This window comes from Acinetobacter sp. BY419, from assembly GCF_019038395.1.
Lineage (GTDB): Bacteria > Pseudomonadota > Gammaproteobacteria > Pseudomonadales > Moraxellaceae > Acinetobacter.
In genome coordinates, this window is sequence record NZ_JAGFXZ010000022.1 from 1 (window position 1) to 56549 (window position 56549).

The following is a 56549-nucleotide window of genomic DNA, read 5'->3' on the forward strand; positions in this document are numbered from 1 at the left end:
TTCTTGGGTAAGGTGAGTATAGTTCATGATGCAACTTTGACTTTGGTCGGTCGGAAGCAAAATGCTAGCTCATCTTGCTTCTTTCCAATAATTTAATCTCTGTTGCACTTCATTTGAGAATCTAAGTTAAATAAATAGTCGTGAAATTATCGCCCTGTGTCAAATTGTTTTATTCATCGGTAAATAATTAAAGTCATAAAAAAAAGCCACTAAAAGTGGCTTTTGCTTGCGCTAAAACTTAGCGTGCACGATAGGTGATACGACCTTTGGTCAAATCATAAGGTGTCATTTCAACCTTCACACTGTCGCCAGTTAAAATGCGGATATAGTGTTTACGCATTTTACCAGAGATGTGGGCAATCACTTCGTGACCGTTCTCTAAACGTACTCGGAACATAGTATTAGGAAGCGTCTCGGTGACAACGCCTTCGAACTCGATGAGTTCCTCTTTATTGGCCATAGCCTACCTGAATGAATAAATTGGAAAGGCGCAAATTATAGTCAATTTTTTTGCAGAATACAAGACGAAACGGGCCTTAGACTGATCATCTGCCAGTAAATTAAGCGAACTGTCACGATAATTTTTTAACTAAAAAGACACCGGTTTATGTTGTCAGTTTGGTCAATCACAGTTAATCTAAAATTAATCTTTTTAAGTATAAATGAAGTACATACAAGGAAGGCTTTTGAGTGAGTCAGCTAACGGATGCATCAGTCGTATTGCGTTTAGGCTATCAGGCGATTCGTCGTGCGGGTTTGCCAACAGAAGAACTTTTGACTAAAGCAGGAGTCGCTTTAAATCAGGTAGACGCCAATGACCGTACGCCACTGAGTGCCCAGTATGCTTTCTGGGTAGCCGCAGAGGAAGTCAGCAAGGATCCGGATATCGGATTGCACCTGGGTGAGCACCTGCCACTTTATCGTGGTCAGGTCATTGAACACCTGTTTGTTTCATCTGAAAATTTTGGTGAGGGACTGAAACGTGCTCTGGCATATCAGCGACTGATCAGCGATGCCTTTGCTGCCAAGTTAGTGATTGAAGATGATCGTTGCTATTTGACCAATGGTGAACAGCCTTTTTCTGAAAGTCTGGTCAACCGTCATTTTACTGAATGTGCTATGTCAGGCATACTCCGTTTCTTCAAATTTATTACCGAAGGGCGTTTTGAGCCGATTTATATCGACTTTAATTTTTCCAAAGGGGCACCTGATGATGAATACTTCCGGGTTTATGAGTGTCCGGTCAGCCTGGGCCAGAAAGAAACCCGTCTGTATTTTGACCCAGGTATTCTGGAATATCCGCTATGGCAAGCTGAACCTGAGCTGTTGCAATTGCATGAACAGCTGGCGATTGAAAAATTACAGGAACTGGCACGATACGATCTGGTCGGTGAGGTGCGTCGTGCGATTGGCTCTACTCTGGAAAGTGGGGAAACTACGCTGGAAACTGTAGCTGCACAACTGAACATCACACCACGCCGGTTGAGAACGCAACTAAGTGAGGCGCATACCAGCTTTCAGCAGATTCTGTCTGATTATCGCTGTCGTCTGGCCAAGCGTTTGCTGGCGAGTACCAATGAGAGTGTCGAGCGAATTGTCTATCTGACCGGTTTTTCCGAACCAAGTACCTTTTATCGTGCCTTTAAACGCTGGACCAATGAAACACCAGTAGAATATAGAAAGCGTAAGCAGCGTTAAGAACTTTTCTTAAGTCCCTCCTTTCTTGCACTTCAGCTTAAAGCAGTGCTTAAGCTTTGCTCAGGAGGGGAGTCCTCCCTTTTAGAAAGGGAGGTTAGGAGGGATTTAAATTAAAAAACTATTCTGGCATATTCAGCCAGTGAGGCCCCAAAGGCAATTCAGGTAACTCAAACTGAGCCGGATAGTCGGCATGAATAAAATATAAGCCATCTGCAGGCGCAGTCACGCCAGCAGCTTTACGGTCTTCTGCAGCGAAAATACTATCAATATGGTCGGCAGCATACATGCCCTGACCAACTTCCAGTAAACAGCCCATAATATTTCGCACCATATGATGCAAGAAGCCATCGGCCTGAATATCGAGCACCAGATATTGACCATGCGGGATCAGACGGCAATGACTAACATGGCGAACGGGTTGATTGGACTGACAGGCTGCAGCGCGGAAGCTTTCAAAATTATGCGTGCCTTCAAACTTTTTCGCAGCCAGCATCATCTGTTCAATATTGAGCGGTGTATAGACATGAGTGACCTGTTTATGCAGCAAGGCCGGGCGAACCCGGTGGTTGTAAACGACATAGCGGTAGCGGCGTGCCTGAGCCTTAAACCGGGCATGGAAGCTGTGATCCATTTCCTTGATCCACTGGATCGAGATATCTTTAGGTAGCTGGCTATTGCAGCCCATTAGCCAGCCACGTTCAGAACGCACGGCATCAGTATCAAAATGCGCTACCATATTGGTCGCATGTACACCCGCATCCGTCCGTCCGGCTCCATGCAGGCTAACCGGTTGATCGGCAACCCGGCTCAGGACCTTTTCAATGGTTTCCTGCACACTTGCAACACCCGGCTGTTGAGTCTGCCATCCCCGATAATGCATCCCACAAAACTCAATTCCCACCGCAAAACGCTGCATAATGACCTCAAAATCTTATTGATCGTACCAATGACGATGCCATTGCTCTACAGTGTCATATTGTAAATACATTTTCAGGGCTTTTGCATACAGATCGGCATGGCCATAATTTTCATTGAGCAGAATTTTGCAGTGATTGACCCATTCTGCAATGGCATAGCGCTGATCTGTCGCGCCAAAAGGCACCTGAGTAGTCAGGACAGAGATACAGCCCAGCTCATACAGTTGATCAATGAGCGCAATCATGGCGTTATTGACCGCGAGGTTGCCGGTGCCGAAACCTTGCAGAAATAAAAAATGCGGTGGTCGAGTCAATAGGTTATTCAGGTTATTGAATTGCTGGGTCAGGTCAATTGGCTGCATCATGATGCTCATGCAGTTAAATCCAGCCGCTTTCGTAATATCTTTAGCTTTGATCTGATAACACTGTTGGTTGGCCTGGATTGTAATATTGGCCTCCAGACCTGAAAAGGCATTTAACTCGGTGGTATGTTGTTTGAGTGCAGTTTGCGCATGAATCAGCTGATGATGGAACGCCAGATAGACCCCAGCAGCACACTCACTTGCCGAATCCAGTGCGAATTTCAGGTTATCCAGGGCATCGCTAAATTCACGCTGCTCATTGCCTTGAGCATTTAGCAGTGGATATTGGCTACCGGTCAGTACCACATGTGCCGATTTGCCGATAAAGTGTGCCAGTACTGCACTGGCATAACTGAGCGTATCTGTACCATGAATAATCACAAAATGCTGGATCTGACGTGATTGCAATTGCTGAATAAACTGTACCAGTTCTAACCAGTCGGCTGGTGTACAGGCACTACTGTCCTTGATGGCTGGTGCATGGTGGCATTCGATATAATATTGCTCTGCAAGCACCTGTTCGAGTTTGGGAATAAATAAATCAGCAGGCATCGGTGCGAGAGGATCTCCCACACAGCCGAATGTGCCGCCCATATAAATTAATGCAATATTTTTTATCATAAAAAAAGCAGCCAACCTTTGACTGCTTTAGTGTAAATCGAAATGCATCAAGATGCGATTTGATTCAGTAATTGCTCTGCCCGTTGTTGTTGCTCGGCTGTATATTCAGCTTCTCGCTCCGTAATGATTTCACGGGCAGCAGCATAAGCACCGAGCTGAATATATTGCTGGGCAAGATCCAGGTTCAGACTTGCTTCATTAACATCCAGTAATTCCGGGAAAGATTGCACCAGTGGATCATGCTGATCTATCTCTGCGTGAGCTGACGCAGCAGGAATATCAAAATTCAAGCTGGTGGCAGCAGGCGTTTCTGGCATGCTTTCTAAATGATCTAATTTAAAATCCAGTCCGGACAGATTGGTCGGGGCAGCCGGATCTGTTACAGGTGCTACAGCGGTCAAACCAGACAGATCAAACTCAGTCGCAGGCACAGCAGTTTTTTCAGCTGTAGGTGCAGGCGCGTCAAGTGAGAATGAAAAATCTAGAGGCTGGATATCTTCTGTCACAGCTGGTGCTGTTTCTACGGGTGCAGACTGCTGTAATTCCAGCTTGAAGTCTAAAACAGGTGCTGTTTCTGTTGCAGCTGCAGGCGTAGTTTGAGAGAGAGTAGTGGAAATATCCTGAACTTCAAAATCTACAGAAGGCGCAGCAGGTACAGGTGTATCTTCAACTTTTGCTGTTTCTACTACAGTCGTCTTTGGTTCAAAATTAAATTCAAGTGGCTGAATATCGGCCACAGGTTCTACCATAGTGACCGGCTTGGGCTGGAAGTCCTGCTGCAATTGTTCAAATGCCAGTTCATTGGAAGAAGCCGGTGCCACCAGGTCGTCAAAGGCATCTGAAGCCGCTTCTTGTGCAGGGGAGGTTGCAGGCTGGGCACTTGGGAAATCAATCGTATCCCGAACAGCAGATAACGATTTATCAAATTCACGCTGTTTCGCTTCTGCTTGTGCCAGAATCTCATCTAAATGTAAAGAACGGATATGGTTTAGCAGCTGTGAAATCGCAAACTCATCTTTTTGTAAGATATGAATATCCAACAGCAGCAGATAGAGTTCATGCTGGGAATTATCCCGGTTCAGTGCCTGGTTAATCTGCGCTTCGGCCGCAAAAAAATTACGTTCCTGAATCAGGCCTTCAATTTTCTTGCGTGTTTCTGCTGATAATGGCGTTGCTGATTTTTTTGCGACTCCGACTGGCTCAACCACTTTGGTTTTTTGTGGGGCAGCTTTTGACGCAGAGCCAGTTTTTTTTGCTTTTACAGTTTTAGTGTTTGCTTTATCTGATTCTTGAGCATCTTGTCGTTTTTTGAAGACAATTAATACAATAATCAATATCACTAATGGAATCACATAAATCAGCATGTTTTACCCCTTGGGGATAGAGTAGTTTAAGTTCGCCTATCCCAATAAATCGTTATGTATAACTTTTTAATTAATTGGCTTCTTATCTGCTTGTTGGGCTTTGAGCTGTTGTTGCAACTGGGCCAGACGCGCATTTAATAACTGAATTCTATGATCCTTCTGATTGAGTGCCAATTCTAATTCAGTTACGTTGCTCTGTAATTTAACGGTTTTCTCTCGGGCTGTCATAACTTTTAATGACAATTCCTTTGATGTTTGATTGCGTTCTGTGTTCTGGTTTGCAGAAAGCTGTCCAGAATCGTGCTGGTTCTCAGCCACCAGGCTCATTTCTGCCTGATTCAAACGGTATTTCGTCTTGCTAGCATGCTTGGAAGGCAGCTCTGTCTGCTTTGCTGCGCTGACTTTAATGGGTGCAGGCGCAGTGTGAATTGTGTTTAAGTTGAGTGCTGCACCCTTGCGTAGACGATTGGCATTTCCTCCAATAAAGGCATGCTCATTGTCTTTTTTGATTTGCTGCATCACTTCATTGACCGGACGTTGCTGTTGCTCGGCAATTCGTGAGGCAATCCCCCACAATGACTCATTGGATTGAACCACATAAGTGGGTTGGGTCTGACTTGAAGCTGCTTTAACGGGTTTAGCTTTAGTGGTAACTGGAGCTGGGGTTTTTACCGGATTGGCAGCTTCAGCTGATTTTTGTGCTTGCTCGTCAGCAAATTTCTTGACCAGGGGATCACTAGAAGCTTTTTGAGTATCAGAACGAGATTCTGCAGCTGATGCAAGCGTTGCCTGTGAAGTGCGCTGTTCTGAATCTGAAAGAGCAGGAGCAGGTTTAACCGGGGCTTGAGCAGGGGGCGTCGTTATAGATTCACTTTTAGGTACAGGTGCGATCGTATGCGTCTGAATAGCTGGAACTGATGTGGTTATAGCGGGGGCAAAGGCAGTTTTTGGAATGGAATTATTCGATAATACAGGCGGCGCTGTACGTTGCAATGCCAAGGGCTTTTCTAGAATCGCTGGTTTATTTAAAGCTGTTGGAGCTGTACTGTAATGGCTACTCACGGGCAGGTTGAGTGCAAGATCTTTTTCACTGACCACGATAACTGGCGCCAGCGGGCGTTCATTCTGCTTGAGACTGGCTTTTAGTAAATCGGTTTTAGCTTGTAAGGGGGTACGAATATGTTGCAGGCGCGAGGCATTGCCTTCCTTGATTTTGACAATAATATTCAGCTCTCCCTCAGTCATGGGGCGAGAAGAGGTAATGGTAATGACTCCGGTGCCATTATTGCTACGCCGGGTAAAAAAGTTCAGATGACCCGGTGGCTGATGCGATGCGCCAATCGACATTAAATCTTCAGGTGAAGCCAGACTGACCTCAATTGGTAAGCTCATGTCAGATTGCCGGAAAGTCATTTCTGCATAAAGTAGTTCCCCAGGTGCAGACTGAATCTGAACCGGATCTACATTGATCGCATAAATGTTTTGTGAAGCAACAATGGCTAAAATCGCAAGCTTTAATTTGTTATATACAGTCATCTTAATCGTGAGCTCAGTCATTATCGCATAGCGAAAATTATAGATTACCGGGATGTTTGTTTTTTGTAAAATACTTACGCAATAGTTACATAAAAAAGCCGATCAATAAAGATCGGCTTTTAGCTTTATATCCATGTCAGGATATCAGGCATTTTTATAATCAATCAGGATGCGAAGCATACGGCGTAGTGGCTCGGCCGCGCCCCAAAGCAACTGGTCGCCGACAGTGAATGCACCGAGGTATTCTTTACCCATATTCAGCTTGCGCAGACGGCCGACTGGAACAGATAAGGTACCAGTGACTGCAACCGGAGTCAGATCAGTCATTGATGCTTCACGTGTATTTGGAACCACTTTAGACCAGTCATTGGCACCTGCAATGATGTCTTCGATTTCATCCAAAGGTACATCTTTTTTCAGTTTCAGGGTTAATGCCTGAGAGTGACAACGCATGGCACCAATACGCACACAGTGCCCATCAATTGGCACGATCTGCTGGTTGCCCAGAATTTTGTTGGTTTCTACCTGACCTTTCCATTCCTCTTTCGACTGGCCGCTTTCCAGTTGCTTGTCGATATAAGGAATTAATGAACCCGCCAAAGGTACACCGAAGTTACTCGATGGGAAACCCTCACCACGTTGTAATTCAGCAATTCTAGAGTCGATATCCAGAATTGGAGAACGTGGGTCATCCAGCAACTCTTTGGTATTGTTATATAAATAACCCATACCATTGATCAGCTCACGCATGTTTTGCGCGCCCGCACCTGAAGCAGCCTGATAAGTCATTGACGTTGCCCATTCCACCAAATTGTTCTGGAACAGACCACCCAAGCCCATCAGCATAAGTGAAACGGTACAGTTACCGCCTACAAATGTTTTGGTGCCTTTCACTAAACCGTCTTTGATCACATGCATGTTAACCGGATCAAGTACGATGATGGCTTCATCATCCATACGTAAGGTCGAGGCTGCATCAATCCAGTAACCGTTCCAGCCTTCCGCTTTCAGTTTCGGGAAAACATCAGAAGTATAGTCGCCACCTTGACAGGTAATAATGACATCCATTTGCTTCAGACTGTTAATATCTGATGCATCCATAAGTGCTGGGGCAGTCTTACCGCCAAATGCCGGCGCTTCACCACCTGCATTACTGGTAGAGAAATAGAATGGCTCAAAATGAGCAAAATCATTCTCTTCAACCATACGTTGCATAAGGACGGAACCCACCATCCCGCGCCAACCGACCAGACCTACTTTCATGTCACTTTGCCTCGGTGCGTTAAAAAAATCAAAAGGGATTCGAGTGTATCAAAAAGGGACTCAACTGCAAGTGCTACACAATCAAAACATCAATATTCTTGAGCGAAATATCTGCTTTATGATACATACAAAATTGATAACGTCATTTTTCTTTAAGAAAAATTAATAACTTAATAAAGAGCACGCTTTATGATATGGACTATCCAAGTTATGGCAATCATTGTCATTTGGTTAAGTTTCTGGTCACTGATCCCACGCGATGAATGGTGGATTCGGGGGGCAGATTTTCCACGCTTACAAATTCTGGTATTGGGCTTTATTGCCTTTGTGCTGTTCTTGGTTATTGAACATCCCTGGACCTGGTTTAACCAGCTGCTTTTTATTGGTCTGATTGCATCTTTGGCTTATCAGCTGAAAATGGTGTTGCCCTATACCTTTGTCTGGAAAAACCAGGTCAAACAGGTCAAGCCGGACCAGCTGGATCCGCAGCGGCAAATCTCCCTGATTGTTTCAAATGTACTGACCACCAATAACAAATATCATCTGCTGGTTGAACAGATCCAGACCTATCAGCCAGATCTGGTGTTAACACTGGAAACGGATCAGACCTGGCAAAATGAAATGTCGGTGATTGAAGCAGATTATCCTTATCGTGTGGCTGTACCTTTGGATAATCTGTATGGCATGCACCTGTATAGCAAGCTCAAACTCAGCAATACCCAAGTCAAGTTTATTTTAAGTGACGATCTTCCTTCAATTCATACCACTGTGATCTTACGCTCGGGACAGCCGGTGCGGCTTTACTGTCTGCATCCAAAACCGCCGAGCCCCACCGAGGCCAAAGATTCCACCTTGCGTGATGCTGAATTATTGATTGTGGGTGATCAAATTAAAGATCTGGATGAAAGCTGTATCGTCATGGGTGATCTGAATGATGTGGCCTGGTCACGTACCACACGGCTGTTTCAACGCATTAGCGGGTTGCTGGATCCACGGGTTGGGCGTCATTATGTGAATACCTTTCATGCAGATTATCCTTTTTTTCGCTGGTCGCTCGATCATGTTTTTCATAGTACCGATTTTGCCTTGGTACATATGGAGCGTCTACCGCATATGGGCTCTGATCATTTTCCGGTCTTTCTGGTTTTACAAACCGGTCGGGTGTTCGAACAGATTCAGGAAGAGCAGGAGCAAACCGATGAAGATGAGCAGGAAGCACAAAAAGCCATAAAAGAGGGCATTCAGAAAGCAGATACAGAGGAAAAAATAGTGACCGATGAAATTACTATGGCGTATAGAGAAGCAGGTAAAGTCTCTTAGGTTTTTAGAAGAAAAGTGTACGATATTGCTTACAACAGTTTCCGCTTCTTGCGAATGGGCAAGGCTTTGGAATTTGGGTATTCTAGGTTTATCAGCACAGGGAGTCGAGAAAGGATATTCTCATAAGGAAGACGAAGCTGAATGAAAGCATCATGGACATGATGATGAAAGGGAAATCACAAAAATACAGAACTAATTATAATATGTGAAAGCACGACCTCATTAACCCGAGTTTTACAGGATGTAGAGCTCGGGTTAAGTTATTTTGAGGACTTATTTTTTATAATATATTCTTGATGATTACAATGATTTGTTTAATTTAGAGTCATAGTTCGAGAGCGTAGAATGGAAATTGTCCTTGCCCGTGAGAAGTACTTCAGTTCTATTGTATGAATCAATGGTCTGCCGCTAAAAACCATGAGGTTATTCGGGATTTTAAGCTATAGCTCTTCAAAATTCCGTGATCATATAGATTTAGTAAATTTCCTTATAACCTTCAGGACGTGTCTTAAAACGGCGGTGGAACCACATATATTGAGTCGGTGCGATGCGCAACTGCTGTTCGATCACCAGATTCACGCGAGTGGCATCCTCGATTTCATTCTCACCAGGGAAATTCTCCAGTGCCGGTTCAATCAGCACATGGTAACGCGGATTTTTGATATCGCCATGTCGATAGAAATATAAGGGAATTGCAGTAGCTTTGGTCATTTTCAGTAAACGCCGATGCGCGGTTACAGTCGCTGCCGGCACACCAAAGAAAGGTGCCATCACGCCTTGTTTTAAACCATAATCCTGATCCGGACTGTACCAGATCGCATGGCCATTTTTCAGCTGACGCACCAAACCACGCATATCATCATGATCAATCTGGTTGGCATAAATCGTGGCGCGACAACGGTAAATCAGCATATCCAATAGTGGATTATTCTGCGGGCGATAGACCACATCCGGGTCAAAATACTGTGCGCATAGGTAGCCACCGGCATCCAGCAAAGTTGAATGCGTGCCTAATAACAGCATACCTTGTCCTGCGGCCTGTGCCTTCTGAATGTGTTCCAGCCCTTCAATACTGACGCGGCCCTGAAACCATTTCGGACTATACCAGGCATTGAGTGTCTCAAACACACCCAACATTTGATCGATAAACACCTGGTGTGCATTGTCCTGTACTTCTGCCGAAGACCATTCAGGAAAACAGACTTCCAGATTGCGAAGTGTAGTTTCACGACGTGATGGCAGGTATTTAAAAGAAAGATGGCCCAGCAAGTATGCCAGACGATGCTGGATTGCCCAGGGTAAGATCGCCAAAATCATCAGGAAAATAATACCCAGCCAGTTAACCCAGTATCGAGGTAACAGGAATGTCCATTGAAATTCACCGGGTTTATATTCTGGCTGGGTACTCATAGGGCAAGGCAGTGCTAAAAGATTAAACGCAGTCTAACAGAGAAGATTCTTGAAATAAAAAAAGCATCTGTACGAATACAGATGCTTGAGTAAATACTCGTGGAATATTTAGCCGTTACTCATATTGTCCAGCTCTTCCCAGCGCTCCAGCTTTTCCAATAACAGCTCATCAATTTCTGATAAACGGTTAGAAAGTTGCATCACTTTATCGGAATCAGTCACAAATAAGGAGCCATCAGCCAGCTGTGCATTGATCTCTGCCTGTTCTTTCTCTAAAGCTTCCATTTCAGCGGGTAATTGCTCTAAAGCACGTTGATCTTTGTAGCTGAGTTTTACTTTTTTCGGAGCGGCTGCAGCAGCACTGGCTTCTGCTTTTGCCAAGGCCTTTTTTACATCAATTTTTTGATCAACTGCGGTTTGGTCCGGGCGTTGTTCTAGGTAATCTTGATAACCACCGACATATTCATCGATATGACCTTTACCATCAAAGACCCAAGTGGATGTCACCACGTTGTCCATAAAGGCACGGTCATGCGAGATCAACAGCAATGTACCTTTATAGCCACCGAGCATTTCTTCTAATAGCTCTAAAGTCACCATATCCAAGTCATTGGTGGGCTCATCCATCACAATCAGGTTCGATGGTTTAAGTAACAATTTTGCCAGCAAGATACGGTTACGCTCACCACCAGACAAGGCTTTGACAGGAGTACGTGCACGTTCAGGTGAGAACAGGAAATCTTGCAAATAACTGTAAATATGACGACGTCCGCCATTTACATCAACAAAGTCTGAACCTTCAGAAACGTTATCTTTGACTGATTTTTCCAGATCCAGTGCATTACGCAATTGGTCGAAATACGCCACTTCAAGTTGCGTACCGGTTTTTACTGTACCGCCATGTTCTAGCTCGCCCAGAATGGCTTTAATCAGAGTGGTTTTACCAACACCGTTATCACCGACTAAACCAATACGGTCACCACGAAGTACCAGTGCAGAGAAATCTTTGATGATGGGTGCATTGTTGCCAAAAGCCACGCTGAGGTTTTGTATATCAAATACAAGTTTACCTGAACGGTTGGCATCTTGCGTTGCCATGCTCACTTTACCTTGTTGTGAACGGCGGGCTTTTGATTCTTCACGTAAGGCTTTTAAATCACGGACACGGCCTTCATTACGGGTACGACGTGCTTTGATGCCTTGACGGATCCAGACTTCTTCTTCAGCCAGCTTTTTATCGAACAGCGCATTTTGCTTTTCTTCAGCTTCCATTTGCTGGGCTTTCAGGTCTAGATAACGTGAATAATTACCTTCATAGCTGCGCAGTTGACCACGATCCAGCTCGACAATACGGGTGGCAATGCTATCGACAAAGGCACGGTCATGCGAAATGAACAGTAGGGTCAAATTGTTTTGATCGAGCAGGAATTTTTCCAGCCATTCAATACTTTCAACATCCAGATGGTTAGTCGGTTCGTCCAGCAACAATACATCTGGCTGGGTGAGCAAGGCACGCGCCAGTAGCACACGACGCTTACGGCCACCAGATAAATCGGCAAGATCCGCATCTGGGTCCAACCCCATTTTGCTTAAAATCGAATTAACCTTGGTTTCGAGCGCCCAGCCATCCAGCTGGTCCATTTTGTGTTGCAGATTACCCATGCGGTCACAGGCATCCATATCGCCCAGCACACAGGCTTCACTGGCAGCATGATAGGCACGCAAAACTTCAGATGCTTCGCCCGCACCATCTGCCACGATGTCAGCCACTCGGCCTGAGTCCATCGGTACATCTTGCGCCAGCATCGAAATCGTGATGCCATTTTGTATTGAAACTTCGCCGCTGTCAGGCAGTAAACTTCCTTCAATCAGCTTAAGTAAGGTAGACTTACCCTCACCATTACGGCCAATCAAACACACTCGTTCGCCGCGTTCCAAGTTAAAATTCGCGCCGTCGAGCAGGGCGGGTCCACCAAACGCAAGTTGGACATCCCTTAGGGTAATATAGGCCATAATGTTTCCTGAAATCCAAATGAGGACTTTAAATGACTAAACAACAAAATCTAAATGATCAGGCGTCATTTTCCGCACCCATTGAAGATTTGCAAGTGCGAATTGCATTTTTAGATGATTTAGTTGAACAGTTGAATGATCAGGTGGCCAAGCAGACCCTGGAAATCGCTGATCTAAAAAAACAAATGATGCTTTTATATCAACGTGTTGAGTCTTCAGATCTGTCTGAAGGAATTGCAGAATTTGATCCAAAGACTGATCGTCCACCGCATTATTAATTTGCAACCAATGATTTATTGAACAAGAACTCTTGCCTGGTGCGAGGGTTTTTTATTTAAAGAAAGAACAGAACAAGAAGACCAGTTATAACGGAAACGTAAAATATTCTGGGTGAAATACCGCTGGGGAAGAGTATTAAAGTAGGTGATGCAATAGAGCTTGGAGTAAATGTTTCTATGTATTTTACCCATGCCACAGCTTTAAAAATGGCTCATTATCTTTTTTTGAGCTTCTTTTAAAAAGCATAACGGTTTAATTTTACCTCAAACCACGACTCACAAATTTGACTTCAGGATTAGCGTTAAACGTAAAATTGTTTGACCTTTCACTCACTTCCTACTCTAATACTTGCTTCCAGGTACATTTCAGGAGCTTGTCCTATGCACCCAAAAGTTGTTCTACTCGACCTCGAAAATAACTTTCCAACAGCCAAGTTAATGCGTGAGATTGTGGCGCATTATTCGACTTTATATCTGTTTAGCTGTACCGGAAAATTTGAATTCTCATTGGAAGATTTAACCGAGCTTGCTGGCTGGATTGCGAGTGGACAAATTATAATTTTGGACACCCCTGAATCGCCACAGAAAGAATATGAATATGCAGTAATTGTCGGTCAGCTTATGGCGCTCCTGGAACCGGATACCGAGGTTGAGTTAATCTCGGCGATGGACAGCAGTGACATGCTCCAGCAGATGCTGCAGGCTTCGGATATTCCATGTAGCCTGATTCAGATCCAGCCCGATGAAGTATCTGTTGCAGCAGAACCTGCTAAAAATCAGCTTCCCAGTCTGGAGGCAATCAAGAACAAACCTGCCCTGCAGCTGGTCAAAAAATACTGTGATGCTTTAGGGAAAATGAGCGGCAAACCAAATACGGTAGAAACCCTGAAAAATTCAGTGGCGAATATTCTGCAAGTAATGCCGGTAAAAGCGCAGCATGTGGTCGGTATGCTGATCAACCTGAAAATCGTCAAACGTTATGATGAACAAGTCAGCTTCCGTAAAAAAGTGCTGAAACAATGGCTGCAGCTCAATCTGGATGAACAAAGTCCGGTTGAAAATCCAAAGCTGGATCAGGTCATTTCCCAGCTAAAAGTTGATGAAACTCCAGTTGAAGCATTCCAGTCACCGATCCAGTCGGCCCAGCAAGACCTGTTCAAGAACTTTGGCCGGATTGATCCAGTCCAGCTGGAAGTGGCGCGTAAACTGCGTGAACTCCAGGGCGATAAACCCAAAGATATTTATGAATTACGTGATTTACTGGAACAGTTATTTCCAAAATCAGATATCCGCTTGCTGCTGAAGGAGCTGATTGAGAAAGGTTATATTTACTGGAATGGTCATGAAATTTTATATAGTCATGAAATGTTCTTGAATTAATTTTATCGTGCAAACTTGCGTTTTATATTGTGCTTATGCAACTCTAATAATAGAACATAAAGGTTGAACTATGGAAAACACTGGAATCTGGGTGGCGGTGGTTATCATCATTTTCGTTCTGGGGTCGATTTTCGGGTTGCGCGTGAGCCCCCGGGAAAAAGCTTTGGGCATGATGCGTGACAAAGCCCGTAAAATGGGTTTGCATCCACGTTTGGTGGTGGCACCGGACTGGACCAACATCCCGAAGGCGACTGAAAGTCGTGCCAGTATGGTCGCGTACTATAGTGTGCTGATGCCAGAAGCTCGTTTGCCCCTGATGCGCGCTCGTGTTGTCGACAATAAACTCGAAATCGTGCAGGGTGATGAGAAATTTAAAGATTTTCCCATTGCATTAAAAGGCATTTATGCTATTGATATGCAAGCCAACTGTGTCGGCATCTATTGGGATGAAAACGCTGATTTAAGAGCCACCCAACTCGACGATATCAAAGCACTATTACATGCTTTGGCTGAACTTTAATTTAGAAATAAACAGGATTAACGGTTAATTATGGCGAACGCTCCTCGGTCCACATCAAAAAGCAGCACAGCGAAGTCTCCCGACGCTGGAAAGAAGCGCGCCTTAGTGATTGTGGAGTCGCCTGCAAAAGCGAAAACAATCAATAAGTACCTTGGTCCGGACTATATCGTAAAATCCTCAGTGGGTCATGTTCGTGACTTACCGACAGGTGGTTCTAAGTCGACAGAGAAGAAACCTGCGACACGCACCAAATTGACCGAAGCCGAAAAAGCTGAAAAATCACAATCGGCCCTGATTAACCGAATGGGTGTTGATCCGGAACATGATTGGAAAGCCAAATACGAAGTCCTTCCGGGCAAAGAACATGTGGTTGCCGAACTGAAAAAGCTGGCATCGCAAGTCGATGAAGTCTATCTGGCAACGGATATGGACAGGGAAGGGGAAGCGATTGCCTGGCATTTAAAAGAAGTCATTGGTGGTGATGATTCGCGTTATCAGCGTGTGGTCTTTAACGAAATTACTAAAAATGCCATTCAGGAAGCCTTCAAGCATCCCTCACGCCTCGATACCAACAAGGTGAATGCCCAGCAAGCCCGTCGCTTCTTAGACCGCGTGGTGGGCTTTATGATCTCACCATTGCTGTGGGAAAAAATTGCCCGTGGTTTATCGGCGGGTCGTGTGCAGTCGGTTGCAGTGAAACTGGTGGTTGAGCGTGAACGCGAAATTCGCGCCTTCATTCCTGAAGAATATTGGCAGGTGTTTGCCGATACTAAATCGAAAAAAGATGATATCCGTCTCGAAGCAGTCAAGCAGAATGGCAAGACGCTCAAGCTGCACAATAAAGACGAAACTGATGCATTATTGAATCTGATCAAAGATGCAGATTATACGGTTTCTGCGCGTGAAGATAAGCCAACCAAGGTGAATCCAAGTGCGCCGTATATCACCTCAACGCTGCAACAGGCAGCCAGTACCCGTCTCGGTTTTTCCGTGAAGAAAACCATGATGCTGGCGCAGCGCCTGTATGAAGCTGGTTTTATTACCTATATGCGTACCGACTCGACATTCTTGAGTGATGACGCTGTCAATATGGTGCGTGGGTATATCGAATCCGAGTTTGGCGAGAAGTATCTGCCTGTCAAGCCGAACCGTTATGGCAATAAAGCTGGTGCGCAAGAAGCGCATGAGGCAATTCGTCCATCCATGGTTGGCCTAAAAGGCGACAGTCTGGTGGGTGTGGAGCGTGATGCGCAGCGTCTCTATGACCTGATCTGGCGTCAGTTTGTGGCCTGTCAGATGACACCAGCTGAATATCTGTCTTCAACGATTTTAGTCAATGCCAGTGGCGTAGAACTGAAAGCCAAGGGTCGTACCTTGGTCTTTGACGGTTTTACCCGCGTGCGTGGTGCCAATAAAGCGGATGACGACATTTTATTGCCTGCAGTCAAAGTCGGTGAAGTCCTCAAACTTGAGAAACTTGACCCATCTCAACATTTTACCAAGCCACCGGCGCGTTTTACTGAAGCCTCACTGGTCAAAGAACTTGAGAAGAAAGGTATTGGCCGTCCTTCGACTTATGCTGCAATTATCTCGACCATTCAAGACCGTGGTTATGTGAAGCTGGATAACCGTCGTCTCTATGCCGAGAAGATGGGTGAAATCGTCACTGACCGTCTGGATGAAAATTTCAATAACCTGATGAACTATGCTTTCACCGCAGATCTTGAAGGTCAGCTGGATAAAGTGGCAGATGGTGAACGTAACTGGAAAGAGCTGCTAGATAGCTTCTATGGCGATTTTAAACAGCGTTTAACCATTGCGCAGGGTGAAAACGGTATGCGCCGTAATCAGCCTGTAGAAGTAGATGCGGTACATTGTAAAGAATGTGACCGTCCCATGCAGATCCGTACCGGTACGACCGGTGTTTTCCTGGGCTGTTCAGGTTATAACCTGCCGCCGAAAGAGCGTTGCAAGGGAACCTTGAACCTGACGCCAGTCGAATCGCTAGCAGCATTGTCTGATGATGATGCGGCAGAAACAGTTGACCTGATGTCGAAGAAACGTTGTCCTATATGCGAAACTGCGATGGACAGCTACGTGATTGACGGTGGTCGTAAACTGCATATTTGTGGCAATAACCCGGACTGTAGTGGTTTTGAACTTGAAGAAGGCGAGTTCAAGATCAAAGGTTATGATGGCCCAACCATTCCATGCGACAAATGTGATGGTGAAATGCAATTGAAGACCGGGCGTTTTGGTCCGTACTTTGCCTGTAACAGCTGTGACAATACCCGTAAAGTATTAAAAAGCGGTCAGCCTGCACCACCGCGTGTGGACCCGATCAAGATGGAACATCTGCGTTCGACCAAGCACGATGATTTCTTTGTACTGCGTGACGGTGCTGCCGGTTTATTCTTGGCGGCCAGCAAGTTCCCGAAAGTGCGTGAGACTCGTGCACCGAAAGTGGCTGAGATTCGTTCTGTTGCTGACCAACTGGATCCAAAGTATCAGTTTATTCTAGAGGCACCTGATGTTGACCCGGAAGGAAATCCGACTCTGGTGAAATTTAGCCGTAAGAACCAGTCACAATATATTGGTTCGGAAAATGCTGAAGGTAAACAGACCAAATGGTCTTTGGTTTATCAGGATGGGAAATGGGTGGAAGCCTAAATTCTAAGATTGAAAAAAATGCTGACGAAAGTCGGCATTTTTTATGTCAGAATCATTTATACAAAAAATTAAAAATAATATTTTGGGGTAAATGTGGATATTCGGACAAAAAAGTTTGCTGTATTAATCGATGCGGATAATTCTTCCATCAATGCCATTTCATCAGTTTTGGAAGAAGTGGCGAAATATGGAATTGCCAGTGTCAAACGTGTGTATGGGGACTGGAGCAGCGAAACTTTAAAGAAATGGCGCGATGTACTTCTTCCTCATGCCATCACCCCAGTACAGCAATTTGCGTATACCAAGGGTAAAGATGCGACGGATATGATCCTGATTATTGATGCCATGGACTTGTTATATGCCGGTGCCCTGGATGGTTTTTGTATCGTTTCCAGTGATAGTGATTTCACGCCTTTAGCATCAAGAATCCGTGAAAATGGTCTGAGTGTGTATGGTTTTGGGAAAAAGACGACTCCAGAAGCGTTTAAAAAAGCATGTGATAAGTTTATTTACATCGAAAATCTGGTCGTTGAAAACGATCTGAAAACTGTAGAAGAAGATGAAGTCAGTAATCTACAAGACAAAAAAATGCTGGAAGCAGATAAATCTGTAGATACAAAATCCGTGCTGCAAGTGAAAGATAATCCTGCTGCTGACATCATGGACCGAGCCACGCTGAATCTGATTTATAAAGCTGTAAAAGATAATGCAGATGAAAATGGATGGGCGAATTTGGGAAGGGTGGGGCAGTATATTAGTGCAGTAAAGCCTGATTTTGACTCTCGTAACTATGGTCGCGCCAAACTGTCAGGATTAATAAAAACTTTAAATTTATTTGAAACAAAAATAGAAATGAGCCAGATGTATTTAAGAAAAATGAAAAAGCAGAGTGTGTAATCGCCATGTGGAAAAAAATTCGGATTCTGGTTTTATTGCTGATCTTATTGATTGTGGCGGTAAATGCCTATCGTGACCAAAACCAGGATTGGTCCAAACCGGTTATGGTTCTGTTGCATCCGATTAATGCAGATGGCTTGCCGGCCACCCAGCAATACATCCAGCAGCTGTCGATTCGGGACTTAGAAACGGCAAGAGACTTTCTGCAAAAATCAGCCCAGCAATATCGTGGTCAGCCGACTTATTTTTATTTCAATGTAGGCCGTGAACTTAAAGCTTTACCGCCGAAAGTCCCTGAGCAGGCCTCCCTCATCGATACGGTTTTATGGAGTTTAAAATTCCGTTTTTATGCATGGAAACAGCATGAAAATACTGACGGTTCACCCAGTGTGACTTTATATTTAAATTATTATGATCCTGCGCAAACCCGGCAATTGAAGCATTCAACTGCCCTGCAAAAAGGGCGGATCGGTTCGGTCAACTTGTTTGCCTCCCCAAAGCAGTCTGAACAGAATAAAATTGTTCTGGTACATGAGTTGCTACATGCTTTTGGTGCAAGTGATAAATATGATTTAGCGACAGGACAGCCGCTTTATCCGGTAGGTTATGCATTTCCAGATCAGCAACCTTTGTTTCCGCAAGCCAAGGCAGAGCTGATGGCAGGTCATATTCCCACCTCTCAAACAACCAGCAAAATGCCGGAAGCTTTGGAGCAGACATTAATCAATGAGATCACAGCCATTGAACTCGGCTGGACAGAGTAATGGTATCTATGTTGCTCACATTTTGGGTATCGCCGGCCTGAAGTTAGAGGGTGATGAAAGCTGCATTTTTTATACATTTTGGTCAGTTGAATCTATTAAGATAGAGTAAATAAACAACTTATTGAGAAGAATAAAAATGAAAACAGTAGGTGATGATCTTGTCTTTAGCTCCTTACATCGAAACCGGAAATGGTATCTCATCTTTGGTATCTTGCTGATTATTTTCGGCCTGATATTACTGGCAACTTTACCCCTTGCGACGTTATCTGCAGTATTTATCTTTGGCGTGCTTATGATGGTCGGAGGGGTGTTGCATATTATCGCAGCCTTCAAAATCTTTCAGGGTGGGTTTCGCTGGTTCTGGGCCTTATTTGGCGTGCTGTATTTACTTGCCGGATATTTTGCTTTTACTACACCCGTGCAAACAGCGATTGTCCTAACCAATGTTCTGGCCATTATCCTGATTATTGGGGGGGTAATCCGGATCGTAAATGCCTTTCTGTTTCGTTCAGTGTCCGGGTGGGGCTGGATACTGTTTTCTGGCATACTCACCCTCCTGGCTGGAATTATGATCTTGCAAACACCAGATGCTCCGTTCTGGGTGTTGGGCTTGTTTTTAGCGGTTGATATTCTATTTCAGGGTATCAACTACCTGATGCTTGCTTCCTATATTCGCCGTGAAGTTCCAAAAAGTTCATCTGAAGTTTAATCCTTTGCTGCATGAACGTTATGTGCACACTTTTTGATATCGTATGATGTACCAAAAAGTGTGATCATCTTTATGCCAAAAATCTTTGTTCTTGCACCAGATGCCTTTAAAGAAAGTATGAGTGCTGAACAGGCATGTTGGGCAATGCAACGCGGTATCCAGAAAGTAAGCCCGGATGCCCATATCATTCATGTGCCGCTGGCTGATGGTGGTGAAGGAACCGTTGATGCGCTGATCTCAAGTTTAAGGGAACAACGGATTGCATGTGAAGTGACCGGACCATTGCCCGATCAACGCGTCCAGACTTACTGGGGATTTATCCATAACCGGCAAACCGCAGTGATTGAAATGGCCAAGGCCAACGGTATGCATTTGCTTGAGGCTTCTCGGCGTAATCCGTTGTTGACCTCAACCTATGGAACCGGGGAGATGATCAAGCAGGCACTGGACCTAGGGGTGAAAAAAATCATTATTGGACTGGGTGGCAGTATTACCAATGATGCGGGTGCCGGCATGGCACAGGCTTTGGGTGCCAGATTTCTAGATGCTCAAGGGCGAGAAGTTCAGGCTTGTGGTGGAAATCTGGATCAGATCCATACTATTGATTTGTCGGCTTTTGATATCCGAATTAATACTACCGATATTCTGATTGCTTCTGATGTCAATAATCCACTGTGTGGACCCAATGGTGCTTCGGCAATCTTTGGCCCACAGAAAGGTGCAACACCTGAAATGGTGAAGCAGCTAGATCGAAACCTCAGTTCTTTCGCTGATCTGGTTGTCCGGCAGACTGAATGTGATTGTCGTCATAATGCAGGTGCGGGCGCTGCAGGTGGCCTCGGTTTTGGTTTGATGGCTTTTGCCAGTGCTCAAATGCAATCGGGTGCAGAGCTGATTATCAAGGAAACCAATTTGGCCGAAAAGATTGCACAAGCAGATTATGTGTTTACAGGTGAGGGCAGTATCGATTTTCAAACCCAGTTTGGTAAAACGCCTTGGGCTGTTGCCCAAGTGGCCAAGCAATTCAATAAGCCAGTCATTGCTTTTGCGGGTTTGGTCGGTGAAGGTATTGAAGATTTGTTGGGGGTAGGATTTAGCCAGATTATTGGTATTAATCCACCAGATTGTCCCTTGCAAGAAGCCTTAAAAAATGCAGAAGTAAATCTGGAAAATGCAGTCGCAGAGATAGTCAAAAATCTTTTGCCAAATTAAAGTTATCTCTCTCTGCTCCAAGCCAGCAGATGGCCTCCCTACCAACATCCATCTATCGAATCAAGAAATGAAATTGGAGGTTCTTTCAGGGTAATTGAAAAGCCATAATTCTGGAAACGATCTGTTAAACTACATGCATCCACAAAATGATGAGTGAAAATGAGTTTAGCCACCCTGATTGATGAATTAAACCCTCAGCAAAGACAAGCAGCCACCACAGATACAAAACATAGTTTGGTGCTGGCCGGGGCAGGTTGTGGCAAAACCAAGACCATCGTGGCACGTGCAGCTTATTTGATTGAGCAGGGTGTGCCTGCCAACCAGATTCAGATTCTGACCTTTACCCGCCGTGCGGCCAGTGAAATTGTGGCACGTGTCGAACTGGCTCTGGGTGAACAAGCCAAAGGTCTGCGTGCATCGACCTTTCATACATTCTGTATGTATCTGCTGCGTCGTATTCCGAAAGCCTTTGGTCTGGAACAGTTTTCAATTATTGATCGTGATGACCAGCTGATGATGTTCCGTCTGATTCGCGGTCGTGATGACAAGAAAAATCCCAATCATCTGCCAAAGCCACAAGAATTATGTGACCTGTACTCCTTTGCACGCAATACCCGGCAAAAGCTGAGTCTGGCGCTGGAAAAACAGATGCCGGAATATCTGGCCTTAAAGGATCAGATCGCTGACATTATGAAGGAATATGAAGCACGTAAGCAGGCGCGAAGTTTTCTGGATTATGACGATATTCTGGCGATAGTTGCCACCGCATTGGCGCAGTCCGAAGGCTTGGTCGATTATGTCGCTTCCATTTGCCGGCATATGCTGGTCGATGAAATGCAGGATACCAATCCATTGCAATGGGCTTTGTTGGAGCCACTCAAAGACCGGATCAGCCTGTTTTGTGTGGGTGATGATGCGCAGTCGATTTATGGCTTCCGTGGTGCAGACTTTGAAAATATTCATCATTTCAAAGAACGCGTGCCAGATGCGCAGATTTTTAAATTAGAAAAAAACTATCGCTCGACACAGGAAATTCTGGATCTGTCCAACTGGCTGCTCGATCAAAGCGAAATCAAATATGACAAACATCTGGAAGCTTATCGCGGAGAGGGTATTAAGCCGCGCATGCATGTTTTTCCGAATGAGTTTGATGAAGCCAAGTGGATTGCGATTGATATTAAAGAACGTCATTATCTGCAAGGCAGCAAATGGAGCGAGCATATGGTCCTGGTTCGTTCCAGCTTTGCCGCACGGCATATTGAGGCGGCCTGTATCGCGGCCAATGTGCCGTATCGCTTTATCGGCGGTATGAAGCTGCTGGAAACTGCGCATGTAAAAGATTTACTCAGCATGCTGCGGGTGGTTGCCAATCCGCTGGATGATATTGCCTGGATGCGTTTCTTGACCCTATGGAATGGCGTTGGTGATGTCGGTGCAAGCAAACTGGCACAGCAAATTTTGCTGGAACCTGAAATAGACCAGATTGCAAAGAAATTAGAACAGTTTGGCAAGATCCCGCTAGAAGCCATTTTGATTATGCAGCAGATGAGTGTGCTCAAAGGCGAAGTGCAAGCCTGTGTCAGCCTTGCGATTCAGGCGATTGAATCTCAACTGGCAGAAAACTACAAAAAGGACTGGTCACGTCGTCAGAGTGATTTTGAGCTGGTCAAACAACTCGCCTCAAAGCATTCACAGCTGAGTGAATTTTTAGAGGAATATGTGCTGGATCCGGTGTCGATTTCGGAAATTGAACGTCAGTCCGATCATGATGTGGCGACGCTGATTACCATTCACTCGGCAAAAGGTACCGAGCAAAATGTCTGTTATGTAGCCAATGTTACGCCTGGGAATTATCCGCATGCACGTGCCCAAGGTGATTTTGATGATGTTGAAGAAGAGCGTCGTGTGCTGTATGTGGCATTGACCCGGGCAAAAAATGAATTAATTCTGACCAAGCAAAATTTAAATCACTGGGCACGGGAAACGGTCGATGAGCAGGGGCGTAAAGTCGAAAGCTATTTCCTGAATGATCTCACCCGGCAGTTATGCACCACGGAAACCCATTACAAAACCCGGCAGCAAACCGTAAAAAGTGCCTTGATTGAACGCAAGTCGATTAATTTAGATTTTGGCATTGATCTCGATTAAACTATAGCAAAGTGGTTTCATACAAAAAGTAGAGTAGGCGCGTGCTTTTTGATATTTTTTGCCTATCTTCTTAAGGTTAACAGATGAAAATTTTAGTTCGCAATTTAGAACGTACAGTGACAGAAGCTGAATTGCTCAAGTTATTTCAAGACTACGGCACCGTTGAGACCTGTACTTTGGTGCTCGATGCAGCAACAGGTAAATCAAAAGGTTTTGCTTTTGTAGAAATGCCGCATGGCCGTGAAGCAGTCAAAGCCATTAAAGGCCTCAATACTTTGCGCTTGCACGGACATGGGATCCGCGTGAAAGCCGTAGAAGATAAGCCTCAGGCTTAAACTAAAAAAGGAGCACTTGATAGGCTCCTTTTTTATGGCTGTAATTTAGGATATTTCAATTTGCTTAGTGAGCTTAATGCTTTGAAGTCGAATCTGGATTAATTCAGTTTAAACATCTTTTGATTGCGAAATGCAGACGAACCTTTTACTTTATAAAAGCCAAAATTTGTTTTAAACCTTAGGAAATCTCGATGACCCGTGTTGCTCGCTATCATGCGGACCGTACCAATCAAAAACTGTATTTTGCCCGTCTTTCCTGCCAGCAGGCAGAGCAAACCGAACATGTACAACAGGCTCAGGCTCAACGTGAGGCAACTGTATTTCATTTGCATGGTGCCTTGTTAGCATTTCTACAGGAACTGGTGCGTTATTATCGCCTGAATGATCCTAATCCAACCCTGAAATCAATTGAAGAACTGATGGCGGCCAAAGGCCAGATTTCGCCAGAAGTGGCTGTGCTGCAACATCTGTCTAAAAGCGGTTTCATTGCTGAACTGAAGCGCGCCTACCGTCTATGCCAATATGCGCCGGAACCAAGTACACCAGAACCTGAAGACGAAACCTCCTCAAATCTCATCATTAAAGTCACACAGTCTCCACAAGCATGGTTACCTGATACTGCTATATTGAGAGAATGGCATCGTGATCTGACACAATTAATTGATGGGTTTCGTAATGAGATGATTGAATTTTAATCGGATCGACTGTGCTTGCTCTACTTGAAATTACATTTTTTAACCCTATATCAATTACTCTAATGATGCAAAGTGCACTCGGCTCTTTGCCACCATGTTGAACATGGAGGATATATGTCTATAGAACAGTTGAAAGACTTATTTGGTAATCAAGACGCGATTTTAGAACTCGTTCAACTTGAAGGTGGCGCATTGGCGTTACGCAATGCAGGATCACATAAACAGCCTTTGGTGATGATTCAGTTTAATGACGAGGTGAAAGCTCTACTTGGAGAGCAGACTCCGTTCGTTGCACAGCAGATGATTCAGGCAGCCCTATATGGATTGCTGGAACAACAGGTTAATGAATGGCAGGCTGAAATCGTGGATGAAGAGCCAAAGTATATGAGTTAATCGTTGAAACCTAGAGTAAAAAGCACACAATCCGTGTGCTTTTTTGGTTTTATAGGATATGGAAAATACAGATTTTCAAGTATAAGAAAGACCTTTATTTAAATATGAAGATGAAAAAATCAGTATTTTAAGATGTAGGGCGTGAGCAAGCTAAAAACAGTGTACTGGTAAAATCTTTTGCTCATGGATATATTCATGCCCATAAAAAAGTTGCCAGATCAGGCAACTTTTTTATTCAGTATTTATTCAAAGAAAAACTTTAATGAGACGGGGTATGCTGATGCGCGATCTCAATCTGGTTCAAAATATGATTACTCATATTTTTTGCCATTTCTTCTTTGGCATAATACACCGCACCAATATTATCACGACGGATCGCTTCAGCTTCTTCCTTGCTTTCCGCACAGACCAATACCTGAATTTTAGGATTCAAGGTCTTGGCAATGTCTACAATTTTATGAATATCGATGATATCCATCGGGGAAATGACCAGTAAGCGCGCATGCTGAATATGCGCCTGAATCAGGACTCCTGCTTCAGTGGCAACACCGCAAACAGCCGCAATACCTTTTTTACGCAGGTTTTCTACGATGTCACGGTTTTCTTCGGCAATCACCACCTTGATGTTTTCTTCCATCAATGAGCGGGTAATACGACGCCCGACCTCACCATGGCCAATAATCACCACCTGATCGCGCAGGTAATCCTGGGAGACTTCATCCGGCAGCATTGCCAGTGGGTCACCACTGCGTTCCAGTAAACGGGCAAGAGTCGAGCGTTCCCGGATCCATTTCTGTACTGGTTCAATTGCAGAGAAAACGAAAGAATTGAGGGTAATTGAAATCAAGGCACCTGCCAGAATCAGGTTTTGACCTTCCAGTGAAAGCAGGTTGAGTGAGACGCCGAGCGCCGCCAAAATAAAGGAGAACTCACCAATCTGTGCCAGCGAAGCACCGACGGTCAAGGCCGTATTGATCGGGTAACGGAAGAACAGCACCAGTGCCATGGCCGCTATGGTTTTACCAATCATGATAATCCCGACCACAGCCAGTACATGTAAGGGCTGTTCCAGCAAAATGCGCGGATCAAACAGCATTCCGACTGCGACAAAGAATAGAATCGAGAAAATTTCACGTAATGGTAAAGTTTCTTCTTCGGCACGATGGCTGAAATCAGATTCTTTTACCACCATGCCGGCAAAAAAGGCTCCTAGTGCCATGGAGACGCCAAAGATCTTGTAAGCACCAAAGGCGATTGAAACAGCAGCAGCCACCACGGTTAAGGTAAACAGCTCACGTGAACCGAGGCGTGCCACCACTTGTATGATCATCGGGATCACACGTTTACCAATGATCAGCATGAAAGCAATAAAGCCTGCGACTTTGAGAAGGGTAATCCCTAAGGTGAGCCAGATATTTTCATCACTTGCGCCTTCCAGTGCCTGCCCGCCTAAAAGCACCGCAGTTGCAGGTAATAATACCAGCGCCAATACCATGACCAGATCTTCAACCAGCAACCAGCCGACAGCAATTCGGCCATTGATCGAATCGAGCAGGCCGCGATCGCCTAGCGCTTTAAGTAGAACTACGGTACTGGCACAAGACAGGCTTAGGCCGAAGACCAGCGCTGAACCAAAGCTCCAGCCCCAGAGCATCGAGACACCGACCCCGAGCAGGGTGGCAACTGCAATTTGTAAAATCGCACCAGGTAATGCAATCCGGCGTACCTGCATCAGATCGTTCAGGGAAAAGTGCATCCCGACACCAAACATCAAGAATATGACGCCAAGCTCTGCCAGCTGGTTGGCCAGATGAATATCACCGACCACACCAGGCGTGTGGGGACTAATCAAAATGCCGGCAATCAAGTAGCCGATTAAAGGGGGAAGACGCAGCCGTGCAGCAATATAGCCAAAGACCAAAGCCAAACCAAAACCAACAGCCAGTAATATAATGAGCTCTACGTCATGTGGCACTAAATACTCCTTTAGTTAGGTTTAATGAGAAATAAGCACAAAAAGTGCCAAAACATGCAGAAAGTTTATCAAGCCGGATAAAAAAAATGCAAAAAAAAACGACCTGCAAGGGTCGTTTTTTTAAAGAAACTAAAATTATTTAATTTTAGCTTCTTTGAAGATTACGTGTTGACGGATTTTGGGATCAAATTTTTTGATTTCCATTTTTTCCGGCATAGTACGTTTGTTCTTAGTCGTGGTATAGAAATAACCTGTACCAGCTGAAGAAACTAAGCGAATTTTATCACGCATGGTTCAGACTCCTTAGATCTTTTGACCTTGAGCACGTAGGTCAGCAACAACCTTTTCGATGCCCAATTTGTCGATAATACGCATACCTTTAGTGGTTAAACGAAGACGTACAAAACGTTTTTCGCTTTCTAACCAGAAACGGTGGTGGTGCAGGTTCGGCTCGAACCGGCGTTTAGTTTTGTTGTTGGCGTGTGAGACGTTGTTACCAACGACTGGACGCTTGCCGGTAACTTGGCAAACCTTAGACATGGTGTAACTCCATTGATTTAGCCAACAGCAAATCTGTATGGCCAGTCAAAAATAAACGGATTGAAATCATTCAAGGGGCGTTTTATATCAAAAATGCGCTTAAAAGACAAGCGATTTTCGTCAAAACGCAGCACGAGCTATATCGATAGCTCATGCCTTGATCATTTAACGGAGAAGTGTCTTCGAAATCAGCTTGTGAATCGGTTTATTGAACGGCGGCAGAATGTATTTCAAGCTATACAGCTTTGGGTTCGACATTACTGAGCGTTCATGCGACAAACTGAAGAAGCCTTCTGGACCATGATATTTACCCATACCTGATGCACCGACACCCCCAAATGGTAGATCGTCCTGTGCAACATGGGTCAGTACCGTATTTTGCCCGAAATGCCCTGAATGGGTACGCTGTGCGACATAATCGGCACGCGCTTGATCAAAGTCGAAGTAGTATAAAGCAAGTGGACGTGGACGGCTATTAATAAAGTCGATTACATCATCAATTTGATCATATTCCATGATCGGTAGCAGTGGACCAAAGATCTCATGCTGCATGATCTGCATGCTTGGCGTGACATTGGTCACGATGGTGGGTGCAATTTTGCGGAGATCAGCTGAATTTTCATGGCGCGGATTAATTTCAATCACTTGTGCACCCTGTTCGCGTGCGTCATCCAGATAGCCTTGCAGACGGTTGTACTGTTTGTCATTGATAATCGAAGTGTAATCCTGATTATGTGTGATATCCGGATACATGCTCTCCACGCAGGTTCTAAAATGATCAATAAACTCAGCTGTCTTGCCACGTGGCAGGAACATATAGTCAGGCGCTACACAAGTCTGACCGGCATTCCAGAGTTTACCTACCGCAATCCGCTGCGCCACATCACGCAGATGAATCGATGGATGCACCAGAACTGGGGATTTACCACCCAGTTCCAGAATCACCGGAACCAGATTTTCTGCTGCGGCAGCCATGATGGTTTTACCCACCGCAGTTGAACCGGTAAAAATTATTTTATCAAAGGGCAGGCGACAGAAGGCATCCGAGATGACACCACCGCCGTTCACTACCGTGACCAGTTCTTTCGGAAAAGCTTCAGCCAGCGCTTTTTCCAGAACTGCGCCAAAAGTAGCCGATGAACTGGAAATTTTGATCATGGCATGGTTGCCGGCTGCCAGTGCGCAAATCAGGGGGCCAATCGACAGTAACAGTGGATAGTTCCACGGCGCAATAATTCCGACCACGCCCAAAGGCTGATATTGTACCCAGGCTTTGGCTGGTTGGTGAATAATACCCACATGACGCTTGGACGGTTTCATCCAGCGGGTCAGGTTTTTGCTGTAATATTTGATATGCTCTAGACAGGTGAGCAGTTCACCAATTTTGGTTTCTCCGATCGAGCGGTTACCATAATCCTGATTAATTGCCTCGGCAAATTGATCTTGATACTTAACTAAGATACGCTTAAGTCGAGCTAAACGATCGATACGTTCCTTTGCAGTTGGCAAAGGGTAGTGTAAATAAGCGTGTTTTTGTTGCGCCAAGACTTCATTTAGGTACTGGCTATCAAAAAAATGTGGTGTCATTGCTGTTGTTTTTGTGTGACTGTTCATGCCGCACTACCATTTCAAAAATCGATTAATTAATTTTTAGAGCAAATACTCTAATTAGTCAAGTGACTTTGTGTGTTAGCCTGCTAATGCACGAACTGAATGGTTGTTTTAGGATGTCTCAAACCAAAACCTTAAAAACGAAAGAGCGTATCTTGCAGCTCAGTTTGCAGCTGTTTAATGAGCGTGGCGAACGATCGGTGACCACCAATCACATTGCAGCTGAACTCGGCATGAGTCCGGGTAACCTGTATTATCATTTCCGCAATAAAAATGAAATTATTAAAGAATTGATGGAACAGTACCAGCAGCAGACGCTGGAGATGTTGGCGCTGCCGGATGACCGTTTACTGGATGCCAATGACAAGGTGCATTACTTTCAGGTATTGAGCAGCCAGTTGTGGGCTTATCGTTTCCTGCATCGTGACGTCTATCATCTGGTGGAAAATAACGAAGATTTTCGCAAGATGTATCCACGCTTTGCCGGTCAGGTGATGCAGCAGGGCCAGAAAATCTACAAAGGCTTTGTCAACGCAGGCCTCATGGAAATGACCGATTCAGAAATTGAAGCCCTGATCATTAACCTGTGGATTGTACTGACCAACTGGACCAACTTCCTGTATATGTCGGGTCATCTGACCGATTCCAATACGCTGGAAGAGAAATGGGTCTGGCAGGCACTGCGCCAAATGGTGTTTTTGGAAGGGGCCTATTTACGTGGTGAAAGTCGTCAAACCTATGAAGGTTTATTGAATAGTCTGGGCTCTTCCGAGCTTTTTGCCAGCCTGTCTTCATCTAAAGATTCTGAATCTGAACAAACTATTCAGAATATCCAAGAAACGCGCTAGAATACCCGGCTTATTTTTTAATTTAACTGATTAGTGACTTAAACCAACATGAATATGACGACTGCTAATACCGCACGGTTATTGATTACTTGTGAAGATAAGCCGGGCATCGTGCAGGCTGTTTCGAGCTTCTTGTATCATCAAGGTGCCAACATTACTGCGCTTGACCAATATGCGACAGCAGCGCAGGGCGGACGTTACTTCATGCGCGTTGAATTTGAATTAGATAATCTGCAAAGTCGTAAAGAAAGCATTACCCAGACTTTTGCAGCGAATGTCGCAGAACGCTATGACATGCAATGGCGTCTGGCTCTGGTCAGTGATGTGAAGAAAGTTGGTATTTTGGTGTCTAAGGTGGATCATGCCCTGCTTGAGCTGTTATGGCGTCATGCACGTGGTGGTTTGCCTTGTGAAATTACCAAAGTGGTATCGAATCACGAAACCTTACGTGAAGCAGTTGAAAACTTTGGTATTCCATTTGAAGTCGTGCTAGTGACCAAAGACAACAAGCCTGAAGCCTATGCAGAAATTGACCAGTTGATGCAGGGCAATGACCTGCTGGTGCTGGCACGTTATATGCAGATTCTGGATGAAGAGTTTGTCAGCAAGTGGGAAATGAAAGTGATCAATATTCACCATTCTTTCCTGCCAGCTTTTGTGGGTGCCAATCCGTACAAGCAGGCCTATGAGAAAGGTGTGAAACTGATTGGTGCAACTGCGCACTATGTAACTGCTGATCTGGATCAAGGTCCGATCATCGAGCAGGATGTGGAACGCGTTAACCATGACTTTACCGTTGAACAGTTACGTGAACTCGGTCAGGATGTAGAGCGTAATGTATTGGCTCGTGCAGTGAAATGGCATCTAGAAGACCGTATTATTGTGGATGGTAACAAAACCGTCGTTTTCCAATAAGGCTTGCATTGAGATTTAAAAAGGCATACTTTTAGTGTGCCTTTTTTTGTTTTTGATGTAAAAAAAATCAGTCAAAGCTATGATTAGCAGTTGCAAATGAAAACACTTCTCATTTATTATTGGCGTACTTTAATTGTGCTAACCGATGAGCTTGATAGTTTGTTCCCCATCATCTCCTCAAGGTAATAGATTTAATGAGTCAAGTTGCTGCGCCCCAAATTCCTACACCGTCGAATCAGATGAAAAAGAAAATCATCTCTATCGTTACGGCTGTACTGGTTGGGCATGTGGGTGTCTTATACGCGATCAGCCAGATGGAAGCACCTGAATTGACACCCATTGATAAGCAACCCTTAAAAGTGCGCTTCGTAAAACTGCAGGAAGCACCAAAACCTTTACCTCCAAAGCCGAAGGCTGAGCCACAAAAAGAGCCACCTAAGCCCAAAGAAGTCAAAATTGTAGAGAAACCGCTGCCACCACCACCGAAAAAAGTTGAAAAAATAGAACAGGTGAAAAAGCCCGAGGCACCAAAAATAGTGGCAGCACCGCCAGTTGAAGCTAAACCAGCCCCAACTCCGGTGGTACCGACAGTGGTCACTGAAACTAAAGTTAAACCGGCACCGGCTCCAGTTGCACCACCTGCACCTGTGGCGCCGCCTGCACCTGCTGCACCGCCATCACCGAAAAGTGTGTCGATTGGTGGAGGCGTGTCTTGGCAGCGGTCACCAAAAGTCTCATTATCTGCGGGTGAATTAAAATCAGCCTGTTCGCTGGTGGTGGACGTTTCAGCAAATGAACAGGGTAAAGTAGTCTCTGCGACTGCACGAAATTCAGATTGTAGCCCGGCGGTAACGCGCAAAGTAGAAGCAGCGGTACGTCGTGCACAACTCACCAAATATATTGAAAATGGTGTGGCTTATCCAACCCGTGTGGAACAGCCTTTCGATTTTCAGGTTAAATAACGGCTAACCCATTAGGAGTTCGAATATGAACTTTTCAGTTTATTGGCAACACGCTGATGCAGTCAGTAAAACGCTGTATTTCGTGTTATTGGCGATGTCGATTGCGACATGGACCATTTTTGTGCTGCGTTTGATGGGCACTCGCCAACTTAAGCAGATTGCCTATGCTCAGTTATCTCAAGCATTGGAACAACTGAAAAACAAACTGGCTCCTTTGGGCTTTGAGCAGCGTAAGGCAGTGGCAGAACAAGCATTGTTGCGCCAGATTTCAGCAGAAAAGGCCAATGCCGAAAAAGGGGTAGCAGTTCTCGGTACGATCGCTTCAATTTCACCATTTGTCGGTTTGTTTGGTACGGTATGGGGAATCTTCCATGCGCTGGTTGCTGTCGGTAAAAGTGGTCAGGCTGGTCTGGCACAAGTGGCAACTCCAGTGGGTGAAGCTTTGATTATGACCGGCTTAGGTCTGGCAGTCGCGATTCCTGCAGTACTGGCTTATAACATCTGTGTGCGTTTCAATCGTGGCTTGGCGCATGAATTACAGGACCAGGCACACGGCCTGTTGATTGATACCATGCTGCAACAGGAATCTGTTGCAAAAAAGTCTGATGAAAAAGTAACACAACAGAGTCTCGTGGGAGGTCAAGCTTAATGGCTTTTCAACTGGGTGAAGACAACGATGTAGGCATGAATGAGATGAACCTCATTCCCCTCATCGACATTATGTTGGTATTGATGATCATCTTCTTGGTGACAGCGACCGTTGCAAACCCATCAATTCCATTAACCTTGCCACAAACCACTGCAGAGATTATCGATCTGCCACCTGAAAATGTGACGATCAGCATCAATGCGGAAGGTGACATTGCCTGGAATGGTGATGTGCTGACACTAGAGCAACTTGAAACCCGTTTCAATGAAGCCAGTCAGGTTGAACGCCAACCCACGATTGTGCTGAAAGCAGACAAAGAATCACGTTATGATACGGTGGCGCAAGTCATGTCGCGCGCGAGTGGAGCCGGACTCAGCGATATTGCCTTTGCAACCGATAACTAGGCTGCATATAATCCATATTCAGAATCAAAAAGCGACTAATTGTAGTCGCTTTTTTATGCCCATTCTTCATAAAACTTAATGGGTTTTTAACAAGGTCATAAACTTGCTGCGTAATTTATTCAGTTTTGGCGGAATGGCAAAATTGCAGTAACCCTGGCTTGGATTTTTTGCAAAGAAATTCTGGTGATATTCCTCAGCAGGGTAAAAGGTCGGCATCGGACTCAGTTCAGTCACAATATTCAGGCCTTCACTTTTTAAGGCCGCAATGGCTGCTTCAGCCTGCGCTTTTTGTTCATCATTCAGATAATAAATCACAGAACGATACTGGGTACCGACATCATTGCCCTGACGGTTCAACGTTGTGGGATCATGAGTCGCAAAAAATACATCAAGTAACTGGCTATAACTGATCTGGTTTTCATCGAAATCTATCAGAATAACTTCGGCATGTCCGGTTTCACCCCCGCACACGTCGTCATAATTTGGGTTAGTCGTATGACCGCCTGCATAGCCACTCAGGACCTGCTGAACCCCTTGGATTTGTAAAAATACGGCTTCGGTACACCAAAAGCATCCACCACCGAAAAGTGCTTGTTGCATGGTTGATTCCTCATTCAATTGAATTGGGCTGATGGTTTAATCCTAGCTCACCAGTATGAAAGATCAAAAAGCCTGTCAATAAAGGCTTTTTGTAGGGAAGTATTAACGTGGTTGAACCGCACTTTCCAACTGAATGAGCAAATTGCCATGACGATCCAATAATTTTAAGGTTTTACCAAATACCTGATAATGAGTCACTTTGGCTAAAGCTTCATTAAATTTCTGATCGAGCTGATCGTTATTCATACAGGCCATACGTGTAGTCGCCATTTGGCTTAAATTTAAGGTGTCTTTGCCCGCCGTATAGCTGCCCATGATCCGGTTACAACCATCTGAACCTGAAACACGCTGTGTGCTGGCATCAAACTGCAGGCTTGGAATATTGCTTGAAGTTGGCGCTGTCTTGATTTCAGTATTGCCAATCTGTGTAGCAATCCAGGTGCGGTTTTGCAAAAGTTGTAATTGATTCGCGGTTTGAGTCGTGGCGGTATTGGGCACAGTTTCGCAACCCATGACAGTTAAAACCGAGCCTAAAACAGCGATTGCAGTTAATTTTTTTAGCATAATAGATACTCTGATTATTGACTAGCTATTTGTATATAAACAAAAAAATGATCAAGGTTCCAGTTGATTTTGTATCTTTATTGAAGTGAATTTTGTTGTACAGTTATCGCATGTCTGGTTTTGGCAGGCCCTGGCGGATCAGTCGTGAATAGTCTTGGCTGGACAGGTCGGCGGTCTGTTTAACCCGTGGATTAACATGCGCCCGTTGATACCAGGTGTGCATATCCCAGGATTGGTCCAGTACTTTCAGATCATAGAGATAATTCGATAAATAGCCGGAAGCCAGTAAGCGGTAATCTGAGGGCAGTTGTTTTTGCGATACCGCCTGAACCATATCAAAGACCAGGGTGGTGCAATTACTGGTCAGGGTGTTATACCACTTGGGTTCTCTGGCCAATTCATCGGCCTGAGTCAGATATTCTTTAAATAATGCTTTGGCCTGAGCTTGTGGCATGTTCACCGGAAAAAAATACACCTGTTCACCACGGACATTGCTACGGGTATAAACAATATCTTTTTCGTCCGATGCGACTAGACTTAGTTCATATTTTCGGAAAAATCCACCAATTGCAGAAAATTCTTCATGTTTTTCTTTACGGATTTCAATGGAAAAAGTTAAAGGTTTTTGATTGGCAAAATCAAAACTGACCAAGGTATGGGCAATTTTCGGTCCCATCCAGTAGGAGGTAATAATATTTACCCCGGTAATCTGGTTCAGGTCAAAACTGCGGCTTTCCCAGCGTTCGATATAGTGACCATCAGCTTGCCAGTTAAAGTTACGGATATTATGCAGGGTGACCCGATCGCCTTCTTGTTCATAATACAGCAACTGAGCCACTTCAGGATTCCATTCCCGATCCTGACGTGCCTCCAGACTAAAATAGCCGAGCAGACAAAACAGAAAGACCAGAAGGTAAAGAATACTATCGACTTTACGGGAGATCAGATGCCGGGTGAAGTAAATTCCGAGAACGACTAAAGCAAAGGTCAGCCAGAGTCCAATCAGGATCAAGCTGCCAATCTTGCCGAGGGGCTGCTGAACCCAGAGCATCAGGCTGAGCCACAGGCTCGACAGCATAACAAATAAGGTGAAGAGGCTGCCCAGCAGCCACAGACTCCAGTGCCTGGAAATATATTCGCGTCCCTGCATGTTCACTTTTTCATGAGAAATAGGCTTTATTTTCTGTATGTTGCGAACTCAAAAGCAATCCCGGTTTTGTCGTCTATATGTTGCTCGGCAGCAACTTTTTTAAATTCAGTGGGAATTTCAGGATAATAGGCATGACCTTGTACATCCAGTTCCACATGGGTCAATTCCAGACGGTCGGCAATGTCGAGGGTCTGTTTAAAGATCTCACCGCCGCCAATAATATAAATAGACTTTGGGTTTTCTGAAGCTTTTACATCTGCCACAGCTTGGTTCAAGGCATCCTCAATCGTATGGGCGACTTTAGTGCCTTCAAAAGACCAGTCAGGATCACGGGTGATCACCCAGTTCACGCGTTTAGGTAATGCACGACCCATCGATTCAAGTGTTTTGCGGCCCATGACAATCACGCCGCCCTGAGTGATTTCCTTAAAGTGTTTCAGATCCGCTGAGATATGCCAAGGCAGGTCATTGTCCTTACCAATACAGCGCTGCTGATCCATTGCAACCACGTGTACCACTTCTAAATTTTGAAATGCCATTTTGAAAAATCCGTTGAAAGCATCCCTGAGTTCATCCAATTTTTTACTTTTTGAGAGGGATGAACACGGGATTAAAAACTTGGGGTTGAATCATTCTTCATTTTTAGGCGGGTTAGTTTGAGGTTTTGACCTCTCCCTAACCCTCTCCTAATAGGAGGGGGAATACCGAAACAGGTAAATTAAACCGCAACGGGTGCCTTAATACCCGGATGTGATTCATAACCAACAATTTCAATATCTTCAAATTTAAAATCAAACAGGTCTCTGATCTCAGGATTCAGTTTTAACTGGCATAAGCCCAAAGGCTCACGGCTTAGTTGTAACTGCGCTTGTTCGAAGTGATTGCTATACAGATGCGTATCGCCACCCGTCCAGACAAAATCACCAACATCCAGATCACAGACCTGCGCGATCATATGGGTTAACAAGGCGTAGCTGGCAATATTAAACGGCACACCTAAAAAAACGTCAGCGCTACGCTGGTATAGCTGGCAGGACAATTTGCCATTGTGTACAAAGAACTGGAACAGGGTATGGCAAGGCGGTAATGCCACTTGGCCTGCTTCATTCGGATTCCAGCCAGATACAATCAGACGGCGCGAATTCGGATTGGTTTTAATTTCATTAATCAACCATTTGATCTGGTCAAAACCGTCCTGATTATAGCTATTGTCTGCATTTTTGCTGGAACCAAAATTACGCCACTGGTGACCGTAAACTGGACCCAGTTCGCCTTCAGGACGACCAAAACGCGCGGTTTGCTCTGCAGTTGCCCATTCGTCCCAAATTGAAACTTTATTATCTTTTAAATATTGAACGTTGGTATCGCCTTTTAAAAACCACAACAATTCAATGACGATAGAACGGAAATGAACTTTTTTGGTGGTCAGTAAAGGAAAACCTTGAGAAAGATCAAAGCGCATTTGATGACCAAAAACCGAACGTGTCCCTGTGCCGGTACGGTCGCCTTTATCGCCGCCGTTGTCGAGGATATGTTGTAAAAGGTCAAGATATTGGCGCATAGGTCTCTCTTAAAAATTTGTTTAAATTACCTTTTTTCAGCAGAAAAAGTCTATCTCAGCTAAAGCCTTTTCTGTCGAGCTGGGCAAATTGAATTGAATGCATCATAACATTTTTTTCTAATATTTCTGATATTGCAGCTGCTAGAAAAATATTGGCCATCATTCAATGTAAAAAAGCACCCAAGACGGGTGCTCATTGCTAAACAGACTTAAGCAGTTTTATGACCGGTATGTACAGTATAAATCAGATCAGATAGGTCATAACCTATCGATTCTGCATAGCTTAAATATTCGCGTTTGGTGGTTTCATCTAAGGTCGTACCGTGATGTAGCAGCCATAAGTATTGTTGATTGGGTTCACCCACCAAGGCAGTTTGATCGCTTGGATCAATTTTTAATACCCAATACTTGCCTTTGGTAAAAGGTACCCAGCGTGAGCCTTCAGGTAAAAAGCTTACTTCAAGCTTGGTATTCTCTGCAGCAATGATGCTGGCTTCACCAATCGACTCATCTAGTTGCTGGTCCTTATCTCAACAGCGATTCTGAATCCGAATTTTACCATTTCCTTTCAAGCTATATACTGCAGAAATATCGGTACTGTCTTCAGGCTGGTGCTTCATTGGCAAACGTGCGATTTCATACCAGGGTCCTAAATATTGTTCCAGATTGAAATTTGAAACAGTGGCTAAATCCTGAGTCATTTTATCTTCTCCGTTTATCTCAATCAGTAAGTGCCGGATCAGTCTAATATATGATCTAAGGCCAAAAGCACTGCTATCCTGTAGAGAGTTGTTATCCTTTTTTTCGATAAGTAAAATCGGAAAATATTGCTGCAGATAAATAGTTAAGAGAATAAATATAGTAAGAAATTTGAGGTTGTAATAATTTACTTTGATCGGAATAATATTAAAAAAAACTAAATGAAATTATATTTTTTATAAAAAAATTTCCTAAAAATAATACGAAAAAAAAGAATAGTTTAGTTTCATTAAACCAACAATAGAAAAATCTTATTACATATTTAGTGTGAAAAATAACATTTAACCGTCTAATATTCTCCATTCGTTAACAAATGAAAGCCGATATTTACGGCGTGGAGTATAAGTTAAAGCATGGTTTATGATCAACCAATGGACATGAGTGCAGTGCATGCACCTGCTCAAGCGAACATCATATTGCGTTCTCAGGCTGGACAAAATCCCAAAAAACCTTCAACAGGTTCTACCCATAAAGCCGTAAGCTCAAGCAACGGCCATCGTATCAATATCGAGAAATTCACCAGCTATTTGCAAGGCATTACCCGTCGAACCAGTACTCATTACTGCGCACGCAGTATCCGTGTCGGTTTACAATCTTCAGGTGCCAAAATCGTGAATCATCCGGCCGCAGCAGCAGACTGGGGAAATACCCTGATGCAATTAGGTTATAAGAAAATTAATGCTTCTTTTGACCGCCCGAAAAAAGGTGATATCTATATTATTCATCGTACCTCGATTCATAAACATGGACATATTGCGGCGTATTCAGGAAGTGCCTGGGTATCAGATTTCAAGCAAAATAGTCATGCAATCTATCGCACCAAAAACCTGACCTATAGTTACTATCGTCTGGAAACATACTTCTAAAAAACTGTGAAATGTTCACTCTTTGAAACGTTTTTCATGGTTTTCATAGACTGAGACTATAAATAGTCCAATCGCGGTAAAACCAAAACATTGCAAACCCAAGGCAAATTTTTTCCATGGCTCATGCTGTTCGGGTAAATAACCGAATAGGGTGATCAGGGCAATGATGGGAATTACCCGGCCCAAGGCGCTAAAGCCATTTGCATAGGGATTGGACTTCAAGATTTTTAGGCGGAAATGATGCAGTAAATGCACGACAATTCCAATGCTCAGGCTGACTGCTACAAACACCGGACCTAACTGGGCTACAGTTGATGCGGTATAAATCAAAATACAGGTCGCAATAATAGCCATCAGCTTGATTTGACGGTTACAGCGTTCGGAATACCAATATTCAAGCATGCGGTGGCTCTGGATCGTGAGGGTGCTGATTCAACAAAGAAAGTGGTGAAAACAAGCAGATTGCCAGAGCCATAAAGGCAATACCCTGTGCACCCGGAATCAGGATTTCACCCTGCTGCATATTCATGAAAATTAAAGCAAGTAATAAGGCAATTGGAATCCAGGTCAAGAGTCTATACAGCAAACCCGTCGGGTTTTTGCTGGCAAAGTGGATTTTGCAGTAACGACAAATCAGAAAAATAATGCCGGTACCGACAAACATCAGAATTGCGTCTAAGGGTAGTGGTTCCATCCAGTACAACACTGCAGCTGCCGTTGCAATCACAATGAAGATGAACAGTTTTTTGAGAACAGATACCTGCGGATTAAACCAGAACTCAAGCATAGTGATGAAGAAATAGAAGAGATAATCGGCACTTTAGCATATTTTTAGCCTAAAAAAGCGAGGCCTCTGCCTCGCTGAATTAAGCTATTTCTAGCTGTTTTTCTGTGGACCCCAGTCATAAATTTTCTTCTGGTAGGCATACCACATCATCCACAAGCCAATCAGGATCATCGGCAGGCTCAGGAATTGTCCTTTGCTCATCCAGCCAATAAATAGCTGACCATTGTCCGGTTCACGGAAGAATTCAACCACAAAACGTGCCAGGCCATAACCGATCAGGAATAGCGCAGACACGGCCATACGCGGACGCGGCTTGGAGCTGAACCACCAGAGGACAATAAACAGGATCAGACCTTCACACAGAGCCTGATAGAGTTGTGAGGGATGACGAACCAGTTGCAGGGGGTCGGTCGGGAAAATCATGCCCCAGGCAAAGTTTGGGTCGGTCACCTGACGGCCATACAGTTCACCGCCAATAAAGTTGCCAATCCGGCCAAACATCAGCCCCGTGGGTACGCAAGGTGCGATAAAATCCAGGGTCTGGAACCAGGTCATCTTATATTTCCGACACCACCATAACATGGCCAGAATGACACCGAGGAAACCGCCGTGGAAGCTCATGCCGCCCGTCCAGATCTGGAACAGCCATAAAGGATCTGCCAGGAACTGGGAAAAACCGTAAAATAAGACATAACCGACCCGGCCACCGATGATCACACCGAGTGCGCCGAAGAAGATCAGGTCAGACACCATATCCGGTGTCCAGCCACGCTGTTTGGCGCGAAACGTTGCCAATCCCCAGGCAAATAAAAATGCCAGTAAGTACATCAGTCCATACCAGTGGACTTGTAAGGGCCCGAGCGAAATCGCGACGGGATCAATATTGGGATAGGTGAGCATTCCTGTTCCTTGTGATTCTGTTTTGCACAGATTTTAGCTGAAAGCAAAGAAAAATGTTGTACATTCAATGTGTAAAGATCGAGAGCGTAAATTATGTGTATCGTGGCACTGGCTTGGCGGGTTCTGGATCAGACCCCATTATGTCTGATTTCAAATCGGGATGAATTCTATCAGCGTCCTACACAGGGGCTGCATGAATGGGAGAATAGTCCCATTATTGCCGGGCAGGATTTACAGTCGGGCGGCACCTGGATGGGCATTACGGCTTCAGGTCGCTGGGCGGTCATTACCAATTTTCGTAATGGACAGGACAAAGGATATTATCCGACTTCACGTGGCCATATTATTCAGGACTTTTTAAATTCCGATTCAACGCCCATTCGTTTCGCGCAAGATCTGGAACAGAGACAGTGTGAGTATGCCGGTTTTAACCTGTTTGTGGGAGACCAGCAGCAGGCGGTGTATATGAGCAATCGGGGTGAAGCACCGCAAGTCTTGGCACAAGGTGTATATGTGGTTTCGAATGGTCTGATGAGTGAAGACTGGTACAAGACCCGGCATTTACGTAAACGCTTTACCCAGGAACTTTTACCGATGCTGCAACAACAGGAAATAGCAGAAGCGGATCTGTGTCATACCGTTTGGGATATTCTGGAAGATGAGCGCAAGGTGACTCCTGAACTGCTGCCAGAAACAGGCATTTCGGTCGAAATGGAACAGCTGCTGTCCTCAACTTTTATCCAGAGTCCGGCCTATGGTACGCGCTGCTCCAATTTTTTAAGAATGCAGCAGGGGCAATGGCACTGGATCGAGAAAGCACAACAGGGTGAAAACGCAGGACAATCAGTGGAAAAAATCATTTCTTTGCAAAAATAAGGAAATAAAAAATGCCGACATCTGCCGGCATTTTTTCTCAACTGATTTTATGCTGACACTTGTTCCAAGGCTTCTCCGGCAATCGCACCACCATCTTTACGGGTAATGACCACAGTCGCAGAGCGAGGTGCTTTGCCCAAGCGACTATAACGCTCGCTTTGGTTCGCAGGCCATGCACCCCCTGGATGCTGCACATTGACAAAGATCGCTTTATAATCTGGGGTGATGGTAACGCCGGTAATTTCACAGCCTGATGGGCCGGTCAGGAAGCGACGAACCCGGTCATTATTCAGCTTGGCACCGACAAAAGTTTGCTGTCCTTCTGGCTTGGTACTGGCAGCAATTGCCTGTGTTCCATCGCCGACACTTCCTGGAAGCGCTGCCAGCATCATGCAGTTGGTTTCATCGGTATACTGACCGTCATCAGTTTGAATCCACAAGATACCGCGCGGATCGAACCACATGCCGTCCGGGCTGGAAAAGTCATTCAGGTCATCCAGACCCGAAAGGTTAATATTAGACGCGGCCCGTGCTTCTGCACCGAACAGGAAAACATCCCAGGCAAAGGTGGTAGCTTTGACATTATTCTCATTTTCACTAAAACGAATAATATGCCCATTCATATTGCCTGAATTGCTGGCATTTGAGCCTTTGAAATCGATATAGCTACGCGGGTTGGCTGCATCGGTTGGGTAGTCGCGTCCACGGTTACCATTATTGGTGAGTGTGACATAGACTTCGCCATTTTCCGGGTTTACTGCGACCCATTCCGGGCGATCCATTTTAGTGGCTTTGACATAGTCAGCTGCCAGACGCGCATTTACTGCAATATCTGCCTGGTCTTTAAATGGATACACCGGATTCGATGCATCCAGGCCGTTTTTACCATGGCTGAGTTCCAGCCATTGACCGGTACCATCTTCTTTAAACTGGGCAACATAGAGCGTGCCTTTGTCCATATATTTATCGCCGATGGCATAACCGCCGTTGATATCTTTGGCATCCCAAACTGCATCTGAAACAAATTTGTAGATATATTCACCGGTCGCATCATCGCCCATATAGAATGCGAGCGGCTGGCCAGGTACAGGATTGCTGCAACGGCAATCTTCATGTGCGAAACGACCCAAGGCAGTACGTTTTACCGGACGGGCACTGGCACTAAACGGATCAATTTCAACAATAAAGCCACAGGTATTCATGGCATTACGATAATCACTTAAAGCAGTGCTATCTGCTTGTGCAGTAATATTCCAGCGGTCATACAGGTCACGATCACCGCTCAGTTCTGCATCGGTTTTATCCCAGCGATATTGGCTATTTGCAGGTCCGCCACGACCATAACGTGACAAAGCCACTTGTTCGGCATCTGTACGTACATCGCCTTCGTCACGGGAGAAATAGCCACTCCAGTTTTCTTCAGCGGTCAGGTAGGTTCCCCATGGGGTATAACCATTGCCACAGTTGGCAAAGGTGCCGCGTGTCAGGGTGCCGGTTGGCGAGAAACGGGTTTTGACCAGATCTGAACCTCGTGCCGGGCCACGTAATTCCATTTCAGTGGCGGCAGTAATGCGACGGTTAAATGGCGAGTTCAGGTTGATTTTGACGGCCTGGGTATTCGGATCTTTCTGGACTTCAATGACCGATACGCCATGGGCATTCACTTCACGCAAAATCTGGTCTTCAGGACGTTTACCTTCCATAGTAACCGTACCGCCCGGGGTATGTAACTGCGATTGTTGCAGGTACTCATGGTTCAGGACCAATAGACCTTGTTGTGACTGTTTTGCAGAGTAATTCTTCTTCTGCGGATCCATGCCAAAGAAAGACATGCCATCATGGTTGTCCCCGGCACGGAATTGATAAGAAGCACCCGATGGAAGTTCTGAATCTGATTTTTCTGTCACCTGGGTATTGATCGGGTCGCCGACAGCATAGAGCACATTTAACTGATAGCCTTCCGGCACCGTAAAAAAGTTCTGGGTATTTTTCTTGACTGCTTCAAACGTGAATTTGCCGGGGCGCTGCGCCAAATCGCTCCATGCATGCTGGTCCACTGGCTTTTCATTCGCCGGTGGCGGTGTTTCTGGCGCAGGAGCATCATCATTGTCATCTGAACAGCCACTTACAGATGCGGCAAAAGCCAATGCCATGGCACCACTGCCTGTTTTTGCAATGAAGCTACGGCGGTTCATGTATTGGTTCAAAATCGTTTGGAAGTGTGTATTGTTAGAATTATTGCTGTCTTCAACCAGATCCTGGCAAGGTATCATGTCTTCGTTTTTCATTTTAAAGTCCCAATTAAAAATAAGTGCTTGGTGGTGTAGAAGTTTTCAATACCTTAAGTCCAGGATGTGACAGTAATCTTAAAGAGATGTTGCATTAATATTAAATAAATCAGCTGTATGTAGGTTGGTATAAATAAAAAAAAGACAGCCGAGCTGCCTGAGTTAAAGCATGTTTTTTTTGTTTTGGCTCATTGCTCTTATTGAGTTTTTAAACGGCGTTTTTCGAGCAGTTTGCCTGCCAGTAAACCCAGTTCAAACAGCAGCCACATCGGCACGGCCAGCATGATCATCGACAGGGCATCCGGAGGCGTGACGAACATGGCCACAAAGAAGCAGCCCACAATAATGAATCGCCGTTTCTCTACCAGCGTCTGGGTTGAAACCGCACCAATCAGGATTAAAATCAGGGTGATAATGGGGATTTCAAAAGTAAAACCAAAGACCAGAAACAGTTTTAGACAGAAGCTGAGGTAGCTGTTAATATCTGTCATCGGGGCCACAGTTTCAGGCGAAACACTGATAAAAAAGTGCAGAATCGAGGGCAGGGCCACAAAGTAGGCAAAGCTGATCCCGGTGTAAAACAGCCCAATACTGCCGATCAAAAGCGGCAGAGCCAGACTCTTTTCTTTGGCATACAGCGCCGGCTTAATAAAAGTCCAGAGCTGATACAGAATGAACGGCATCGCGATCATCAGCGCCACAAAGAAGTTCAGCTTAAACGGTGCCATGAAGGTGGCTGTGACATCTGTCGCAATCATGGTCGAGCTTGCAGGCAGTTGTGCACGTAACGGTTCAGACAATAATTGGTAGGTTTGATTGGCAAAGGGCAGTAAGAAGAAAAACAGGCCAATCAGGACAGCAACCACTTTAAACAGATGCTTTCTTAATACCACCAAATGCTGGGTAATCGGCATCTGTTCAAGGTTCTGCGTTGCATCATCATTGGAGGCTGGTGTGGTCGGCAAGGATGTCATACGGCCACCTTCATTTTTGTATAGCGTTGTTCGGAAATTACTGTTTGAGTTGCTGCAGGCTGAGGTAGATACACGCAGGATACGGGTTGTCTCACCGGCTCATAACTGACCAAAGCTTGCGCTGTCTGTGATTTTACTTTTAATTCATCGCTTACCATCGGCTGCTGCAAATCAGTCATTTGTGCCTGCATCCTGGCTTCTAGTTCCTGGATCCTTTGCATTTCAGCCTGCATCTGTTCACGTAGCTCAGACAGCCGTAATTCACGATCAAGATCATTTTGAACATTGCTCACCATACGCTTGATCTTGCCGTACCATGTTCCGCCAAAACGTACTGCCTCAGGAAGCTTATCTGGCCCCAGTACTAAAAGAGCAATAATCCCGAAAATCAGCAGCTCGGTCATTCCGATATTGAGCATAGCGAACTCTTAACTTTTGACCGAATTTTCAGGAGTTTTGACCTGGGCATCGATGGTGCGTGGCTCTGCTAGCTTGGCCTGTTCAGCATCTTCATCTTTGACTGATTTTTTAAAGTCCTTAATCGCGCCCCCGACATCTTTACCCAGATTTTTAAGTTTTGATGTGCCAAACAATAAAATCACCACAATTGCAAAAATCAGCACATGCCAAATTGATAATCCTGCCATTATTTTATCCTCTATATTTCATGCAGCTATATCAGCAGGCTTGTATGACAATGCGGTGACGCTTTGATGACAGTTTGCCGACACAATCGCAGCACGCCGAATGATTCATAGGGAAAAATCTATCACTAGATGAAAAGTATGCTGTGCTAGCATACGGCCTGATAAGGAAACTTCAGTAGCAGTATCATGGCCTTGATTCTTCCCCTCCTGTCTTTTTTGATCGGTTATTGGGGCGTGCAATATTTAAAACCGGTTCGGCCTCTGCTGGCAGCTTTGTTGGCCCGTGTGCTGATTCCGGTACTGATTATTTACAATATGGTCTTTTATCAAGAGGGCAGTTTGTGGCTAATTGCCTTTAGCTTTTTCTGTTCCTGTCTGTTTTTTGCCTTATTTTATTTCACCCTGAAAAATAAACTACGTGCCTTATGCCTGAGCTATTTAAATGGGGCGTGGCTGGGGATTCCTTTTGCGCTGGCAGTTTTTGGACCGCAAGCGACCAGTACCGTGGTGGCGCTGTATATTGGTGGTTCTTTGTTTGGCAATGTCTGTGCCGTAATGGCAGTCAATGAAGCCAGACAAGATAGCGGCTATATTTTAAAAAATGTGCTGCTCTCACCGCCAGTGGTGGCTTTGTCGATGGCGGCTTTGTTGTCATTTTGGGATTTGAGTCACTGGCAGCAAGTACCTTGGATAGAAATGCTGTATCAAGCCAATAAAGTGCTGGTGACTTTTAGCGGCATGTGTGTATTGGGAATGTGGCTAAGCAATGTGCGAATCAGCCGTTTCGATTTACAGCACAGTCTGCAACTCATTTTCTGTCGTGGGTTATTTGCCATTTTACTGTGTGGCGCAGCTTATTTTTATTTGCCTATTCCGCAACAGGCACTGACCTATGCGGTGATGCTGATGTTCTTTTTATTGCCGCCTGCAGCCAATATTGTGGCTCTGGAAACCCATTATCAGGGAACCGGGCATTCCGCCAAATATATTGCTTCGGGAACTTTGGCGAGTGCGATCTTGATTGCCCTATATGGAGTGGTGTTGCATTTATTCATGCCGGGATTATAAAAGCATAAGGGAAAATATAAGAAAAACTCTCTCTCCCAAAGGGAGATGGTTAGAGGGAAGGTGTAAAGGTTTTAGGTAAGGATGATTTTCCCTCTCCTTTAAGGAGAGGATTAGGGAGAGGTATATTCTTTATATTCAACTCCCTCTAACTCCTTTGAGAATTTAGATTGATTTCTCTAGACTCGCCTTAAACAGCTGCATTGCCTGACCACGATGGCTGATTTTATTTTTCTCGGCCTTGCTCATTTCTGCACTGGAAATCCCCAGTTCCGGCAACCAGAACAGTGGATCATAACCAAAACCATTTTCACCACGTGCAGCTTCCAGAATTTCTCCGTGCCAGATGCCCTGGAAAATTTGTGGCAATGGATCTTCAGCATGTTGTACCAATGCCAGTACACAAACAAACATGCCTTCAATGACTTCGCCGTTTTGACGCAGTAGTTTAAGGTCAGCGAGCAGCTTTTCATTATTGGCTGCATCATTACCATGTTCCCCGGCATAGCGTGCCGAGTAAATGCCTGGAGCTCCGCCAAGAACCGGCACACAAATTCCTGAATCATCCGCAATAGCCGGTTTTCCGGAAATTTTAGAAGCATGGCGGGCCTTAATAATGGCATTTTCTACAAAGCTTAAACCGTCTTCGATCGCATCTTCGATATTCAGCTTACCCTGAGCCACGACTTCAACCGGCAGTTGTAGCTCGGCAAACAGTTTTTCAAACTCGGCAATTTTACCTTTGTTATTACTTGCCAGTACCAGTGTGCCTTGGGATAACCAGTCAGTTGAAGCCATGTCAAAACTCATTATTAGATGAAGAATGGGCGCTATTTTAGCAATGGATGAAGAGCTTGCGGCAATAAAAAAGCACCCGAAGGTGCTATTTATACAATTCAGCTTATTGTGCCTGAATCCATCTGTCAGCACGGTCACGCGCCTGACGGATCTGTTCTTGGGTCAGGTTGGCTGCCAAGGCAGTTTTTCTGCCTTCAGACAGTGTAATCACTTTATTGTCGAGCATGCCGTCACGGGTAGACAGTTCATACCACTGGTAAGCGCCCATATAGTTTTTCTTTTTCTCTTCCATCATAGCCAGGTTAAAGCTGGCACGGTTATCGCCACGGCTGGCTGCTTTTTCAAAATACTGACGAGCCAGAGCTTCATCTTTTCTGGTGCCCAGCCCATCTGCCAACATACGGCCGACATTCAGCTGTGCAACCGCTAAACCTTGATCCGCAGCAGCTTTATACCAGGCAAATGCCTGTCGTTCATCTTTCTGGATATCTTTACCATACTGGTATTTGGTGGCCAGATAAAACTGTGCCCCGGCCTGACCAGCCGTCGCTGCTTTGGTCAGACGATTGATATCCATGATGGAATACTGAGCCGCTTGACTGGCAACAGAAGGACTAGGTGCAACATAATCTGCATGGGCTTGCATGCCAAAAAGTCCAGCCAGTAGCGTCGTACTTAATAATAATTTTTTCATAGCGCGCTCACTCGATAAATTGCGACTTCACCAAATAGATTAGGGAGATGCTTGCTGAGCAAACTATCTTCTTGATTCCCGTTCACAGCGAGTCGATTAATAATTTTAATGTTATTTTCCGCACAAAGTGCTTCAAAGTCACGAAATGTACATAAGTGGATATTCGGGGTGTTATACCACATATATGGCAAGGCTTCAGAAACCGGCATTCTCCCTTTGATTGCCAGGAAAGAACGGGTCTTCCAATGCGCAAAGTTCGGAAAGGTAATAATCGCCTGTTTCCCCACACGCACCATATCACGCAATAAGACGTCAGGTGCATCTACAGCCTGCAAAGCTTGTGCCATGACCACATTGTCAAAAGACTGGTCAGCAAAGCGGCTTAAGCCGAGGTTTAAGTCTTGCTGGATGATATTTAACCCGCGACTGACCGCAATTGCAATCTTTTCCTGATCAATTTCTAATCCGTATGCACGAATATCGTGCTTTTTGCTCATTTGTGCCAGCAATTCACCATCACCACAACCGAGGTCAAGTACGCTAGAACCGGGCTTGATCCACTTTTCAGCGAGCTGTTGATCGATACGCATTATACGGTCTCCTTCGGTGTTGCTTTCAGGAGTGCTTCACCCCCCAGGAATGCACGCAAAGATTTTACATACAGTGGAATAGGGAACAGGAAGGAATCATGGCCCTGTTCGGCATCAATATCCAGATAGCTGACAGGTTTGTGACTGCTAATTAAAGCATCCACGATTTCTTGCGAGCGGGCAGGGGTAAAACGCCAGTCAGTCGTAAATGACACCACCAGGAATTTGCACCGGGTATTGGCCATGGCTTTTTTCAGTGACTGTTCATATTCACGTGACGGATCAAAGTAATCTAGTGCCTTGGTCATAATCAGATAAGTATTGGCATCAAAGTTACGGCTGAACTGTTCGCCCTGATAACGCAAATAGCTTTCGACCTGAAATTCAACGTCAAAGCCATACATAAATTTGCCAGATTTTAAATCACGGCCAAACTTCTGCTTCATGGCTTCTTCTGACAGGTAGGTAATATGACCGACCATGCGCGCCAGAATCAGACCGCGTTTTGGATAGCTGTCATTTTCCAGATAACGCCCGTTATGGAAGTCCGGATCAGACAAAATTGACTGACGCGCCACTTCGTTAAAGGCAATATTCTGTGCAGACAATTTTGGTGCGCTGGCAATAATCACGCATTTTCTTAAACGGTTCGGATAATCCACTGACCATTGCAGTGCCTGCATGCCACCCAGTGAACCACCAATGATGGCATCCCAGGTATCAATCCCTAATCGGTCTGACAGCAGAGCTTGGGTTTTGACCCAGTCACGGACCGTGACGAGTGGAAAATCCGGGCCATAAGGACGGTGATCATTTTCAGGATTTGGCGATGTAGGACCAGTAGAGCCACTACAACCCCCAATATTATTCAGGGAAACGACAAAGAATTTTGAAGTATCAATGGCTTTTCCGGGACCGATACATGAGTCCCACCAGCCGGCTTTTTTATCATCTTCATGGTGATAACCTGCAGCATGGTGATGACCGGAAAGGGCATGACAAATCAGGATGGCATTTGACTTATTGGCATTTAAAGTACCGTAAGTTTCGACCATGATGTCAAAACGGGGGAGGATGCGACCACATTCAAGCTCTAATGGCTCTTCAAATTGGAACTTTTGTGGGACAACAAGGCCCACTGAGTCAGCTGGAAAAGACACGGGGAGGATTCGCCTTAAATCTTTAGTATGAATAATAAAAGGATACCACTAGCGGATATCCTTCTAAAGTCATTTTAGTGCTATGAATTATCGCTAATTCTAATAGAGCCTGTTAGACCGCAGCTGCAATCACCTGATCCGTGCTTAATACACCTTGATCAATCAGACGGTTGGTACATGCAATAATCGCTTCGATCGAAGAGGTCACGATGTTGTCATGTACCCCTGCACCAAAGGCAGATTTACCCATACCTTTGACCTGAAGTTCAATCAAGGCCAAAGCTTTGGCATGCGCACCCGAACTGATGCTACGCTCTTCATAGTTCACGACATCAATCGGCAATTGAAGTGCATCCAAAATCGCTGAAATTGGACCATTGCCTTCACCGCGAACACGGCGTGACTGACCATCAATTTCAAGATCAAGCTCGATGACCTGATTGCCGTTATCATCGGATAATTTATAGTTTTGGGTCGAGTAATGTGTATTTTTTACATCCACATAGGTCTCTTTAAACAATTTCCAGATCTCGGTCGCAGAAATTTCAGTCCCTTGTTCATCGGTACGTTTCTGTACAATTTGCGAGAATTCGATTTGTAAACGACGTGGTAAGGTTACGTTGTAATTCGCTTCTAACAAGTAGGCAATACCGCCTTTACCTGACTGTGAGTTAACACGAATGACTGCATCATAGTCACGACCCAAGTCTTTTGGATCGATTGGTAAATATGGCATATCCCACATTTCTTGGTCTTTCTGGAACTCGAAACCTTTTTTGATTGCATCCTGGTGCGAACCCGAGAATGCAGTAAAGACTAAATCGCCCGCATATGGATGACGTGGGTGCACTGGCAAACCGGTACATTCTTCAACCGTCGCGATAATTTCGTTAATGTTGGAGAAATCCAGGTTTGGCGCAACGCCCTGGGTATACATGTTCAATGCGATTGCAGCAACGTCAACATTACCGGTACGCTCACCATTACCAAATACACAGCCTTCAACACGATCGGCACCGGCCATAATCGCCAATTCAGATGCCGCGATGCCGCAACCGCGGTCATTATGGCAGTGAACTGAAATAATCACGCCGTCACGGCGCTGAATGTTACGGTGCATCCATTCGATTTGATCGGCATAGATATGTGGACCTGAGACTTCAACCGTTGCTGGCAAGTTCAAGATCACCTTATTGGTAGGACTCGCTTCCCAGATTTCAGTTACAGCATCACAGACATCTTTTGCCACTTCTAATTCAGTCGCAGTGAAACATTCCGGGCTGTACTGGAATACAAATTCAGTTTCAGGCTGTTTTGCTGCATATTCTTTCACTTTCTGTGCAGCATTGATGGCCAACTGTTTTGCACCGGCAATATCTACGTTCAATACTTTTTCGCGGAAAGTCGGTGAGTTGGAGTTATAGATATGCACAATCGCACGTTTCGCGCCTTGTAAAGACTCAAACGTACGTTGAATCAAATGATCACGTGCCTGTACCAAAACTTCGATGTAGACATCATCCGGAATATGACCTTCTTCAATCAATTTACGGGTGAAATCGAAATCAATTTGTGATGCTGAAGGGAAGCCGATTTCAATATGCTTGAAACCGATTTTCACCAACATCTGGAACATCTTGAATTTCTGCTCCATGTTCATTGGCTCGAAGATCGCCTGGTTACCATCACGCAGGTCGGTACTCATCCAGATTGGCGCTTTGTTAATTTCATTGTTCGGCCATTGACGGTCTGGTAAGTCCACACGTTGATACATGCGACGGTATTTTTTACTTGGATCAGCCAACATCATGAGAGAGCTCCTTGTGTAACCTGAAGCCTGTACTGGATTGAAGCACTGGCAAAGGTTACGGAATAGATTTTGTCTATAATCGTCTGCATGCAGATTGGAACCAGGGTTAAAACTAAAAATCTTCTGAAATATTTAGGATTTAGTTTTAATCACAAAACCTGCATGATTAACTTATAACTTATAACTTTAAGTTTAATCCAGTTAAACCGAAAAGTTTTTGCTTTTTTTATGGATTTTAGTCGTATCTCAATAAAGATTTTCTTATAAAGTTTGATTGACGAATTTTTTTTTCATATATTTCTGCTATGGCGTTTTATATTTTCTTGATTTTAGCAATATGCATTATTTTTTGCGCTCAATAACGCAATCTCGCAATATGTTTTGATAGAAAACAGATGCAGACATTTCAGAAGGTCATTCAAGCTATAAGGTCTGTTAAAGCTCAGCCCATTTTCGCATTAAGTTGTGATACAGATTGGTCAGTTTCATGACTTCGGCGTGCTGATCGCCTAGTTGCAATCTTAAACTTTGAATGCTTTGATCCAGATTAAACAGCATATGACGCTCTGCATCATCTCGAATCATGCTTTGCACCCAGAAAAAAGAGGCAATTCGACAGCCTGACGTGATTGGGGTGACTTCATGCAAGCTGGTAGATGGATAGAGAATCATATCTCCGGCAGGCAGTTTCACTTCGTGATAGCCATAGGTGTCTTCGACCACCAGTTCACCGCCCTCATATTCTTCCGGCTCACTCAAGAAAACCGTACAGGATAAATCTGTTCTGAGCCGCTCATTTGTCCCGCGTATGCGGCGAATCGAATTGTCGACATGAAAGCCAAAAGCTTCATTGTTTTCATAGCGGTTAAACAAAGGTGGAATAATATCCAGTGGAATTGCTGCCGATAAAAATAAAGCATGCTGTCCTAGGGATTCAAGAATGATATTGCTTAAATGATGGGTCAGCGGATGGTCTTCAGGCAATTGCTGATTCTGTTTCACCGTTGCAGAGAGGGTGCCAGCAGTGACCTTGCCATTGACCCATTCGATTTTATTCATCTCCTCACGGAAATATTGCACTTGCTCTTTGCTCAGTACGTTTGGAATATGATGCAGCACGAAGACTTCCCGAATATTTTAGTTTGGAAATAGCATAGCCTCAATTTAGAGGCTATGCAGATTTATTGCTCAAGAGTGATCAGTATTTAAAGTTGACTGCCAAGACTGCACTACGACCTTCAGCTTCAGTCGCATAGTGAGATGCATACGCTTTGGTGAAGTAACGTTTGTCGGACAGGTTGTTCACGTTCAATTGCAGGTCCACATTCTTGTTTACGTTATAACGAGCCATGGCATCATAACGGGCATAACCTGGAACCCACTTCGTATTGGCTGGATCACCATACACTTTATCCATTGCCACAGCGCCCGTACCTAAAGTTAAAGTAGGAGTTACAGCATACGTAGTCCAAAGGGTCGCAGAATTTTTAGGCACACTCTGCATTTGTTTACCTTTGGCGGGGTTGTCAGGTGTACATACGCCTTGACGGTTACAAGATGGACCTGGGTTCACATTTTCACTGTCCAGATAAGCATAACCAGCAGATACAGCCCATTTATCGGTAATTTGGCCATTTAACCCTAGCTCAATTCCGTCCACTTGGGTTTCGCCGCCATTGGTATATGTGCCAGCATCCAGTTGAATCCGCGTATTTTGTTTTTCAGTACGGAAAACGGCAGCAGTTAAATTCAGTTTTTCATCTAACAAGTCCCACTTTGTACCGATTTCAAAGGTACGGCTCTCTTCAGGATCCAGATCCTTATAGGCTTGGCCAATCGCTTCTGAACCATCGCCGCCATCAATACCTACTGGATTAGCAGAAGTTGCATAACTCGCGTAGATAGAACCATTTTCAACAGGTTTAAATATTAAACCAGCTTGATAGCTAAAGAAGTCGGTATTATTTTCAATAGAATCGCCACTAGCATTTGTGGTTTGCTTGGTATCAAATTTATCCCAACGTGCGCCCAAGTCCAATAACCATTGAGAATTAATTTCAATATTATCTAAGAGATAGACAGATGTAGTCTCGGTCGTGGTTGTAGTGAGATTTTTGTTGGCTGCGGAAGAGCCCAACCATTGATCACGTGAGTTTGGATTAGTTAATGATGTACACCATGCATCGTTGCTAGTACAGTCGCTGTTGAAACCACCTGTGGTGGTACCTGGATAGCCTGGATAACTTGTTAAGTAGTTACCTTTGTCAGATTCTTGGTCCGAGTATTCTGCACCGACATTAAAGCTATGTTGAAGTGAACCGGTATTGAATTTACCTGTTAAAGCAAGCTGGTCTGTAAAGATGCTGGTATCGGTAATACGTGAGTTAATACGACGCCAGACTTTATCATTTAGTACGTTACCTTTAGAGTCATCTGGCTGAGTCCATAAGTAGTCGTTCTTGGCGGTGCTATATACCGCTGTATTGCTCAGGGTCAGGTTGTCGGTTAAATCGTGTTCCAGTTTGATGGTACCGATTTGATTTTCCTGTTTCTGGAAATCACGACTTAATAAACCATAATAAATGCCTTGTTTTACATCGACAGGTTTACCAGTAGCAGTATTGTCTGCAGAATTCCAATATGGAACACCCGAATCAGGCGTGTCATCAGTTTTTAAGTAGTAATAGCTTAAAGTCGCACGTGTAGGGGTATCCAGACCAAATGTAATACTTGGTGCAATACCGGCACGTTTATATTCGGCACCATTTTTCTGGCCAGCTTTTTCATTATGGTGGCCCATCACTGCCACACGTGCTGCGATCCCATTTCCGAAATCTTTATTGGCATCTAAGGTAATACGTTGATAGTTGTCAGTGCCGCCAGCGACTGAGCCTTCTAAAAGGTCGCCTTTCTTCGCAACTTTAGAAATCATGTTGATACTACCGCCGGTCGTTCCTGCCCCGCCCATGGCAGACGCAGACCCTTTGGTCACTTCAACCTGCTCAACAGCAAACATTTCACGGTTTTGTGAAGTAGCGTTCCGCACGCCGTCTACATACATGGAACTTTCAGAGTTATAACCACGAATAAACGGACGATCGCCATTTGGATTACCACCTTCACCTGCGCCCAAGGTAATACCCGGTACAGTACGCAAAGCATCACTTAAAGTAGTGACTTGCGTATCTGCGATCAGCTGTTTTGAAATCACTGAAACTGACTTTGGTGTGTCGAGTAAAGGAGCAACAAATTTGCTGTTCGCAGATTGATCTACTTTTAAACTGGGTGCTGGTTCGGCTTTGACTTCTTGATGAATAGTTTCTAACTGGATCACCTGTTCTTCTGCCATCGCATTTGCAGTGACAATGGATAAAGACGAAACAATTGCAGAGGAAACGATTTTTTTACGTGTTTTAATGAAGGTCATGTTAAACCTAAGAACGGAATATTAAAAATGTATGCGAATAATAATGATTCTTGTTTTTATTTTTATCTTTTTATCATGGGAATTGATGATCTTCAGGAAAATGTTAAATGAGATTTCAAATGTAATGATATAACAGTTTCATATAAGATTATGTTTTTAATAAATATTGATAAAATTATATAATCTATAATTTTTTATTGAGAATAATGATGATGAAATGAGTCCATTATTTAGCAGTTATTTGGAAAGCATTAATCGCTGAGTAAGCAAAAAACCCTGCCAGGACAGGGTTTTAATAACTTTCACTTAAATATTAGAAGTCGTATGAAACAGATAGCCAGTAGTTACGGCCTGGAATGTAAGTACCCGTTGTACTAGAACCAATGTCTAAGTATTTATAACCAGTGGCAGTTTGTTGACGACCACGGTTGTCTAAATATTCATATGATTTTGCCCCTTCGGTAAAATCTTTGTCCAGTAAGTTGTTCACGGCCATATTCAGACGTAATTGATCACTGACGGTATAACTTGCACCGAGGTTGAATACGCTATAGCCCGCTAACTTGTCACCAAATAATTTATATTCTTCATAGTCGCTTGAGCCTAAACCTGAAGCAGGTGCTGTTGGCGTAGTCAGGAAGCGTTGACGATCAGATTTATATTCGTACTGTAACCATAAGTCTACAGCAGGCACCAGATGCCATGTCGAAGTGAGGTTAAAGGTATTACGTGGTTGGTTATTATAATAAGTACCTTCATTTTCTCCATCAGTAATTTTACTTCTGGTATAGGTATAGGCAGCTTTCATATCCCATTCAGGCAAAATGCTGTATTGCAAAGTTGCTTCTGCACCATAAACTTTGGCTTTATTCGCATTCACGCTGGTTGAACATGAGCTTGCAGTTAAGCATTCAGCTGATACAGGAAGATTCTCTGAAACAATCGCATCTTTAATCTGGTTGTAAAAACTGGTTGCCGTGAAATTGATATTATCTGTCGGCTGTAGATTAAAACCTAATTCATAGTTGGTCGATGTTTCAGGCTTTAAGTCAGGGTTACCAAATGTCAGATTTTGTCCCTGTCCACTGAGGCCAACAACGCCGTCATAAAGGGCTTTCGCAGAAGGTGCTTTATAGCCTGTGCTGACACCACCTTTGATGGTCAGCATGTCATTGGTATTCCAGACAAGATATGCACGCGGGCTAAAATGACCGCCAAAACCTGAGTGATCTTCAAAACGACCACCATAGGTTAAACTTAAACTATCCAATAGGCGCCATTCATCCTCAGCATAAACTGACCAGGATTTTTTATCGAATTCGTCTACACCAGTCGAATACAGGGCGATATTATCTTTATTAGTTTGCTCTTTGTATTCCGTACCCACGGTTACCTTATGCGCACCCAAAGTTGAAATAATATGGCTGTCTGCAATTAAATCGGTATTTTTTAACACCCGATCTGCACCAATTTGAGCATTTCCGGCAGGTAATGCAGCTGAAGGTATAGTCCGGCCTTTGGTTTCGGTTTCTGAGTGGCTAATATAGGTATTCCACTGACCAAAGCTATAGTCACCATCATGCCCAATTGCAACCTGAGTACGATCAAAAATTAATTTATCTTTATAGCCATTTGCAGTTGTTTCAGTGTCTAGATTACCTAAACGATTGTCTTCATTTTTATAGTTTTGGTGACTATAGAATGAGTCAAGCCATAAGGCGTTTTGATCATCTACTTTATAGGTTAGTTTACCGCCAACATCATAATTGTGAGCAGTCGTTGGACGTGGATCACGGCCAGTTGAGCCTTCGACACGGTCAGACTGACCACGGTCATAATAACTACCGCGAAGCTGCAGGCCAAGCACATCGTTGACTAATGGACCATTCACCAAGAAGCTGGTTTTCCATGAATCTGCCTCAGCGCCATGTTCCATAACGTTGCCACTGACAGTAACGTTAGCATTCCACTCATCTGATACTTTTTTAGTGATGATATTAATGACACCACCCATCGCATCTGAACCGTATAGTGTCGACATTGGCCCACGAATCACTTCAATACGCTCAATGGCTGAAAGGGGTGGCATAAAGCCTGTCGCTGCTTCACCAAAACCATTTGGGGTAACATCAGTTGATGTTGTTTGACGACGGCCATCAATCAAAATGAGCGTATCATCAGCATTCATACCGCGGATGCTGACATTTAATCCTGCAGTTTTACCTACGCCATTACGCACATCGACCCCAGGGATATCAACCAAGAGGTCCGCAATATTGGTAGCATTCTTACGTTCAATATCTTCTTTAGTGATCACGCTAATTGAGGCAGGGGCATCTTTTAATTGTTGTTCAAAACCTGATGCAGAGACCACAATGGTAGATAAGGTGGTAGTTGGAACGTTTGAGGTACTATTTGTCTCTGCAAAAGCAGAGGTTGCTGTGACCCCAAGAATTGCCAACGTAAGTGGACGAAGACTAAAACTATGCATGACCAAATTCCCGAACCGAAGAATAAATTAGTATTGTTGCTTAAATAAGAAACTGGATATTAATGATAGTACTTATCATTTGCAATAAAAATATACAATTCCTCCCTTTAAATTGGGTTGACTGAATATTTAA

54 protein-coding genes and 1 pseudogene are annotated in these 56549 nt (G+C 44.5%); 22 read left to right on the forward strand and 33 right to left on the reverse strand.

The genetic code is table 11. From position 1 onward, the window contains the following. Nucleotides 1–238: 238 nt before the first annotated feature. Nucleotides 239–460 carry a translation initiation factor IF-1 gene (infA, locus tag KUG37_RS09645; protein WP_001284370.1) on the reverse strand — a complete coding sequence of 74 codons (222 nt, stop codon included), beginning with the start codon at nt 458–460 and terminating at the stop codon, nt 239–241. A gap of 230 nt (nt 461–690) precedes the next feature. Here infA and KUG37_RS09650 point away from each other — a divergent pair, with 230 nt between their 5' ends. Continuing rightward, on the forward strand, nt 691–1698 hold the full coding sequence (locus KUG37_RS09650) for an AraC family transcriptional regulator (RefSeq protein ID WP_216935315.1): 1008 nt from the start codon (nt 691–693) through the stop codon (nt 1696–1698). Between the two features lie 118 nt (nt 1699–1816). Here the strand turns inward: KUG37_RS09650 and truA are convergent, their stop codons facing one another. The 5 genes from truA to asd form a co-directional block, all read right to left on the reverse strand. Beyond that, a complete protein-coding gene (gene truA, locus KUG37_RS09655) occupies nt 1817–2614 on the reverse strand; it encodes a tRNA pseudouridine(38-40) synthase TruA (RefSeq protein ID WP_216935314.1) in 798 nt (265 codons plus the stop codon). Nucleotides 2615–2629: 15 nt separating this feature from the next. Further along, nucleotides 2630–3598, reverse strand: coding sequence for an asparaginase domain-containing protein (locus KUG37_RS09660; RefSeq protein WP_216935313.1), 969 nt, complete (start codon nt 3596–3598; stop codon nt 2630–2632). 47 nt (nt 3599–3645) lie between these two features. Beyond that, nucleotides 3646–4962: a fimbrial protein FimV gene (locus tag KUG37_RS09665; protein ID WP_216935312.1), complete on the reverse strand. Its 1317-nt coding sequence runs from the start codon at nt 4960–4962 to the stop codon at nt 3646–3648. Between the two features lie 66 nt (nt 4963–5028). Continuing rightward, nucleotides 5029–6519, reverse strand: a complete 1491-nt coding sequence (locus KUG37_RS09670) for a hypothetical protein (RefSeq protein ID WP_216935311.1) — start codon at nt 6517–6519, stop codon at nt 5029–5031. Between the two features lie 123 nt (nt 6520–6642). Next, on the reverse strand, nt 6643–7761 hold the full coding sequence (gene asd, locus KUG37_RS09675) for an aspartate-semialdehyde dehydrogenase (protein WP_216935310.1): 1119 nt from the start codon (nt 7759–7761) through the stop codon (nt 6643–6645). A gap of 189 nt (nt 7762–7950) precedes the next feature. Between asd and KUG37_RS09680 the strand changes: the two genes are divergently transcribed. Next, nucleotides 7951–9081 (forward strand): endonuclease/exonuclease/phosphatase family protein, encoded by a 1131-nt coding sequence (locus tag KUG37_RS09680; RefSeq protein ID WP_216935308.1) that lies wholly within the window; start codon nt 7951–7953, stop codon nt 9079–9081. A gap of 474 nt (nt 9082–9555) precedes the next feature. Here KUG37_RS09680 and KUG37_RS09685 read toward each other — a convergent pair whose 3' ends face one another. After that, the gene (locus KUG37_RS09685; protein WP_216935306.1) at nt 9556–10491 is read right to left on the reverse strand and encodes a lauroyl acyltransferase; all 936 of its coding nucleotides are present in this window, start codon (nt 10489–10491) and stop codon (nt 9556–9558) included. A 108-nt stretch (nt 10492–10599) separates the two neighbouring features. Then, complete coding sequence (locus tag KUG37_RS09690; RefSeq protein ID WP_216935305.1) at nt 10600–12504, reverse strand: ATP-binding cassette domain-containing protein; 1905 nt, start codon at nt 12502–12504, stop codon at nt 10600–10602. A 32-nt stretch (nt 12505–12536) separates the two neighbouring features. Between KUG37_RS09690 and KUG37_RS09695 the strand changes: the two genes are divergently transcribed. The 12 genes from KUG37_RS09695 to KUG37_RS09750 all read left to right on the forward strand — a co-directional run bounded on the left by KUG37_RS09695 (nt 12537) and on the right by KUG37_RS09750 (nt 24505). Further along, nucleotides 12537–12782: a SlyX family protein gene (locus KUG37_RS09695; protein WP_216935304.1), complete on the forward strand. Its 246-nt coding sequence runs from the start codon at nt 12537–12539 to the stop codon at nt 12780–12782. A gap of 381 nt (nt 12783–13163) precedes the next feature. Then, entirely contained in the window at nt 13164–14162 is a 999-nt protein-coding gene (locus KUG37_RS09700) for a hypothetical protein (RefSeq protein ID WP_216935303.1), read from the forward strand. A 70-nt stretch (nt 14163–14232) separates the two neighbouring features. Then, nucleotides 14233–14682, forward strand: coding sequence for an ammonium transporter (locus tag KUG37_RS09705; RefSeq protein ID WP_216935302.1), 450 nt, complete (start codon nt 14233–14235; stop codon nt 14680–14682). 30 nt (nt 14683–14712) lie between these two features. After that, nucleotides 14713–17352: a type I DNA topoisomerase gene (topA, locus tag KUG37_RS09710; RefSeq protein WP_216935301.1), complete on the forward strand. Its 2640-nt coding sequence runs from the start codon at nt 14713–14715 to the stop codon at nt 17350–17352. A 93-nt stretch (nt 17353–17445) separates the two neighbouring features. Then, nucleotides 17446–18249: an NYN domain-containing protein gene (locus KUG37_RS09715; RefSeq protein WP_216935300.1), complete on the forward strand. Its 804-nt coding sequence runs from the start codon at nt 17446–17448 to the stop codon at nt 18247–18249. A 5-nt stretch (nt 18250–18254) separates the two neighbouring features. Continuing rightward, nucleotides 18255–19013: a hypothetical protein gene (locus tag KUG37_RS09720; protein WP_216935299.1), complete on the forward strand. Its 759-nt coding sequence runs from the start codon at nt 18255–18257 to the stop codon at nt 19011–19013. 136 nt (nt 19014–19149) lie between these two features. Beyond that, nucleotides 19150–19722, forward strand: a complete 573-nt coding sequence (locus KUG37_RS09725) for an HdeD family acid-resistance protein (protein ID WP_216935297.1) — start codon at nt 19150–19152, stop codon at nt 19720–19722. Nucleotides 19723–19794: 72 nt separating this feature from the next. Next, complete coding sequence (locus tag KUG37_RS09730; protein WP_216935295.1) at nt 19795–20934, forward strand: glycerate kinase; 1140 nt, start codon at nt 19795–19797, stop codon at nt 20932–20934. A gap of 159 nt (nt 20935–21093) precedes the next feature. After that, entirely contained in the window at nt 21094–23082 is a 1989-nt protein-coding gene (locus tag KUG37_RS09735) for an ATP-dependent helicase (protein ID WP_216940401.1), read from the forward strand. An 83-nt stretch (nt 23083–23165) separates the two neighbouring features. Next, nucleotides 23166–23417: an RNA-binding protein gene (locus KUG37_RS09740; RefSeq protein ID WP_216935291.1), complete on the forward strand. Its 252-nt coding sequence runs from the start codon at nt 23166–23168 to the stop codon at nt 23415–23417. 191 nt (nt 23418–23608) lie between these two features. Then, nucleotides 23609–24112 (forward strand): DUF6586 family protein, encoded by a 504-nt coding sequence (locus KUG37_RS09745; RefSeq protein ID WP_138743125.1) that lies wholly within the window; start codon nt 23609–23611, stop codon nt 24110–24112. A gap of 114 nt (nt 24113–24226) precedes the next feature. Next, nucleotides 24227–24505 (forward strand): hypothetical protein, encoded by a 279-nt coding sequence (locus tag KUG37_RS09750; protein ID WP_216935289.1) that lies wholly within the window; start codon nt 24227–24229, stop codon nt 24503–24505. Nucleotides 24506–24764: 259 nt separating this feature from the next. On the opposite strand, the gene KUG37_RS09755 is transcribed toward KUG37_RS09750, so the two are convergent. The 4 genes from KUG37_RS09755 to KUG37_RS09770 all read right to left on the reverse strand — a co-directional run bounded on the left by KUG37_RS09755 (nt 24765) and on the right by KUG37_RS09770 (nt 28634). Beyond that, nucleotides 24765–26480: a cation:proton antiporter gene (locus tag KUG37_RS09755; protein WP_216935287.1), complete on the reverse strand. Its 1716-nt coding sequence runs from the start codon at nt 26478–26480 to the stop codon at nt 24765–24767. Between the two features lie 135 nt (nt 26481–26615). Then, nucleotides 26616–26771, reverse strand: a complete 156-nt coding sequence (rpmG, locus tag KUG37_RS09760) for a 50S ribosomal protein L33 (RefSeq protein WP_001205031.1) — start codon at nt 26769–26771, stop codon at nt 26616–26618. 12 nt (nt 26772–26783) lie between these two features. After that, on the reverse strand, nt 26784–27020 hold the full coding sequence (gene rpmB / locus KUG37_RS09765) for a 50S ribosomal protein L28 (protein ID WP_000048256.1): 237 nt from the start codon (nt 27018–27020) through the stop codon (nt 26784–26786). Nucleotides 27021–27185: 165 nt separating this feature from the next. Further along, nucleotides 27186–28634: a coniferyl aldehyde dehydrogenase gene (locus KUG37_RS09770; protein ID WP_216935285.1), complete on the reverse strand. Its 1449-nt coding sequence runs from the start codon at nt 28632–28634 to the stop codon at nt 27186–27188. Nucleotides 28635–28747: 113 nt separating this feature from the next. Between KUG37_RS09770 and KUG37_RS09775 the strand changes: the two genes are divergently transcribed. From KUG37_RS09775 to KUG37_RS09795, 5 genes are all read left to right on the forward strand, one after another. Beyond that, nucleotides 28748–29479, forward strand: coding sequence for a TetR/AcrR family transcriptional regulator (locus KUG37_RS09775; RefSeq protein WP_216935283.1), 732 nt, complete (start codon nt 28748–28750; stop codon nt 29477–29479). A 48-nt stretch (nt 29480–29527) separates the two neighbouring features. Further along, entirely contained in the window at nt 29528–30394 is an 867-nt protein-coding gene (purU, locus tag KUG37_RS09780; RefSeq protein ID WP_216935281.1) for a formyltetrahydrofolate deformylase, read from the forward strand. 194 nt (nt 30395–30588) lie between these two features. Then, the gene (locus KUG37_RS09785; protein WP_216935318.1) at nt 30589–31356 is read left to right on the forward strand and encodes a TonB-dependent receptor; all 768 of its coding nucleotides are present in this window, start codon (nt 30589–30591) and stop codon (nt 31354–31356) included. 25 nt (nt 31357–31381) lie between these two features. Continuing rightward, nucleotides 31382–32005: a MotA/TolQ/ExbB proton channel family protein gene (locus KUG37_RS09790; protein WP_216935279.1), complete on the forward strand. Its 624-nt coding sequence runs from the start codon at nt 31382–31384 to the stop codon at nt 32003–32005. After that, the gene (locus KUG37_RS09795; protein ID WP_216935277.1) at nt 32005–32409 is read left to right on the forward strand and encodes a biopolymer transporter ExbD; all 405 of its coding nucleotides are present in this window, start codon (nt 32005–32007) and stop codon (nt 32407–32409) included. The genes KUG37_RS09790 and KUG37_RS09795 overlap by 1 nt, the downstream gene beginning before the upstream one ends. Before the next feature lie 75 nt (nt 32410–32484). Here KUG37_RS09795 and msrA read toward each other — a convergent pair whose 3' ends face one another. The 6 genes and pseudogenes from msrA to KUG37_RS09825 form a co-directional block, all read right to left on the reverse strand. Continuing rightward, the gene (msrA, locus tag KUG37_RS09800) at nt 32485–33009 is read right to left on the reverse strand and encodes a peptide-methionine (S)-S-oxide reductase MsrA (RefSeq protein ID WP_216935275.1); all 525 of its coding nucleotides are present in this window, start codon (nt 33007–33009) and stop codon (nt 32485–32487) included. Between the two features lie 102 nt (nt 33010–33111). Continuing rightward, complete coding sequence (locus KUG37_RS09805; protein WP_216935273.1) at nt 33112–33573, reverse strand: META domain-containing protein; 462 nt, start codon at nt 33571–33573, stop codon at nt 33112–33114. A gap of 103 nt (nt 33574–33676) precedes the next feature. Next, complete coding sequence (locus KUG37_RS09810) at nt 33677–34723, reverse strand: DUF4105 domain-containing protein (RefSeq protein WP_216935271.1); 1047 nt, start codon at nt 34721–34723, stop codon at nt 33677–33679. A gap of 26 nt (nt 34724–34749) precedes the next feature. Then, nucleotides 34750–35262 carry a dihydrofolate reductase gene (locus tag KUG37_RS09815; RefSeq protein ID WP_216935269.1) on the reverse strand — a complete coding sequence of 171 codons (513 nt, stop codon included), beginning with the start codon at nt 35260–35262 and terminating at the stop codon, nt 34750–34752. Between the two features lie 179 nt (nt 35263–35441). After that, nucleotides 35442–36284 carry a thymidylate synthase gene (thyA, locus tag KUG37_RS09820; RefSeq protein WP_216935267.1) on the reverse strand — a complete coding sequence of 281 codons (843 nt, stop codon included), beginning with the start codon at nt 36282–36284 and terminating at the stop codon, nt 35442–35444. 209 nt (nt 36285–36493) lie between these two features. Beyond that, a pseudogene (locus KUG37_RS09825) lies at nt 36494–36985 on the reverse strand (lipocalin family protein). Nucleotides 36986–37396: 411 nt separating this feature from the next. Here KUG37_RS09825 and KUG37_RS09830 point away from each other — a divergent pair. Continuing rightward, on the forward strand, nt 37397–37909 hold the full coding sequence (locus KUG37_RS09830) for a CHAP domain-containing protein (protein ID WP_216935265.1): 513 nt from the start codon (nt 37397–37399) through the stop codon (nt 37907–37909). A 15-nt stretch (nt 37910–37924) separates the two neighbouring features. Here KUG37_RS09830 and KUG37_RS09835 read toward each other — a convergent pair whose 3' ends face one another. The 3 genes from KUG37_RS09835 to lgt form a co-directional block, all read right to left on the reverse strand. After that, entirely contained in the window at nt 37925–38311 is a 387-nt protein-coding gene (locus KUG37_RS09835; RefSeq protein WP_216935263.1) for a hypothetical protein, read from the reverse strand. After that, entirely contained in the window at nt 38304–38696 is a 393-nt protein-coding gene (locus KUG37_RS09840) for a hypothetical protein (RefSeq protein ID WP_216935261.1), read from the reverse strand. Before KUG37_RS09840 ends, KUG37_RS09835 begins: the two co-directional genes overlap by 8 nt. A gap of 90 nt (nt 38697–38786) precedes the next feature. After that, the gene (gene lgt / locus KUG37_RS09845) at nt 38787–39596 is read right to left on the reverse strand and encodes a prolipoprotein diacylglyceryl transferase (protein WP_005095548.1); all 810 of its coding nucleotides are present in this window, start codon (nt 39594–39596) and stop codon (nt 38787–38789) included. Nucleotides 39597–39689: 93 nt separating this feature from the next. Between lgt and KUG37_RS09850 the strand changes: the two genes are divergently transcribed. After that, the gene (locus KUG37_RS09850; protein WP_216935259.1) at nt 39690–40472 is read left to right on the forward strand and encodes an NRDE family protein; all 783 of its coding nucleotides are present in this window, start codon (nt 39690–39692) and stop codon (nt 40470–40472) included. A gap of 47 nt (nt 40473–40519) precedes the next feature. Here KUG37_RS09850 and KUG37_RS09855 read toward each other — a convergent pair whose 3' ends face one another. The 4 genes from KUG37_RS09855 to tatA all read right to left on the reverse strand — a co-directional run bounded on the left by KUG37_RS09855 (nt 40520) and on the right by tatA (nt 44381). Then, nucleotides 40520–42760, reverse strand: coding sequence for a PhoX family phosphatase (locus tag KUG37_RS09855; protein WP_216935255.1), 2241 nt, complete (start codon nt 42758–42760; stop codon nt 40520–40522). 197 nt (nt 42761–42957) lie between these two features. Beyond that, nucleotides 42958–43734: a twin-arginine translocase subunit TatC gene (gene tatC, locus KUG37_RS09860; RefSeq protein ID WP_216935253.1), complete on the reverse strand. Its 777-nt coding sequence runs from the start codon at nt 43732–43734 to the stop codon at nt 42958–42960. Beyond that, nucleotides 43731–44153 carry a Sec-independent protein translocase protein TatB gene (tatB, locus tag KUG37_RS09865; RefSeq protein ID WP_216935250.1) on the reverse strand — a complete coding sequence of 141 codons (423 nt, stop codon included), beginning with the start codon at nt 44151–44153 and terminating at the stop codon, nt 43731–43733. Before tatB ends, tatC begins: the two co-directional genes overlap by 4 nt. A gap of 9 nt (nt 44154–44162) precedes the next feature. Beyond that, on the reverse strand, nt 44163–44381 hold the full coding sequence (gene tatA, locus KUG37_RS09870; protein ID WP_216935249.1) for a Sec-independent protein translocase subunit TatA: 219 nt from the start codon (nt 44379–44381) through the stop codon (nt 44163–44165). A 186-nt stretch (nt 44382–44567) separates the two neighbouring features. Here tatA and KUG37_RS09875 point away from each other — a divergent pair, with 186 nt between their 5' ends. Beyond that, complete coding sequence (locus KUG37_RS09875) at nt 44568–45449, forward strand: permease (RefSeq protein ID WP_216935246.1); 882 nt, start codon at nt 44568–44570, stop codon at nt 45447–45449. 162 nt (nt 45450–45611) lie between these two features. Here the strand turns inward: KUG37_RS09875 and rdgB are convergent, their stop codons facing one another. From rdgB to KUG37_RS09915, 8 genes are all read right to left on the reverse strand, one after another. Continuing rightward, nucleotides 45612–46244, reverse strand: coding sequence for an RdgB/HAM1 family non-canonical purine NTP pyrophosphatase (rdgB, locus tag KUG37_RS09880; RefSeq protein WP_216935244.1), 633 nt, complete (start codon nt 46242–46244; stop codon nt 45612–45614). A gap of 103 nt (nt 46245–46347) precedes the next feature. After that, nucleotides 46348–46938: a tetratricopeptide repeat protein gene (locus KUG37_RS09885; protein ID WP_216935242.1), complete on the reverse strand. Its 591-nt coding sequence runs from the start codon at nt 46936–46938 to the stop codon at nt 46348–46350. Continuing rightward, complete coding sequence (metW, locus tag KUG37_RS09890) at nt 46935–47528, reverse strand: methionine biosynthesis protein MetW (protein WP_004278415.1); 594 nt, start codon at nt 47526–47528, stop codon at nt 46935–46937. The genes KUG37_RS09885 and metW overlap by 4 nt, the downstream gene beginning before the upstream one ends. Further along, nucleotides 47528–48688: a homoserine O-acetyltransferase gene (locus KUG37_RS09895; protein WP_216940403.1), complete on the reverse strand. Its 1161-nt coding sequence runs from the start codon at nt 48686–48688 to the stop codon at nt 47528–47530. Before KUG37_RS09895 ends, metW begins: the two co-directional genes overlap by 1 nt. A gap of 112 nt (nt 48689–48800) precedes the next feature. Continuing rightward, complete coding sequence (leuA, locus tag KUG37_RS09900; RefSeq protein ID WP_216935236.1) at nt 48801–50498, reverse strand: 2-isopropylmalate synthase; 1698 nt, start codon at nt 50496–50498, stop codon at nt 48801–48803. Between the two features lie 435 nt (nt 50499–50933). After that, nucleotides 50934–51617: a Fe2+-dependent dioxygenase gene (locus tag KUG37_RS09905; protein ID WP_216935234.1), complete on the reverse strand. Its 684-nt coding sequence runs from the start codon at nt 51615–51617 to the stop codon at nt 50934–50936. Nucleotides 51618–51696: 79 nt separating this feature from the next. Then, nucleotides 51697–53925, reverse strand: coding sequence for a TonB-dependent siderophore receptor (locus KUG37_RS09910; protein ID WP_216935232.1), 2229 nt, complete (start codon nt 53923–53925; stop codon nt 51697–51699). A 313-nt stretch (nt 53926–54238) separates the two neighbouring features. Next, nucleotides 54239–56416 (reverse strand): TonB-dependent receptor, encoded by a 2178-nt coding sequence (locus KUG37_RS09915; protein WP_216935230.1) that lies wholly within the window; start codon nt 56414–56416, stop codon nt 54239–54241. Nucleotides 56417–56549: the final 133 nt, after the last annotated feature.

What these genes read in the sequence shown, in the direction of transcription:
- leuA (WP_216935236.1), bottom strand. Translation starts at nt 50,498, where the DNA reads ATGATGTTGGCTGATCCAAGTAAAAAATACCGTCGCATGTATCAACGT.
- KUG37_RS09745 (WP_138743125.1), top strand. Translation starts at nt 23,609, where the DNA reads ATGACCCGTGTTGCTCGCTATCATGCGGACCGTACCAATCAAAAACTG.
- KUG37_RS09685 (WP_216935306.1), bottom strand. Translation starts at nt 10,491, where the DNA reads ATGAGTACCCAGCCAGAATATAAACCCGGTGAATTTCAATGGACATTC.
- tatA (WP_216935249.1), bottom strand. Translation starts at nt 44,381, where the DNA reads ATGGCAGGATTATCAATTTGGCATGTGCTGATTTTTGCAATTGTGGTG.
- KUG37_RS09720 (WP_216935299.1), top strand. Translation starts at nt 18,255, where the DNA reads ATGTGGAAAAAAATTCGGATTCTGGTTTTATTGCTGATCTTATTGATT.
- KUG37_RS09840 (WP_216935261.1), bottom strand. Translation starts at nt 38,696, where the DNA reads ATGCTTGAGTTCTGGTTTAATCCGCAGGTATCTGTTCTCAAAAAACTG.
- KUG37_RS09750 (WP_216935289.1), top strand. Translation starts at nt 24,227, where the DNA reads ATGTCTATAGAACAGTTGAAAGACTTATTTGGTAATCAAGACGCGATT.
- rpmG (WP_001205031.1), bottom strand. Translation starts at nt 26,771, where the DNA reads ATGCGTGATAAAATTCGCTTAGTTTCTTCAGCTGGTACAGGTTATTTC.
- metW (WP_004278415.1), bottom strand. Translation starts at nt 47,528, where the DNA reads ATGCGTATCGATCAACAGCTCGCTGAAAAGTGGATCAAGCCCGGTTCT.
- KUG37_RS09665 (WP_216935312.1), bottom strand. Translation starts at nt 4,962, where the DNA reads ATGCTGATTTATGTGATTCCATTAGTGATATTGATTATTGTATTAATT.
- KUG37_RS09910 (WP_216935232.1), bottom strand. Translation starts at nt 53,925, where the DNA reads ATGACCTTCATTAAAACACGTAAAAAAATCGTTTCCTCTGCAATTGTT.
- KUG37_RS09835 (WP_216935263.1), bottom strand. Translation starts at nt 38,311, where the DNA reads ATGCTTGAATATTGGTATTCCGAACGCTGTAACCGTCAAATCAAGCTG.
- KUG37_RS09855 (WP_216935255.1), bottom strand. Translation starts at nt 42,760, where the DNA reads ATGAAAAACGAAGACATGATACCTTGCCAGGATCTGGTTGAAGACAGC.
- KUG37_RS09680 (WP_216935308.1), top strand. Translation starts at nt 7,951, where the DNA reads ATGATATGGACTATCCAAGTTATGGCAATCATTGTCATTTGGTTAAGT.
- rpmB (WP_000048256.1), bottom strand. Translation starts at nt 27,020, where the DNA reads ATGTCTAAGGTTTGCCAAGTTACCGGCAAGCGTCCAGTCGTTGGTAAC.
- KUG37_RS09810 (WP_216935271.1), bottom strand. Translation starts at nt 34,723, where the DNA reads ATGCAGGGACGCGAATATATTTCCAGGCACTGGAGTCTGTGGCTGCTG.
- topA (WP_216935301.1), top strand. Translation starts at nt 14,713, where the DNA reads ATGGCGAACGCTCCTCGGTCCACATCAAAAAGCAGCACAGCGAAGTCT.
- KUG37_RS09690 (WP_216935305.1), bottom strand. Translation starts at nt 12,504, where the DNA reads ATGGCCTATATTACCCTAAGGGATGTCCAACTTGCGTTTGGTGGACCC.
- KUG37_RS09740 (WP_216935291.1), top strand. Translation starts at nt 23,166, where the DNA reads ATGAAAATTTTAGTTCGCAATTTAGAACGTACAGTGACAGAAGCTGAA.
- KUG37_RS09670 (WP_216935311.1), bottom strand. Translation starts at nt 6,519, where the DNA reads ATGACTGAGCTCACGATTAAGATGACTGTATATAACAAATTAAAGCTT.
- rdgB (WP_216935244.1), bottom strand. Translation starts at nt 46,244, where the DNA reads ATGGCTTCAACTGACTGGTTATCCCAAGGCACACTGGTACTGGCAAGT.
- KUG37_RS09875 (WP_216935246.1), top strand. Translation starts at nt 44,568, where the DNA reads ATGGCCTTGATTCTTCCCCTCCTGTCTTTTTTGATCGGTTATTGGGGC.
- KUG37_RS09735 (WP_216940401.1), top strand. Translation starts at nt 21,094, where the DNA reads ATGAGTTTAGCCACCCTGATTGATGAATTAAACCCTCAGCAAAGACAA.
- KUG37_RS09695 (WP_216935304.1), top strand. Translation starts at nt 12,537, where the DNA reads ATGACTAAACAACAAAATCTAAATGATCAGGCGTCATTTTCCGCACCC.
- KUG37_RS09850 (WP_216935259.1), top strand. Translation starts at nt 39,690, where the DNA reads ATGTGTATCGTGGCACTGGCTTGGCGGGTTCTGGATCAGACCCCATTA.
- KUG37_RS09700 (WP_216935303.1), top strand. Translation starts at nt 13,164, where the DNA reads ATGCACCCAAAAGTTGTTCTACTCGACCTCGAAAATAACTTTCCAACA.
- KUG37_RS09705 (WP_216935302.1), top strand. Translation starts at nt 14,233, where the DNA reads ATGGAAAACACTGGAATCTGGGTGGCGGTGGTTATCATCATTTTCGTT.
- purU (WP_216935281.1), top strand. Translation starts at nt 29,528, where the DNA reads ATGAATATGACGACTGCTAATACCGCACGGTTATTGATTACTTGTGAA.
- asd (WP_216935310.1), bottom strand. Translation starts at nt 7,761, where the DNA reads ATGAAAGTAGGTCTGGTCGGTTGGCGCGGGATGGTGGGTTCCGTCCTT.
- KUG37_RS09830 (WP_216935265.1), top strand. Translation starts at nt 37,397, where the DNA reads ATGGTTTATGATCAACCAATGGACATGAGTGCAGTGCATGCACCTGCT.
- KUG37_RS09915 (WP_216935230.1), bottom strand. Translation starts at nt 56,416, where the DNA reads ATGCATAGTTTTAGTCTTCGTCCACTTACGTTGGCAATTCTTGGGGTC.
- tatC (WP_216935253.1), bottom strand. Translation starts at nt 43,734, where the DNA reads ATGACATCCTTGCCGACCACACCAGCCTCCAATGATGATGCAACGCAG.
- lgt (WP_005095548.1), bottom strand. Translation starts at nt 39,596, where the DNA reads ATGCTCACCTATCCCAATATTGATCCCGTCGCGATTTCGCTCGGGCCC.
- KUG37_RS09795 (WP_216935277.1), top strand. Translation starts at nt 32,005, where the DNA reads ATGGCTTTTCAACTGGGTGAAGACAACGATGTAGGCATGAATGAGATG.
- infA (WP_001284370.1), bottom strand. Translation starts at nt 460, where the DNA reads ATGGCCAATAAAGAGGAACTCATCGAGTTCGAAGGCGTTGTCACCGAG.
- KUG37_RS09660 (WP_216935313.1), bottom strand. Translation starts at nt 3,598, where the DNA reads ATGATAAAAAATATTGCATTAATTTATATGGGCGGCACATTCGGCTGT.
- KUG37_RS09805 (WP_216935273.1), bottom strand. Translation starts at nt 33,573, where the DNA reads ATGCTAAAAAAATTAACTGCAATCGCTGTTTTAGGCTCGGTTTTAACT.
- msrA (WP_216935275.1), bottom strand. Translation starts at nt 33,009, where the DNA reads ATGCAACAAGCACTTTTCGGTGGTGGATGCTTTTGGTGTACCGAAGCC.
- KUG37_RS09815 (WP_216935269.1), bottom strand. Translation starts at nt 35,262, where the DNA reads ATGGCATTTCAAAATTTAGAAGTGGTACACGTGGTTGCAATGGATCAG.
- tatB (WP_216935250.1), bottom strand. Translation starts at nt 44,153, where the DNA reads ATGCTCAATATCGGAATGACCGAGCTGCTGATTTTCGGGATTATTGCT.
- KUG37_RS09790 (WP_216935279.1), top strand. Translation starts at nt 31,382, where the DNA reads ATGAACTTTTCAGTTTATTGGCAACACGCTGATGCAGTCAGTAAAACG.
- KUG37_RS09775 (WP_216935283.1), top strand. Translation starts at nt 28,748, where the DNA reads ATGTCTCAAACCAAAACCTTAAAAACGAAAGAGCGTATCTTGCAGCTC.
- KUG37_RS09770 (WP_216935285.1), bottom strand. Translation starts at nt 28,634, where the DNA reads ATGAACAGTCACACAAAAACAACAGCAATGACACCACATTTTTTTGAT.
- KUG37_RS09885 (WP_216935242.1), bottom strand. Translation starts at nt 46,938, where the DNA reads ATGAAAAAATTATTATTAAGTACGACGCTACTGGCTGGACTTTTTGGC.
- truA (WP_216935314.1), bottom strand. Translation starts at nt 2,614, where the DNA reads ATGCAGCGTTTTGCGGTGGGAATTGAGTTTTGTGGGATGCATTATCGG.
- KUG37_RS09730 (WP_216935295.1), top strand. Translation starts at nt 19,795, where the DNA reads ATGCCAAAAATCTTTGTTCTTGCACCAGATGCCTTTAAAGAAAGTATG.
- KUG37_RS09725 (WP_216935297.1), top strand. Translation starts at nt 19,150, where the DNA reads ATGAAAACAGTAGGTGATGATCTTGTCTTTAGCTCCTTACATCGAAAC.
- KUG37_RS09785 (WP_216935318.1), top strand. Translation starts at nt 30,589, where the DNA reads ATGAGTCAAGTTGCTGCGCCCCAAATTCCTACACCGTCGAATCAGATG.
- thyA (WP_216935267.1), bottom strand. Translation starts at nt 36,284, where the DNA reads ATGCGCCAATATCTTGACCTTTTACAACATATCCTCGACAACGGCGGC.